At 40.4% G+C, this 57671-nt stretch carries 57 protein-coding genes and 4 tRNA genes (1 of these 61 running past the window's edge); 40 read left to right on the top strand and 21 right to left on the bottom strand.

The window, feature by feature from the left end:
* The 9 genes from hemW to rsmE all read right to left on the bottom strand — a co-directional run.
* Positions 1–534, bottom strand: partial view of a radical SAM family heme chaperone HemW gene (hemW, locus tag PSF09_RS13905; RefSeq protein ID WP_210836980.1) — the 5' end (the start) only. 606 nt of this gene lie to the left of the window's left edge; 534 of the gene's 1140 nt are visible here — the first part of the coding sequence; the start codon lies at positions 532–534; its stop codon lies off the left edge, out of view.
* A complete protein-coding gene (gene rdgB / locus PSF09_RS13900) occupies positions 527–1120 on the bottom strand; it encodes an RdgB/HAM1 family non-canonical purine NTP pyrophosphatase (RefSeq protein WP_109911961.1) in 594 nt (197 codons plus the stop codon). Before rdgB ends, hemW begins: the two co-directional genes overlap by 8 nt.
* 16 nt (positions 1121–1136) lie before the next feature.
* On the bottom strand, positions 1137–1721 hold the full coding sequence (locus PSF09_RS13895; protein WP_210836982.1) for a YggT family protein: 585 nt from the start codon (positions 1719–1721) through the stop codon (positions 1137–1139).
* 19 nt (positions 1722–1740) lie between these two features.
* Positions 1741–2562 carry a pyrroline-5-carboxylate reductase gene (proC, locus tag PSF09_RS13890; RefSeq protein WP_272684028.1) on the bottom strand — a complete coding sequence of 274 codons (822 nt, stop codon included), beginning with the start codon at positions 2560–2562 and terminating at the stop codon, positions 1741–1743.
* 14 nt (positions 2563–2576) lie between these two features.
* A complete protein-coding gene (locus PSF09_RS13885) occupies positions 2577–3269 on the bottom strand; it encodes a YggS family pyridoxal phosphate-dependent enzyme (protein ID WP_272684027.1) in 693 nt (230 codons plus the stop codon).
* 146 nt (positions 3270–3415) lie between these two features.
* The gene (gene ruvX / locus PSF09_RS13880) at positions 3416–3835 is read right to left on the bottom strand and encodes a Holliday junction resolvase RuvX (RefSeq protein ID WP_004914142.1); all 420 of its coding nucleotides are present in this window, start codon (positions 3833–3835) and stop codon (positions 3416–3418) included.
* Positions 3835–4398, bottom strand: coding sequence for a YqgE/AlgH family protein (locus tag PSF09_RS13875; protein WP_272684026.1), 564 nt, complete (start codon positions 4396–4398; stop codon positions 3835–3837). The genes ruvX and PSF09_RS13875 overlap by 1 nt, the downstream gene beginning before the upstream one ends.
* 132 nt (positions 4399–4530) lie before the next feature.
* A complete protein-coding gene (gene gshB / locus PSF09_RS13870; RefSeq protein ID WP_272665463.1) occupies positions 4531–5478 on the bottom strand; it encodes a glutathione synthase in 948 nt (315 codons plus the stop codon).
* 9 nt (positions 5479–5487) lie between these two features.
* Positions 5488–6219, bottom strand: a complete 732-nt coding sequence (gene rsmE / locus PSF09_RS13865; protein WP_272684025.1) for a 16S rRNA (uracil(1498)-N(3))-methyltransferase — start codon at positions 6217–6219, stop codon at positions 5488–5490.
* A gap of 279 nt (positions 6220–6498) precedes the next feature.
* Between rsmE and PSF09_RS13860 the strand changes: the two genes are divergently transcribed.
* On the top strand, positions 6499–7308 hold the full coding sequence (locus PSF09_RS13860; protein ID WP_272684024.1) for a prepilin peptidase: 810 nt from the start codon (positions 6499–6501) through the stop codon (positions 7306–7308).
* Positions 7309–7365: 57 nt separating this feature from the next.
* Here the strand turns inward: PSF09_RS13860 and PSF09_RS13855 are convergent, their stop codons facing one another.
* Entirely contained in the window at positions 7366–8010 is a 645-nt protein-coding gene (locus tag PSF09_RS13855) for a DsbA family protein (protein WP_272684023.1), read from the bottom strand.
* 172 nt (positions 8011–8182) lie between these two features.
* Complete coding sequence (locus PSF09_RS13850) at positions 8183–9055, bottom strand: MBL fold metallo-hydrolase (protein WP_272665459.1); 873 nt, start codon at positions 9053–9055, stop codon at positions 8183–8185.
* A gap of 132 nt (positions 9056–9187) precedes the next feature.
* Here PSF09_RS13850 and PSF09_RS13845 point away from each other — a divergent pair, with 132 nt between their 5' ends.
* On the top strand, positions 9188–10108 hold the full coding sequence (locus tag PSF09_RS13845) for a LysR family transcriptional regulator (RefSeq protein WP_272665458.1): 921 nt from the start codon (positions 9188–9190) through the stop codon (positions 10106–10108).
* On the opposite strand, the gene PSF09_RS13840 is transcribed toward PSF09_RS13845, so the two are convergent.
* Positions 10082–11017, bottom strand: coding sequence for a LysR family transcriptional regulator (locus tag PSF09_RS13840; protein ID WP_272665456.1), 936 nt, complete (start codon positions 11015–11017; stop codon positions 10082–10084). The genes PSF09_RS13845 and PSF09_RS13840 overlap by 27 nt on opposite strands.
* A 126-nt stretch (positions 11018–11143) precedes the next feature.
* Between PSF09_RS13840 and lysA the strand changes: the two genes are divergently transcribed.
* The 4 genes from lysA to PSF09_RS13820 all read left to right on the top strand — a co-directional run bounded on the left by lysA (position 11144) and on the right by PSF09_RS13820 (position 15130).
* Complete coding sequence (gene lysA, locus PSF09_RS13835; protein ID WP_272684022.1) at positions 11144–12403, top strand: diaminopimelate decarboxylase; 1260 nt, start codon at positions 11144–11146, stop codon at positions 12401–12403.
* Positions 12404–12567: 164 nt separating this feature from the next.
* Positions 12568–13206 carry a sel1 repeat family protein gene (locus tag PSF09_RS13830; RefSeq protein WP_272665453.1) on the top strand — a complete coding sequence of 213 codons (639 nt, stop codon included), beginning with the start codon at positions 12568–12570 and terminating at the stop codon, positions 13204–13206.
* Positions 13207–13216: 10 nt separating this feature from the next.
* Positions 13217–14449, top strand: coding sequence for a hypothetical protein (locus PSF09_RS13825; RefSeq protein WP_272684021.1), 1233 nt, complete (start codon positions 13217–13219; stop codon positions 14447–14449).
* A 6-nt stretch (positions 14450–14455) separates the two neighbouring features.
* Positions 14456–15130, top strand: coding sequence for an SEL1-like repeat protein (locus PSF09_RS13820; protein ID WP_272684020.1), 675 nt, complete (start codon positions 14456–14458; stop codon positions 15128–15130).
* A 101-nt stretch (positions 15131–15231) separates the two neighbouring features.
* Here the strand turns inward: PSF09_RS13820 and fadE are convergent, their stop codons facing one another.
* Positions 15232–17697, bottom strand: coding sequence for an acyl-CoA dehydrogenase FadE (gene fadE, locus PSF09_RS13815; protein WP_272684019.1), 2466 nt, complete (start codon positions 17695–17697; stop codon positions 15232–15234).
* Positions 17698–18087: 390 nt separating this feature from the next.
* Here fadE and lpcA point away from each other — a divergent pair, with 390 nt between their 5' ends.
* Both lpcA and PSF09_RS13805 read left to right on the top strand, forming a co-directional pair.
* A complete protein-coding gene (gene lpcA, locus PSF09_RS13810; RefSeq protein WP_004914109.1) occupies positions 18088–18666 on the top strand; it encodes a D-sedoheptulose 7-phosphate isomerase in 579 nt (192 codons plus the stop codon).
* A 28-nt stretch (positions 18667–18694) separates the two neighbouring features.
* Positions 18695–19462 (top strand): class II glutamine amidotransferase, encoded by a 768-nt coding sequence (locus PSF09_RS13805; protein ID WP_004914108.1) that lies wholly within the window; start codon positions 18695–18697, stop codon positions 19460–19462.
* Here PSF09_RS13805 and PSF09_RS13800 read toward each other — a convergent pair.
* On the bottom strand, positions 19433–20170 hold the full coding sequence (locus PSF09_RS13800; RefSeq protein WP_272684018.1) for a L,D-transpeptidase family protein: 738 nt from the start codon (positions 20168–20170) through the stop codon (positions 19433–19435). The genes PSF09_RS13805 and PSF09_RS13800 overlap by 30 nt on opposite strands.
* Positions 20171–20586: 416 nt before the next feature.
* Between PSF09_RS13800 and PSF09_RS13795 the strand changes: the two genes are divergently transcribed.
* From PSF09_RS13795 to nqrM, 8 genes are all read left to right on the top strand, one after another.
* On the top strand, positions 20587–21930 hold the full coding sequence (locus tag PSF09_RS13795) for a Na(+)-translocating NADH-quinone reductase subunit A (RefSeq protein WP_272665446.1): 1344 nt from the start codon (positions 20587–20589) through the stop codon (positions 21928–21930).
* A gap of 4 nt (positions 21931–21934) precedes the next feature.
* Positions 21935–23173: an NADH:ubiquinone reductase (Na(+)-transporting) subunit B gene (locus tag PSF09_RS13790; RefSeq protein WP_004914105.1), complete on the top strand. Its 1239-nt coding sequence runs from the start codon at positions 21935–21937 to the stop codon at positions 23171–23173.
* Positions 23166–23960 (top strand): Na(+)-translocating NADH-quinone reductase subunit C, encoded by a 795-nt coding sequence (locus tag PSF09_RS13785; RefSeq protein WP_004914104.1) that lies wholly within the window; start codon positions 23166–23168, stop codon positions 23958–23960. The genes PSF09_RS13790 and PSF09_RS13785 overlap by 8 nt, the downstream gene beginning before the upstream one ends.
* Entirely contained in the window at positions 23953–24582 is a 630-nt protein-coding gene (locus PSF09_RS13780; protein WP_004914102.1) for an NADH:ubiquinone reductase (Na(+)-transporting) subunit D, read from the top strand. Before PSF09_RS13785 ends, PSF09_RS13780 begins: the two co-directional genes overlap by 8 nt.
* A gap of 4 nt (positions 24583–24586) precedes the next feature.
* Complete coding sequence (gene nqrE, locus PSF09_RS13775) at positions 24587–25183, top strand: NADH:ubiquinone reductase (Na(+)-transporting) subunit E (protein WP_004914100.1); 597 nt, start codon at positions 24587–24589, stop codon at positions 25181–25183.
* Positions 25184–25198: 15 nt separating this feature from the next.
* Positions 25199–26425, top strand: a complete 1227-nt coding sequence (gene nqrF, locus PSF09_RS13770; RefSeq protein WP_004914098.1) for an NADH:ubiquinone reductase (Na(+)-transporting) subunit F — start codon at positions 25199–25201, stop codon at positions 26423–26425.
* Positions 26426–26665: 240 nt separating this feature from the next.
* Positions 26666–27697 carry an FAD:protein FMN transferase gene (locus PSF09_RS13765; protein WP_042851653.1) on the top strand — a complete coding sequence of 344 codons (1032 nt, stop codon included), beginning with the start codon at positions 26666–26668 and terminating at the stop codon, positions 27695–27697.
* 17 nt (positions 27698–27714) lie between these two features.
* Positions 27715–27942, top strand: a complete 228-nt coding sequence (gene nqrM / locus PSF09_RS13760) for a (Na+)-NQR maturation NqrM (protein ID WP_198641892.1) — start codon at positions 27715–27717, stop codon at positions 27940–27942.
* A gap of 139 nt (positions 27943–28081) precedes the next feature.
* On the opposite strand, the gene PSF09_RS13755 is transcribed toward nqrM, so the two are convergent.
* The 4 genes from PSF09_RS13755 to PSF09_RS13740 all read right to left on the bottom strand — a co-directional run bounded on the left by PSF09_RS13755 (position 28082) and on the right by PSF09_RS13740 (position 30602).
* A complete protein-coding gene (locus PSF09_RS13755; protein WP_272665445.1) occupies positions 28082–28447 on the bottom strand; it encodes a hypothetical protein in 366 nt (121 codons plus the stop codon).
* 47 nt (positions 28448–28494) lie between these two features.
* Complete coding sequence (locus PSF09_RS13750) at positions 28495–28857, bottom strand: hypothetical protein (protein ID WP_272665444.1); 363 nt, start codon at positions 28855–28857, stop codon at positions 28495–28497.
* Between the two features lie 267 nt (positions 28858–29124).
* Positions 29125–29502: a hypothetical protein gene (locus PSF09_RS13745; protein WP_272665443.1), complete on the bottom strand. Its 378-nt coding sequence runs from the start codon at positions 29500–29502 to the stop codon at positions 29125–29127.
* A 185-nt stretch (positions 29503–29687) separates the two neighbouring features.
* Positions 29688–30602: a glycerophosphodiester phosphodiesterase family protein gene (locus PSF09_RS13740; RefSeq protein WP_272665442.1), complete on the bottom strand. Its 915-nt coding sequence runs from the start codon at positions 30600–30602 to the stop codon at positions 29688–29690.
* Between the two features lie 284 nt (positions 30603–30886).
* On the opposite strand from PSF09_RS13740, the gene dinB reads away from it, so the two are divergent.
* On the top strand, positions 30887–31942 hold the full coding sequence (gene dinB / locus PSF09_RS13735) for a DNA polymerase IV (RefSeq protein WP_272684017.1): 1056 nt from the start codon (positions 30887–30889) through the stop codon (positions 31940–31942).
* A 208-nt stretch (positions 31943–32150) separates the two neighbouring features.
* On the opposite strand, the gene pepD is transcribed toward dinB, so the two are convergent.
* Positions 32151–33611: a beta-Ala-His dipeptidase gene (gene pepD, locus PSF09_RS13730; protein ID WP_272684016.1), complete on the bottom strand. Its 1461-nt coding sequence runs from the start codon at positions 33609–33611 to the stop codon at positions 32151–32153.
* A 435-nt stretch (positions 33612–34046) separates the two neighbouring features.
* Between pepD and gpt the strand changes: the two genes are divergently transcribed.
* The 18 genes from gpt (at position 34047) to luxS (ending at position 51498) form a co-directional block, all read left to right on the top strand.
* On the top strand, positions 34047–34511 hold the full coding sequence (gene gpt / locus PSF09_RS13725; RefSeq protein ID WP_036958965.1) for a xanthine phosphoribosyltransferase: 465 nt from the start codon (positions 34047–34049) through the stop codon (positions 34509–34511).
* Between the two features lie 184 nt (positions 34512–34695).
* Positions 34696–35946: an esterase FrsA gene (gene frsA, locus PSF09_RS13720; protein ID WP_210837498.1), complete on the top strand. Its 1251-nt coding sequence runs from the start codon at positions 34696–34698 to the stop codon at positions 35944–35946.
* Positions 35947–36017: 71 nt separating this feature from the next.
* Positions 36018–36419, top strand: a complete 402-nt coding sequence (gene crl, locus PSF09_RS13715; RefSeq protein WP_272665439.1) for a sigma factor-binding protein Crl — start codon at positions 36018–36020, stop codon at positions 36417–36419.
* 116 nt (positions 36420–36535) lie between these two features.
* A complete protein-coding gene (gene proB, locus PSF09_RS13710; RefSeq protein WP_272665590.1) occupies positions 36536–37639 on the top strand; it encodes a glutamate 5-kinase in 1104 nt (367 codons plus the stop codon).
* Between the two features lie 2 nt (positions 37640–37641).
* Positions 37642–38895 (top strand): glutamate-5-semialdehyde dehydrogenase, encoded by a 1254-nt coding sequence (gene proA, locus PSF09_RS13705; RefSeq protein WP_272684015.1) that lies wholly within the window; start codon positions 37642–37644, stop codon positions 38893–38895.
* Between the two features lie 127 nt (positions 38896–39022).
* On the top strand, positions 39023–39520 hold the full coding sequence (gene aroL / locus PSF09_RS13700; RefSeq protein WP_196719821.1) for a shikimate kinase AroL: 498 nt from the start codon (positions 39023–39025) through the stop codon (positions 39518–39520).
* A 140-nt stretch (positions 39521–39660) separates the two neighbouring features.
* The gene (gene aas, locus PSF09_RS13695) at positions 39661–41808 is read left to right on the top strand and encodes a bifunctional acyl-ACP--phospholipid O-acyltransferase/long-chain-fatty-acid--ACP ligase (protein WP_272684014.1); all 2148 of its coding nucleotides are present in this window, start codon (positions 39661–39663) and stop codon (positions 41806–41808) included.
* A gap of 1 nt (position 41809) precedes the next feature.
* Positions 41810–43012 (top strand): lysophospholipid transporter LplT, encoded by a 1203-nt coding sequence (gene lplT / locus PSF09_RS13690; RefSeq protein ID WP_272665436.1) that lies wholly within the window; start codon positions 41810–41812, stop codon positions 43010–43012.
* 14 nt (positions 43013–43026) lie between these two features.
* Positions 43027–43530, top strand: a complete 504-nt coding sequence (pncC, locus tag PSF09_RS13685) for a nicotinamide-nucleotide amidase (RefSeq protein ID WP_272684013.1) — start codon at positions 43027–43029, stop codon at positions 43528–43530.
* Between the two features lie 104 nt (positions 43531–43634).
* A complete protein-coding gene (gene recA / locus PSF09_RS13680; protein ID WP_004914068.1) occupies positions 43635–44702 on the top strand; it encodes a recombinase RecA in 1068 nt (355 codons plus the stop codon).
* A 326-nt stretch (positions 44703–45028) separates the two neighbouring features.
* Positions 45029–47656, top strand: a complete 2628-nt coding sequence (alaS, locus tag PSF09_RS13675) for an alanine--tRNA ligase (protein ID WP_272684012.1) — start codon at positions 45029–45031, stop codon at positions 47654–47656.
* Positions 47657–47884: 228 nt separating this feature from the next.
* Complete coding sequence (gene csrA / locus PSF09_RS13670) at positions 47885–48070, top strand: carbon storage regulator CsrA (protein ID WP_004264815.1); 186 nt, start codon at positions 47885–47887, stop codon at positions 48068–48070.
* Between the two features lie 436 nt (positions 48071–48506).
* Positions 48507–48599, top strand: a tRNA-Ser gene (locus PSF09_RS13665).
* Positions 48600–48610: 11 nt separating this feature from the next.
* A tRNA-Arg gene (locus tag PSF09_RS13660) sits at positions 48611–48687 on the top strand.
* Positions 48688–48825: 138 nt separating this feature from the next.
* Positions 48826–48902: transfer RNA gene (locus PSF09_RS13655), tRNA-Arg, on the top strand.
* 94 nt (positions 48903–48996) lie between these two features.
* Positions 48997–49073, top strand: a tRNA-Arg gene (locus PSF09_RS13650).
* A 196-nt stretch (positions 49074–49269) separates the two neighbouring features.
* Positions 49270–50829, top strand: coding sequence for a glutamate--cysteine ligase (gshA, locus tag PSF09_RS13645; RefSeq protein WP_210837514.1), 1560 nt, complete (start codon positions 49270–49272; stop codon positions 50827–50829).
* 153 nt (positions 50830–50982) lie between these two features.
* Entirely contained in the window at positions 50983–51498 is a 516-nt protein-coding gene (luxS, locus tag PSF09_RS13640; RefSeq protein ID WP_004914042.1) for an S-ribosylhomocysteine lyase, read from the top strand.
* A gap of 86 nt (positions 51499–51584) precedes the next feature.
* Here the strand turns inward: luxS and PSF09_RS13635 are convergent, their stop codons facing one another.
* Positions 51585–52871: a CNNM domain-containing protein gene (locus PSF09_RS13635; RefSeq protein ID WP_272684011.1), complete on the bottom strand. Its 1287-nt coding sequence runs from the start codon at positions 52869–52871 to the stop codon at positions 51585–51587.
* 42 nt (positions 52872–52913) lie between these two features.
* Positions 52914–53705 (bottom strand): cytochrome C assembly family protein, encoded by a 792-nt coding sequence (locus tag PSF09_RS13630; RefSeq protein ID WP_004264820.1) that lies wholly within the window; start codon positions 53703–53705, stop codon positions 52914–52916.
* A gap of 386 nt (positions 53706–54091) precedes the next feature.
* Here PSF09_RS13630 and ffh point away from each other — a divergent pair, with 386 nt between their 5' ends.
* The 5 genes from ffh (at position 54092) to rplS (ending at position 57600) form a co-directional block, all read left to right on the top strand.
* Entirely contained in the window at positions 54092–55453 is a 1362-nt protein-coding gene (gene ffh, locus PSF09_RS13625) for a signal recognition particle protein (RefSeq protein WP_210837520.1), read from the top strand.
* A gap of 136 nt (positions 55454–55589) precedes the next feature.
* The gene (gene rpsP / locus PSF09_RS13620) at positions 55590–55838 is read left to right on the top strand and encodes a 30S ribosomal protein S16 (protein WP_004914031.1); all 249 of its coding nucleotides are present in this window, start codon (positions 55590–55592) and stop codon (positions 55836–55838) included.
* An 18-nt stretch (positions 55839–55856) separates the two neighbouring features.
* Complete coding sequence (gene rimM, locus PSF09_RS13615; protein ID WP_047757188.1) at positions 55857–56402, top strand: ribosome maturation factor RimM; 546 nt, start codon at positions 55857–55859, stop codon at positions 56400–56402.
* A 38-nt stretch (positions 56403–56440) separates the two neighbouring features.
* Positions 56441–57205 (top strand): tRNA (guanosine(37)-N1)-methyltransferase TrmD, encoded by a 765-nt coding sequence (trmD, locus tag PSF09_RS13610; RefSeq protein ID WP_198641904.1) that lies wholly within the window; start codon positions 56441–56443, stop codon positions 57203–57205.
* 41 nt (positions 57206–57246) lie between these two features.
* Positions 57247–57600, top strand: a complete 354-nt coding sequence (gene rplS, locus PSF09_RS13605; protein WP_004914006.1) for a 50S ribosomal protein L19 — start codon at positions 57247–57249, stop codon at positions 57598–57600.
* The last annotated feature ends 71 nt before the right edge of the window (positions 57601–57671 follow it).

Genomic DNA, 57671 nt, shown 5'->3' with positions numbered 1-57671 from the left:
AGATAAACCTTCAACTTGAGTTTGCGCGGGTAACCCATGCATTAAATCGAGGTTAAAGCTTCTTAAATTAAGATTACTAGCCAACTGAGCAGCGCGCTTCGCTTCATCAGCACCATGAATACGCCCTAAAGTGATTAATTTATCGTTACCGAAGCTTTGTACGCCAATAGAAATACGATTAATTCCTGCGGCTTGGTAACCTGCAAAACGGCCAGCTTCAACAGTACCAGGGTTTGCTTCCATGGTAACTTCTGCATGTGGGTCTAAATCAATTCGCTGACGTACGCCATCCATTAAAGCTTGCATTGACTCAGCACTTAATAAACTGGGGGTTCCGCCCCCAATAAAAATAGTTTTCACCGAACGTCCTGCAACTAATTTTGCATCGGTGTCTAAATCGGCTAATAAGTGCGCCACATATTCTTGCTGAGGGATCTCACCTTTAAGCGTATGTGAATTGAAGTCACAATAAGGGCACTTTTGTACACACCAAGGGATATGGATATACAGGCTCAGCGGGGGTAATTTAAGCATTCTTTAGCGCATCCAACATCATTGTGAGTGCTTTTCCACGATGTGAAACGGCTTGCTTTTCCGCTTTAGTTAACTCTGCTGAGGTACAACCTAATTCAGGAACATAGAATATGGGGTCATAACCAAAGCCGCCTTGGCCTTTGCGTTCACGGGTGATGATACCGTGCCAACGGCCATGGAATACTAATGGCGTAGGGTCTTCGGCATGTCGCAAATAAACTAACACACAGTTAAACTGAGCCTGACGTTGGTCGTCAGGCACATTTTTCATTGCTTCTAATAGCTTAACTAGGTTTTGCTCGTCTGTTGCTTCTTCACCTGCGTAGCGGGCAGAGTAAATCCCCGGTGCGCCACCAAGGGCATCAACGGAAATTCCTGAATCATCAGCAATTGCGGGTAACCCGGTTTGTGCCGCTGCATGACGCGCTTTTAGGATCGCATTTTCAATAAAAGTTAAGCCCGTTTCTTCTGCGGACTCAACACCTAATGAGGTTTGTGCGACGATATCCATCCCAAAATCACGTAGTAGGCCAGCTAACTCATTCACTTTTCCGGGGTTACCGGTGGCTAAAACAACTTTTTGCATTATTTAAAACTCGTTTTTACATAATACCAATGGAATACATCATTGCAGTCAATGATGGGTCAATCATCAGTGAGATATCTACACGCAGGTAATTCAATGCGATTAAAATAAACATCACAATCATTGCAGAGAAATCTAACCCGCCCATAGCAGGAATGATACGACGGATTGGCGCCATTAAAGGTTCGGTTAATTGGTATAATAAATAATCGACAGGGTTACGGCCTTGGCTAACCCAACTTAGAATTGCACGGATTAAAATCATCCAAAAAATTAATTTACCGGTATAGGTTAATAATAAAATCAGTCCCATAGGTAAAATGCTTATCCCTAAAATAGGGAGTAAGTTAGTTGCCCACATACCAAAGATAATGGCTGCAATGGCTAAAACAAACGCAACAACCACTGAAGCGGTATCTATCGCGCCAAAAGAAGGAATGACTCGGCGCAATGGTGCAACGATAGGTTGTGTTGCTTTAACAACAAATTTTGAAAAGGGATTATAAAAATCTGCACGCACCCACTGCATCCATACGCGCAGCAGTAATACAAAAATATACAGTTGGATCAGGGTAGTAACGACGAATACTAAGGTCTGCATGGCGAATTCCGCGATTAATTTAAAAAAGTTTTTCCATTTCTTCTGCTCTGTTTATTGCGCTTTGCATTGCATCGGCAACAATTTGCGGAAGATTTCCATTATAAAATTGCTCTAAAGCCATCGCGGTGGTACCGCCTTTAGAGGTGACTTGTTCACGTAAAGCTGAAAAGTCCGTGTCACTTTGTGACTTAGCCAGTTCTACAGCCCCTTCAATTGCATTAAGAACGAGCTCTCGAGCTTGTTGCTTATCATAACCGAGTTGTTCTGCCTTTTGCTGCATTGATTCCATAAATAGAAAGAAATAGGCAGGGGAGCTACCGGTAATGGCAATAATCTTATTGATGTCTTGCTCTTGCTGGCACCAAATAGTGGAGCCAACACTTTGCATCAGTTCTTGAGCAAACTGTTTGTCTGGTTCAGAAACCTTCCCTTGAGCGAATAACCCGCTAACGCCTTTACCCACCAACGATGGTGTATTTGGCATGATGCGTACTAAATTCAGTTGGTGTGCAAAGTAATCATTATACCGCTCAGCGGGGATCCCCGCGGCGATAGTCAGTACTAATTTTTGGTCAAAGTTTGTGGCTTTTTGCAGCGGCTCACACACTTCTTTCATCATTTGAGGTTTAACCGCTAGGATAATGACCTCAGCGGCTTTGACGGCAGCTAAGTTATCATTGCTGCTGATAATGCCATATTGTTCGGCCAGTTTGTCTCGACGTACAGGTGTAGGAGAGCACACCGTGATCATCGATGCAGGGTAACCATGGTTAACCAGCCCAGCAATGATGGCGTGAGCCATATTTCCGGCGCCGATGAAGGCAATTTTACGATGTTGCATTCTGTTCTCCTATCTTATTGGTGATATTGGCGAGCGCCAAAAATAGCGGTTCCTATGCGAACAAGTGTTGAACCGCAATGGATTGCTGCACGCATATCGTCAGTCATCCCCATTGAAAGCGTGTCAACAGTGGGATAAGTGGTTTTTAATTGCTTAAACGTCTCATTCATTTGATGAAATACAGCACATTGGCGTTCATAATCTGTTTCAGGTGCAGGGATCGTCATCAGGCCGCGTAACACAAGGTTTGGCATCGTAGCGACTTGCGCCGCAAGGTCCGCAACTTCTGCTAGCGTTATACCTGATTTACTGTTTTCATCGCTGATATTGATTTGAATTAGCACATTGAGGGGGGCTTTTCCATTTGGACGTTGGTCATTTAAGCGCTGAGCGATTTTTGCTCTATCTAAGGTATGGAACCAGTCAAAGTGCTCAGCGACAAGGCGACTTTTATTTGATTGTAATGGGCCGATGAAATGCCAAACTAAGTCATTTCTATCAGAGAAATATTGAATTTTCTCAACGCCCTCTTGCACATAGTTCTCACCAAACTGGCGTTGACCTGCCTCTATAGCTTCTAAAATAGCCTCACAAGGTTTGGTTTTACTGACAGCCAACAGGGTAATGTCTTGTGGTGAGCGCTGACATTCTACTGCGGCATGATGAATACGCGCTGTAACATCAGAGATATTATTTTGAATGGTCATTATTTTATTCAATATGGTTTATTCAATACTATTTTATTCATGTCATACATGAATAGCGACTGTAGACCATAGTGTAAAGCAAATTACGTTAGAACGGCACCTTTGCATGAGGTTAAGACGAAAAATAACCTCAAATTTGTGCAAATTTAAATATGTTGCTCAAACCAGCTTTCAAGGATCACAACAGCAGATGCAGAATCTACTTTTCCTTTACTTAAAGCTCGATAACCACCTTGTTCAAAAAGGCCTGCTTTTGCTTCAACAGTGGAAAGACGTTCATCATGTAATTCGACTTTAACACCAAAACGGCCATGAATTCGATTTGCAAAATTACGGGCTTGGCTTGTGACCAGTTGCTCCGTACCATCCATATTAAGGGGAAGGCCAACAATAACCAACTGAGGTTGCCATTCTTTAAGTAACTTTTCGATTTGTTGCCAATCAGGGCGGCCATCACTGGCTTTTAGTGAGGTTAATGGTCGCGCGGTACCTGTAATTTCTTGTCCAACGGCCACACCGATACTTTTGGTTCCAAAATCAAAGGCTAACAAAGTTCTTCCAGACATTAAGCATGCCCCGCTTGCATTGAAATAGTATGAATATCAATACCAATTAATTTAGCCGCAGCAGTCCAGCGCTCATGAATTGGTGTGTCAAAAATAAGCTCAGGAGACGCTTCAACGGTTAACCAGCTATTTTCCATGATTTCACGTTCAAGTTGACCAGGTTCCCAGCTTGCATAACCTAGCGCAACTAAGGAGTTTGCGGGGGATAGCTCACCTCCTAAAGTATCTAAGATATCTTTTGACGTCGTTACCATCACTTCATCATTTAAGTGCAGACTCGATAAAAAGCCTTTTATCGGTGTATGTAAGATAAACCCATGCTCTTCAGCCACGGGACCACCCGCAATGACAGGTTTCTTTAAATTACGATTATCAATTTTATCTGAAATCGTAATTTCGAGTTTTTTAAGCATCGTATCGACAGAAAAATCATCAATAGGCTTGTTAATCACAATCCCCATCGCCCCTTTTTCATTGTGCTCACACACATAAACGACCGACTGCTCAAAATAAGGGTCTGTTAAGGATGGCATGGCGATAAGAAAATGGTTTTGCAGATTCAAACTTAGACTCCAGCAAATTTAAAACAATTGAGAGAACACAATAAAAGGCAAACTTATAGGTGGTAAATAAAACGGATGGCTTTTATTGTGTGAAAATAATAAAAGCCATCAGTGAAGATAAACCACTATAAATTATTTATTGAGACGGCGTTCAATGGCATCCATTAACATACCTGTAATGGAGATATCAAATGCGGCTTCAATTTCCCGCGCACATGTTGGGCTGGTCACGTTAATTTCGGTTAAACGGTCACCAATGATATCAAGGCCAACAAAAATTAAGCCTTTTTCTTTTAATGTTGGCGCTACGGCACGTGCAATGGCCCAGTCACTTTCACTTAATGGACGAGCTTCCCCACGGCCACCCGCTGCAAGGTTACCTCGGGTTTCACCTTGAGCTGGAATTCGTGCTAAGCAATAAGGAACAGGTTCACCATCCACTACCAAGACACGTTTATCACCATCTTTAATTGCGGGTAGGAAGTTTTGTGCCATGCAGTAACGGGAACTATGCTCCGTTAACGTTTCGATGATTACGCCCACATTTGGGTCATCTTGTTTAAGACGGAAAATCGAAGCACCACCCATACCATCTAGTGGTTTGAATATAACATCCCCATGTTTTTGGTGAAATTCTCTCAACTTTTGTGGGCTGCGTGTGACCAATGTGTCCGGTGTTAACTCAGCAAACCAAGCTGTAAAGAGTTTTTCATTGCAGTCACGTAGGCTTTGCGGTTTATTCACAACTAAGGTGCCAGCTTGTTCTGCTCTTTCTAGAATATAAGTCGCATAGATAAATTCAGTATCAAATGGGGGGTCTTTCCGCATTAAAATGGCATCAAGTGAACTTAGGGGGATGTCTTGTTCCCCATGAAATTCATACCATTTTTCTGGGTTTTCTTCGACTGTCACGATTTTTGTTTGTGCGCGAGCTTCACCTTGGTGTAAATACAGGTCATTCATTTCCATATAATGGATTTCATAACCTCGACGCTGAGCTTCCAGCATCATTGCAAAACTGGTGTCTTTCTTGATTTTGATGGATGAAATAGGATCCATCACTATACCGAGCTTGATCATTTTTTCTCCTTACCCCAGATCACCTAAGCGCACTTGTAGTGCTGTGATAGCGGTTAGCGCAGTCGTTTCTGTTCGTAATACTCGAGGCCCTAACAGTATATCGGTAAATTGATAATTTGCTGTCATGGCAATTTCGTCTGCTGACAAGCCACCTTCAGGGCCAATCAACAATCGTACTTTCTTCAGTTCAGTGGGTAACGTATTAATACTTTCTGTTGCCCTTGGGTGCAAATTGACTTTAAAAGCACCATCATTTTCCGCACACCATGCTTCAAGGGTTTGTACAGGGCGAATTTCTGGAATTCGGTTGCGACCACATTGTTCACAGGCTGCAATCGCAATTTTTTGCCATTGCAGTAATTTTTTATCGAGCCGTTCGCCATCTAGGCGAACACCACAACGTTCTGATAATAAAGGTGTAATTGTATTAACCCCAAGCTCGACAGATTTTTGGATGGTAAATTCCATTTTTTCCCCACGAGACATGACCTGCCCGAGGTGTAAATCGAGAGGGGATTCTCTATCGTCAATCTGGCTATTTTCAATGTGTACGAATACATTTTTTTTAGTAGCTTCAGTAATTTCAGCACTAAAGGTTTGATTGCTGCCATCAAAAAGTTCGAGTTTTTGGCCCGCAGTCATGCGTAGTACCCGACCTACATGGTTTGCAGCATCATCACCAAGAGAAATTGTTGTGTTTATTTGAAGAGGCTCTGGGTGATAAATGCGTGGAACGCGCATAGCTTTTCCTTAGTACCGACTGGGTTAATAAATAATATAACTTTGATGAATATGGGGGTTGAATTGTTAAACTCAAGCGCTGCTACCTAGTTTATAACGAAATAGTGACCTTTTATAGTATGTCTGTGCCATAAGTGACATCTTAAACAGTGATGAAAGTAAACGAGAAGATTATGATATTCGAATAAACCGACTCTACTCAACGGAATTAAAGTGTTGGGGATAGCAGAAATTCACAGTATATTTATTTTTATCTCCATAAAGGAATAAGGAGTTAATATGAGGGAGTTACTCTGTACTTTAATATCAACGGTCATACCTATTATTTCGCCGTCTGAGCAATTTACATTATCATGTCAAAATGAAAACCCTATCAATCTAATTGATTTTATTTGTATTTTATCTTTTTTCTTCATACTGGTAATGTCCTTTTTTACAACTAAAAAACTACTTATTTATTTACCGGTTGTTCATTTTAATAAATCAAAAATTATTATTAAAAATACTGTTTTACTTCTAATATATAGCGCGATAATTTTTATAATCTATTATTCATCTAATAATTTACTTATTATTTTATTTTTAACATTATATATTAATCTAATAATACCATTATTTGTCATTGATAATAAAATAGGTTATCTCCCCGATATTCTTACGTACCCATTATTATGGGTAGGGTTGCTATATCAAATTCACTTACCAAGTGGGAATGTAGTCTCAGCTATTTATGCAGTACTGATCAGTTACTTAGTGATGTTAATGGTGGTTACATTGGTTGAGAAACAAACTTATCAACCACAAATGGGGAGAGGGGATTTTAAACTCGTTGCCGCTTGTTCGGCCTGGCTTGGAGTTTGGGAGTTACCTTACTTTTTGGGCACTGCCGCAGGGCTGGGGCTATTACAATATTGGGTAACGTATGGGCTATTGCCTAAAATATCCCCAAAGAAGCAACTGGCAAATCTAGCCCACACAGAGGCATTATCTGGGGTGCAAATAGCTAAAACAGCGAAGACGATTCCATTTGGCCCCGCATTAATTATTAGTGCTAGCACATGGTTGTATTTATCAATAATTGAATATTAAATTAAATGACAACCTTATGCGTATATTTGAAAAGCGGCTTATTAAAAAGGGTGATTATTAAGACGCTGCGGTTACCAAAGAATCTAAAAACTGCTGCCATTTACTTGGCTCACCGAGGTAATTCTGTAATGGAACACGTAACCATTTACCCTGTTGTTGTATTAACAGAGTTGGAAAACCAGATGCCCCTGACTGGGCTAACAAGGTCTTACTACTTGTGATGTGAGTGGCGGTTTCATGTTGTTCGCACTCGCTGTAGTCAGACACATACTGTGTTACATCAAGGCCAATATCTTTAGCGAGGTCAAGAAGCACTGCAGTATCTTTAATGTGGCGTCCTGAAATATAGTGCGCTTTTTGGATGGCTTTAAGCATCTCAAAGCCTTTGCTTTGCTTGGTTGCAGCCAATATAGCGGTTTGTGGTGGTGTTGAGTCCATAACCAAATTAGGTTCGTGTAGCATCTTTATATAGTCATCACCAAATACTTGCCCTGTCATGGATGCAATACGCTTATCAGATTGCAGAATATATTGGCGAAAATTATCATCTAAATGTAGGCGAGCATTGCCAGCTAACATACCACCACCATGCATTTCAATGTTGATACTTGGGTGTTGGTTGGCAATTTCGATTAAAGGCGCAGCGGCGTAGCACCAGCCGCAATAAGGGTCATAAATATAGTGTAGGGTGATGTTGCTCATAATCGTTCTCTCTATTTGATCTTTTTAAGTAATTTGAGTTAAGTTGTATCATTATCATCAAAAAATTAATACCACTATCATTAGGTTAAATCAGCCAAATTGCTTTTAGTCATTCAGTGAGTTGCTACGGAACATACCGCGCAAAATGGCTGTAATAGTGAGTATTACTTGGTTATTGAGGCCACTGCATTTCGCCTTTAACAACTTTTGCACTAAGCTCTAAACTTGATTTGTCATCTAATTGTGGATATTTTACCGCAACTTTTTGGATGAGTTCATCTGAGTTTTTACTTGTTTTTGCTGCATTTTCAAAATCTTGTAAGTATTTTTGAGTAAAAGAAACCGTACTTTTATCTAATTTAGATGCTCCCGTAAAGTGACCGGGAACAACCATTGTTGGGTTCAGTGCTTTGATGTCTTTTAATGTTTGCTGCCAATTTTTACGTGACTCTTCTGTTTGTGTATCTGCTACCCAAACATGAATATTGTCAGAAACAATAACGCCCCCCACAACGGCTTTTAATGATGGAACCCAGACATAAGTTCTATCTGGCGAAGCGCCATCAAGGCCTTTAATTTCAAGCCGTTCACCATCAACTGTGAAGCTATTTCCTTTAATAACCTCAGGGACAATAATATGGGTAGGCGCTTCATCTTTTAATACACCGCCCCAGTAAGCCAGTTTGCCATCTTTAGTTGCTTTAATGGCTTCAACTGTGTTTGCTGTCGCGACCACTTTAGCTTCAGGGAAGGCGTTTGTTAGGGTATCGAGCCCAAAATAGTAATCAGGATCTGAGTGGCTAATATAAATCGTGGTTAATTTCTTGTTGAGCTTTTTAATTTTATCAACCAATTGTTGTGCATCATTTTTTTGAAATTGTGCGTCAATTAACACCACTTCACTTGAGCCGCTAATAATTTCAGAGGAAACCGGAAATACACTGTTATTTCCAGGATTATAAACATCTAATGTTAGTGTTTCAGCTTGAGCCAAATTCATCGTTGTAGCGAATAACACGGTTGCAGCTAATAAGGTAAATTTCATTTTGTATCCTAAAATAAAGTTATACAGGAAAGCTTGTTTTTTGCATGTCGTGTATATTAAATTGCAATGATGAGATGAAAAACCCCATAATTAGGTGTTGTTTGTTGCATAATTCAGTCAAATGAGAGTGGTATGGATAGATTAAAGGCAGCAGAAGTATTTATTACTATCGTTGGACAAGGCAGTCTGAGTGGGGCAGCAGAAAAATTAGAGATGTCGAGAGCGATGGTGACTCGCTATTTGTCGGAAATGGAACAATGGGCGGGAGTGCGTTTATTAAATCGTACCACGCGGAAATTAAGTTTAACTTCAGCGGGGGAAGGGGTATATCAACAATCTTTGCAACTTAATGCTATTTCCCAAATGGTCCCTGTGCAGCAAGAGCTTGATGCAAAAGCATTATCTGGTTTAGTGCGCATTAGTTGCTCACAATCTATTGCCCAAAGTGCGCTTTCTGTGGCTATTGCTGAGTTTATGAAACTCTATCCGAATATGGCTATAGATATGCAAATATCGAATAAATCAGTTAATTTAATAGAGGAACGAATTGACTTGGCTATCCGTATTACTAATCAACTGGAGCCGAGTTTAATCGCAAAACCATTATCAACTTGCCATTCTGTCATTTGTGCTTCACCTGATTTTTTAAAAGGGAAAAAACATCCCGAAAAACCAGAAGATTTAGTTTTACTCGATTGCTTAACCTACAATTTTTTTGGTCGTAGCTTATGGGTATTTGAAAAAGCAGGTATGCAGCATAGTGTATTGGTTGATGGGCGATTAAGTGCGAATGAATCTGTATTTCTCGCTGAGGCAACATTGCAGGGTGCAGGTATCTCTATGCAACCATATTATTCTGTTGCTGATCATTTGGCCTCTGGGGCGTTAGTTCAACTATTACCTGAATATACGCCAATGCCTTTAGGCATTTACGCTGTGTATACGAGTCGGCAAAAAATGCCAACTGCATTGAGGGTGGTGATTGATTATCTCGCTAATTGGTTTGCAACTTCACCTCACTGGCAGTTATTGATGCAACAGCGCGGAAATTAGCTGGGTTTTTATTTGATTAAAGTTATCCTTTAAATGTTGAGTAAAAATATTGGTCAATTGTGATGAAGGGCGGTGAATAGGTTTTATCAAGCTAACGGTAAAAGGAATGGAAAAGCTGAGTGGGCGCAGAGCTAACTTCCCAGCAGATTGTTGATGAAAATCTAATGCAGTTAAAGGGTTAACAATAGAAATACCAATCCCTTTTAGTGCCATAGCGCAAATAGATGATGCTGAATGCGTTTCCATTACCATTTTGCGCTCGACATGGTGCTCCGCAAAAGTTGAGTCAATCAACTGACGATAGCTGTCAGTTAATGATAGGCTAATAAAACGTTGGCCTTGAAAATCGTTGGGGGTTAGGACTTTTTTTTGAGCTAAAGGGTGACTTGCGGGTAAGACACACACTTCATTTAAACTTCCCAGTGTTTGTTGTTCAGTTCCAGGTGGCATTTGCAAATGTTCTGTTAAACCGAAATCGTAACGCTGAGCGGACAACCATTCTTCTAAAACAGGAGACTCTTGCGGGATCACTGTGATGCTGACATCAGGGTAATTTTCCATAAACGATTGGCAAACATGGGGCAATAAAGATTGCGCGAAAGCAGGTAAACAGGTTATCGAGATTTGGGCATGTTCGAAGCGTCGAATAGTTTCCGCTGAGTTTTTAATGCGCTCCAAACCATAATAAGAGCGTTCGACTTCTTCAAGAAACCGTAACCCTTGTACTGTTGGCTGTAGACGTCCTTTGACCCTATCGAATAATTTAAACTGTAAAAGGTATTCTAAGCGAGCAAGTTCACGGCTGATAGTTGGTTGTGAGGTGTTTAGCAGCGCAGCGGCTTCCGTCAGGTTGGGGGCAGTCATTACAGCACGGAATATTTCAATGTGCCGCCATGAAATAGCTTGCATAGGAAGTCCTTAAATAAAGTCTATATCAAATATGAATAGACTTTAGCAAAATAGATATTTTTTTTCCCGTATTATTCTTTGAATAATAGCTTTTAATATAATAAAAACTTGCAAACGAGAAAGACAATGACTTCATTCGCAACGACAACAAGCCAATATTTAACACCTGAATATCTACGTGTATTACCTGAGCAGTACGGTAGCCCTGTTTGGGTTTATGATAGCGCGGTGATTATTGAACGTATCAAGCAATTACAAGTTTTTGATACCGTCCGCTTTGCACAAAAAGCATGTTCGAATATTCATATCCTGCACTTAATGAAACAACAGGGCGTTAAAGTCGATTCAGTTTCCTTAGGGGAGATTGAACGTGCGCTGGTGGCAGGGTTCCAGCCTGGGCGTGAGAACTCAGAAATCGTCTTTACAGCGGATGTGCTCGATAGAGCCACATTAGCGAAAGTGACTGAGCTAGATATCCCTGTGAATGCAGGCTCGGTTGACATGCTTGAGCAAATTGGCGAGCAAAAAGCTGGCCATCCTGTTTGGTTACGCATCAACCCTGGTTTTGGTCACGGCCATAGCCAAAAAACCAATACTGGTGGTGAAAATAGTAAGCACGGTATTTGGCATGAAGATTTACCTGCAGCGTTAGAGAAAATTCACCATTACAATTTATCGCTAGTTGGTATTCATATGCATATTGGCTCAGGGGTTGATTATCAACATCTTGCAGATGTGTGTGATTCTATGGTGGCGTTAGTCACAACTGCAGGGGTTGACCTTCATGCCATTTCAGCAGGTGGTGGGTTATCAACCCCTTATCGTGAAGGTGATGAATTAATCGATGTGCAGCATTATTACAGCTTATGGGATAACGCTCGCCAACGTATCGAGCAACACTTAGGGCACAAAATTGAACTTGAAATAGAACCCGGCCGCTATTTAGTTGCTGAGTCTGGGGTACTATTAGCAGAAGTGCGAGCCGTTAAAGACATGGGTAGTCGCCACTATGTGCTTGTAGACAGTGGTTTTAATGACCTAATGCGTCCAGCGATGTATGGCAGTTATCACCATATTTCGGTATTACCGATGGATGGACGTAACGTTGATGGGGCCCAACTAAAAGACACAATTGTTGCTGGCCCACTGTGTGAATCAGGAGATGTATTTACCCAGTTAGAGGGTGGTTTAGTGGTAACCCGTGCTTTACCCGAGGTGAAAGTTGGCGATTTTCTGGTTTTTCATGACACTGGCGCTTACGGTGCATCCATGTCATCAAACTACAATAGCCGTCCATTATTACCCGAAGTGATGTTTGTAAATGGTAAGCCGCAATTGATTCGCCGCCGCCAAACGATTGAAGAGCTATTGGCTCTGGAATTGTAATGTTTTAAATATTATTAAAATAACGGTAAAAAGCCAGCTGTGATTTAGCTGGCTTTTTTGGTTTATTTTAGGAGTAAGTTTGCTGTTTAGATTATTTACAATTTCTGTTTTTGTGTGAGAATGAAATTATAATTTAATTTTATAAATTCTATTCATTTGAATATATGCAAAAAAAACTATTTCTACTAGCTGTTTTATTATCAGGGTGTCATTCTGATGAGAATCAAAAATATAGCTTGATGCCATCATATAGAATGTTGAACTTTAACTATAGCTCTGAATTTATAAACTATGATCCACTTATTAATAAGAAAACACCTACGCCAAGAAATCAATTTTATTTTAATCAACTAATGAATAGTGCTAGCAGTGGGGACTCGAACAGTAATTTGTTATTATTTAAATTATTCTATAAGGATTCTAATTGTAATGGTGTTTATTTAAATAATTTGAAACCTGACTTAACGTGTTTAAAAGCCTTGGAATACTTAATTGAATCAATAAAACAAAATAAAAATAACAGTTTGGCTTTGTATGAATTAAGTCAACTTTATTATCAAGGGGTTGTATTTGAACGAAATAAGGAGAAGGCTGTTTCTATATTGGATACAGTCATTCATAAAGGAGGGAAGGATGCGTTATTGGTTTGTGATTATTTAGTTCACATTACGTTGTTTGATGAAAACAGAAAAATTAAAGATATTAATAAAGCTCGTTATTATGCTGACCTTGGTGCAAGGCATGGTAGTGAAAAATGTAAAAAATATCGTAATGATATTGATGAGTATATTAATAAAAATTAAAGGGAAATAGATGAATATATCTAATGAAAATTATGTTCCGCAACATTACTTACAAGTAATAAATGAAGGGGATACAAAATATTTTGACTTAAATAGTAGTGGTTTTACTGATTATGGAGGGCCTAGCTTTACGATATTTGTTGCCCCACCAAACAGTCAGTTTATTGATGTCGTTGGTGATAATACCAATATTAATGAGTCCACATTTGGACATGTATTTATTGGGATTAAAGGTATAAATCCACAAAGTAATCAATATGAAAGTGTCACAGTAGGCTATAGTGCGGGTAATAGTTATCTTACAAATTCAGATAATATTTCATTCGATGACCATAATCGCTATCCAGAAGCATCATCTTTGACAATTGCAGGGCAAGGTCATTTTTTTCATAATGACCTAAATAATTTATTTAATAAATATAATTCCATGAAGAGTAATTCATCAGATAATAAAGACTATAATCTTCTATCAAATAATTGTATTGACTTTATAAATGACTTTCTCCAAGAATCAGGTATTGAAAGTATAAAGCTACCAAATAGTCCAAAGGAAATTTTAAAGAAAATAAAGTTGGTAGCATCAGATTATGAGACTCCATTGATTATTGACTTGAACCATGATGGAGTAAAAACACTTTCTGACAGTGTTGGGGTTGTTTTTAAATTTAAGGGCAATGAAAAAGTAACAGGTTGGGTTGATCCTAATGATGCTTTATTAGTTATGGATAAAAATAATGATGGAGTTATTAATGACTCTAGCGAATTGTTTGGGGATGATTATTGCAAAGATGACGGGTCACTTTCATTAAATGGGTTTGATGGGTTATTAGATATTGACAGTAATAACGATAGTGTTGTTAATCATGATGACCTTAAATGGCATGCTCTTAAATTATGGCAAGATAAAAATAGTGATGGTAAAACACAGGTTGGTGAATTATTAACTTTAGATGAGGTTGGGATTTTATCAATAAAGTTAAATTATTCTAAATCTGCATATGTTGATAAAAATGCGAATCAACATAAATTAATATCTGAAGTGATATGGTCTGATGGTCGTAAGTCAGATGTCGTTGATGTATGGTTCAAACAAAAAAATAAAAGTTCAACAAATAACCGACTGGCAGAAATAATATCATCATTTAATGATGATACACCTATTGAGTTAATTAATAGATCAGATTGCTCAATAGTAGGTATTAATTTCCTTATAGCAGCTAGAGGTATCGATATTTTATTATAGGTTAATATGAATAAAATATTAGTTGTTTTAATTATTATTCTAACTGGTTGTGGAAAACAGTTAGGTAATCACGCTAGTGTAAATGGAAATATTGTTAAAATTCCTTCTTACAGAATGTTAAATTTTTCAATGTATAACATTCGAGATACAGGTGATGAAAAGCTCTTTCGTTCAATGAAGCCAATTCGAACGCCCCAAGATTTTATTGAATTACAAAAAAAAGCGAGTAAAGGTGATGTTAAAAGCCATTATTTTTTATTTTTGCTCTACTTCGATGATTCTGCTTGTTCAGTAAGGTCGTCAAAGAGTAGCAAGCGAGTTGCTGATGAAAATTGCACAATAGCATTAATGCATTTGAAGAAAACAGTGGAAATTGAGCCTGGTTTTCAGTTTGGTTTATATAAACTAGCCTATTTTAATCAATATGGTATTGGCATGCCGGTTAATTTAGATGAATCAATAAATTATTGGGAAAAATTAATAAAAATAGAAGGGTGTTATCGGCAGTTAGCGTTAGAGACTGCCTCTGAAATCTATTTTTACGAATTTGGAAAAATAGACAAAGCAAAAGAGTATCTAACAATTTGCGCAAATGGAGGAGGGGAGATTTGCCAATTTAAGCTAGGTGACTGGGATAATAAAATTAAATTACGACCTTATATATTAGAGGCCAAACAATGAGCAAACTCCTCGGGTATGTAGAAAATTGATGTGTAATTTGCACTAATAAAAAACTCAAGGGGCGAATAACTCCTTGAGTTTTTTTATTACTTAATAATTAGTCAAGCCGCTTTCTTTTTCTTACTGGTTTCTTCATCTGACTGTTCATTTGGTGACTTTTTTGTCGGAAGTACACCCAAATCATCAAACTCAAACTCATCGACGTTAATCGTCCGTAACCGACTTGCTTCTGCTTTGCGCAAGATATCAGCTTCTTCTTGTGTAATTACATTTTCAGGAAGTAGTTGGTCTGCAAGTTTATCTAAGCGAGTAAAGCTGAGTTTACGCTCTTTCAGGCGGCAGATGCGCTCAAAGATTGGTTCAGCAGCAATGATATCGAGCAGAGCTTGGTTTACAAGGCCATGAGGGTTGTTTTCCGTAGGTGTTAAATACTGCCCACGGCCCAGTCTGTCACGTGTTTCTGATGGTTCCATCAGAATTTGAGCCAGTTTATGGTCTAGTCGGTCTGATGGTGTTGACATCGCACGGCCAGTAGGGAACAGCGTGATGCGCATTACCCCTGCAACCAACTTGTTAGGGAAGTTTTTCAGGAGATCATCCATCGCTTTTTCTGATTGATATAAACAATCTTGAACAGCCCATTTCACTAATGGTAAGTCTGCTTTTTGACGACCTTCATCTTCATAACGTTTTAAGGTTGCAGATGCGAGATACAAGTTGCTTAAAATATCTCCTAAGCGAGCAGAGATACGTTCACGACGTTTCAAGCTACCCCCTAACACACCCATGGCAACATCGGATAGTAATGCTAAGTTGGCACTTTGGCGGTTTAGCATTTGATAGTAACGGCGCGTTTCATCTTTGGTTGGCGCATGACTTCCGCGACCATTGGTTAAACCAAGCCAGAAGCTACGGAATTGGTTACTAACCACATGACCAATATGCCCAAATACGGCTTTATCGAATTTATGTAAGTTATTATCCTGTGCTGCGGCCATTTCTTCTAATACGAATGGATGGCAACGGATAGCCCCTTGACCGAATATGATCATACTGCGGGTTAGGATATTTGCCCCTTCAACCGTAATGGCGATAGGTGCGCCTTGGTAGGCTCTGGCAACAAAGTTTGAATCCCCAAGACAGATTCCTTTACCACCTGTAATATCCATGGCATCAATAATGGCGCGCTGGCCACGGTGTGTACAGTGGTATTTAACAATAGCGGATAGAACGGCAGGTTTCTCACCTAACATAATTCCAGAGGTGATGAGAGTTGCTGCTGCATCCATCAGATAGGTATTACCTGCGATGCGAGCTAGTGGTTCTTCAATACCTTCCATTTTACCAATCGGTAATTTGAATTGACGACGAATATAAGAGTAAGCTCCTGTCGCGATAGCGATACTCTTCAAACTACCTGTTGAGTTCGATGGTAATGTAATACCACGACCGACAGAAAGACACTCAACTAACATTCTCCAGCCTTGGCCTGCCATTTTTGGCCCACCGATAATGTAATCGATTGGAACAAAAATATTTTTTCCGCGTGTAGGGCCATTCATAAATGGAATATTGAGTGGGAAGTGGCGATGACCAATTTCAACGCCAGGGGTATTAGTTGGAATGAGTGCACAGGTGATACCAAGGTTTTTCTCGCCACCTAATAGTTTATCAGGGTCTGAAAGTTTGAATGCGAGGCCTAATACCGTGGCAATTGGTGCTAAGGTAATATAGCGTTTGTTCCATGTTAAGCGCATTCCTAATACTTGCTCGCCTTGCCATTCACCCATACAAACGACACCTGAGTCTGGGATAGCGCCGGCATCGGAACCTGCCTCTGGGCTGGTTAATGCAAAGCACGGAATTTCCTCACCTGTAGCTAAGCCTGGTAAATAGCGTTGTTTTTGTTCATCAGTACCGTAATGTTGCAGTAATTCACCCGGACCTAATGAATTTGGTACCCCTACGGTGATAGCTAGAATACCGGAGACACCAGCGAGTTTTTGTAGAACCTGAGACTGTGCATATGCAGAGAACTCTAGACCACCGTATTCTTTTTTGATGATCATCGCGAAGAAGCGGTGATCACGCAGGTATTGCCACACTTCAGGCGTTAGGTCTGCCAGTTCATGGCTCACTTCGAAGTCGTTGACCATGCCACAAACGGTTTCAACAGGCCCATCAATAAAAGCTTGTTCTTCTGCGGTTAGCTGTGGTTTTGGGTAATTATGCAGTTTATTCCAATCTGGCGCTCCGCGGAAAAGGTCACCTTCCCACCACGTTGTTCCTGCGTCAATGGCTTCCTTTTCTGTGCTTGACATAGGAGGCATGACTTTTTGGAACATTTTCATCGCGCGGATAGAGAAAAGCGATTGGCGTACGGGAGTGAAGACAAAAGGAAATAATACCAAGGCAACTGGCAGTAACATCCAGTAGCTCCAAATATTGATGACTCCCATAACCGCGGTATAAGCCAATAATAATACTGAGCTAAAAACTAAAGATGTTTTGTGATAACAAAGTACGCCGATTAAAGCGAGAAATAACACGATGCTGAGAAGGATCATAGCGAAGCTCCTGTCTACTTGTAAGAGGTCTGACCTGTTTATTGCTTTAATCTATACCCATTAATAAAGAATTAGCAATATATTTACATCCTAATTACAACTTAGCTCACAAAAACGTCATATAAAGGAAAGTATCGTAGTAATTTATATTATCGGCTCTATGAAAAGTCAGGTTATTGGCTATGAGTCACGATGAATTTTGTCGATAGGGTCAAGACAGCACAATCAAAAGTAGAAACAAAATTATCCCTGTGCAACAATCTGACTATTAAAGATTAATTACTGATATCTATCTGAGTTTTGCCATGGAGCGACATTTTTCTTTTAGGATGATCTGGATATGAATTAATCATGCTTTCTATAACGTATTCTTAATTAAGAGGAAATCTCATGTATCAAGACCTAATCCGCGGTGAGCTGACAGAAGCGGCCGAGACGTTATCGAATTTCCTTAGCGATGATGCCAATATTGCTGCTATCCAACAGGCTGCCGTTTTACTGGCTGACTCTTTTAAAGCGGGTGGCAAAGTATTATCTTGTGGTAATGGGGGCTCTCACTGTGATGCAATGCATTTCGCTGAAGAATTAACAGGGCGTTATCGCGAAAACCGTCCGGGCTATCCTGCGATTGCAATTTCAGATGTGAGCCATTTATCTTGCGTGAGTAATGACTTCGGTTATGAGTATGTTTTTTCACGTTTTATTGAAGCCGTTGGCATGAAAGGTGATGTTTTACTTGGAATTTCTACCTCTGGAAATTCTGGGAACATTATTAAAGCGATTGCAGCTGCACGTGAAAAAGGCATGAAAGTCATCACATTAACAGGTAAAGATGGCGGGAAAATGGCGGGAACTGCGGATATTGAAATTCGTGTCCCACACTTTGGTTATGCCGACCGTATCCAAGAAATTCATATTAAAGTTATTCATATCTTAATTCAGTTAATCGAAAAAGAGATGGTGAAATAACGTTATTACTGTTTCAGGAGTTTTTTAAATGTGCGAGTTACTTGGCATGAGTGCCAATGTTCCAACTGATATTTCGTTTAGCCTCAGTGGGTTGATTTCCCGAGGAGGTCAAACGGGCCCACATAAAGATGGCTGGGGAATTACCTTTTATGAGGGGCTCGGGTGTCGCACATTTAAAGATCCTCAACCTAGTTTTTTATCACCTGTCGCTCGCTTTGTGCAGGAATACCCGATTAAATCAGAAAGTATTGTTGCTCATATTCGCCAAGCAAACCGAGGGGATGTGTCGTTAGTGAACACTCACCCCTTTACACGCGAGCTATGGGGGCGTAATTGGACTTATGCGCACAATGGGCAGTTAAAAGGATATCGTACACTGAAAACTGGGCGCTATTGCCCGATAGGCGAAACCGATAGCGAATGGGCATTTTGCTGGATACTTCATCAACTCAGTGAAAAGTATCCACGTAGGCCATCAAATTGGAAAAGTGTGTTCCGTTTTATTGCGACACTAGCTGACCAATTGCGTCATAAAGGTGTATTTAATATGTTGCTGTCCGATGGGCAATATATGATGGCCTTTAGCTCGACGAATTTACATTGGCTAACGCGTAAGGCACCGTTTGGTAAAGCAAAATTACTTGACCAAGATATTGAAATCGATTTCGAGCAGTGCACGACACCTACTGATGTGGTCTCTGTGATTGCAACGCAACCACTCACGGGTAACGAAAACTGGCAGCGAATTGACCCAGGCAATTTTGTCTTATTCTATCTTGGTGAGCGCATATTGTGATTTAGACCCTAACAATTTTGTTGGAGTCTCAGCTTGGTCAATAACCGCATATTTACCTAAAGAGACTGACACCTCAGCAGGCCTTCCTGTGCGGTTGAAATACTCGTAAGCCGGTTGTAATTGTTTCCAGAAAGTATAGTGGCTGGAATTGCGATAGCGCAGCATATTTTCATTTGTCATTTTAAATGGATAAATGCTGACATTAATGACGGACTGTCCACCGAGTAAGGCCGTTTCTACTGTTTGGTAAATCTCGCCCATATATTTGTCTGTCATGGCATAACATCCCACAGAAACGCAACTGCCATGGATCATAAGATAGCTGCCACTATAACCTTGTGCTTTATCAAACTCATTAGGAAAACCAATATTGATAGATCGGTAATACTGACTATTAGGATTGAGCTGTTCGGCAGTAATTTGATAAAATCCTTCTGGACTTTTTAGGTCACCTTCGATTTTTTTGGGGCCTAGCCCGCCAGAAAACTTACAAATTGGGTAAGTTTTCGACAGTTTATATTTTCCTGATGGCGTTTTTTGGTAGAGTTCTAATAAACCTTCTTGCTTAAATATTTGAATAAAAATAGATGAGTTTGAGCTATCCGATACGTTATTATTAAGTAGAAATGAATAGTTACTCGCCTGAATAACAGGAGAATATATGAGTACAAATAAGAAAATTGCACTAAAAAATTTACTTAATTTCATATCTAAGCCATATCAAGAGAATATTATTGAATAAAAAGAGTACATATTTTATGCATTCTAGACGAGTAAATCGAAAATTAATATAGTTTGTTAATAGTTTTTAAATGAACCTTTGTTGTTTAAATAATGAACAAGGATCGATAAATATGAGCTTAAGTATCGATAATACCGAGTTGTTAACAAAAAAATTTAAATATTAATGCAATTTGCTTGAACTATGTCACTTCTATAGCCGGACATAGAGAGTGGGAACTGATAAAATTATGGTTGGCAGAAGATAAAATTTAGTAACAATTATGTGAGAATACCTGCTTAAGTGATGCCTATTGCTTGAGCTATTTTTTATTTAATGAGTCGCTATCATTCATTGCTGAATCGTTAGCTTAGGGTTTAACTGATAAACTTGTGCAGATCTTATGATTAAAATTAAAAAAGGCCTCAACCTTCCTATTGCAGGTGAGCCAGCCCAAGTGATAGAAGACGGCCCGAAAATTCAACACGTAGCTGTGCTAGGTGAGGAATATGTCGGAATGCGTCCTTCGATGCTGGTTAAAGAAGGTGAGCGTGTAGTTAAAGGACAGGTTCTTTTTGAAGATAAAAAGAACCCAGGGGTTTTATTTACAAGCCCAGCCTGCGGTAAAATTGTTGCTATTCATCGTGGTGAGCGTCGTGTGCTTCAATCTGTTGTCATCGAAATTGATGGCGATGAACAAGAAACTTTTGCAGCTTATACTCGTGATGAGCTATCTACATTAACGCAACAACAAGTCGAAGAAAACTTGATAAAATCGGGTTTGTGGACTTCTTTAAGAACGCGTCCATTTAGCCGTTCTCCACAACCGGGTTCTTCACCTATCGCTATTTTTGTCACTGCAATGGACACCAATCCACTTGCAGCGGATCCTGTTTTAGTTATTCAAGAGCAAGAACAAGCATTTAACGATGGGCTTTTGGTTCTAAGCCGCTTAACAGAAGGTAAAATCCATGTTTGTCATGGAGAGGGAGACTTACCGAAGAATACGGCTCATAACCAAATTTCTTATACCCAATTTACAGGGCCGCATCCTGCAGGTTTAGTGGGAACTCATATTCATTTCTTAGAACCTGTTAGTATCAAGAAAAAAGTTTGGAGCCTTAATTACCAAGACGTTATCGCTATTGGTAAGCTATTTGTTACGGGTCACCTATATACAGACCGCGTGATTTCATTAGCAGGGCCACAAGTTGAAAAGCCTCGTCTTCTGCGTACTCGCCTAGGTGCTGATTTATATGAATTAACACAAGGTCAGCTTAAAGCGGGTGAAAACCGTATTATTTCAGGTTCAGTCCTTTGGGGCGTGACATGTGATGATACTCATCACTATCTTGGTCGTTTTCACAATCAAGTCTCAGTGTTAGCCGAAGGTCGCAATAAAGAATTATTTGGCTGGATTATGCCTGGTGTTAATAAGTTTACGATTACGCGTACCACAATCGGGCACTTCTTGAAAAATAAACGCTTTAATTTCACAACGACAATGAATGGTGGCGAGCGTTCGATGGTACCAATTGGTAATTACGAGCGAGTCATGCCCCTCGATATCATGGTCACTCATTTGTTGCGCGATCTCCTCGCTGGAGACACTGATACATCACAAGAATTGGGCTGTTTAGAGTTGGACGAAGAAGATTTAGGTTTATGTACCTATGTTTGCCCAGCGAAATATGAATATGGTCCAGTGCTACGTGATGTTCTGACCAAGATTGAGCTAGAAGGGTGATTCCATGGGTCTGAAAAATTTATTTGAAAAGTATGAGCACCATTTTGAGCCCGGTGGAAAGCTAGAAAAATACTATGCGTTATTTGAAGCAGTTTCGACTGTTTTTTATACGCCGGGTACGGTAACAAAAGGGCGTTCTCATGTCAGGGATACCATCGACCTGAAACGTATGATGATATTGGTGTGGCTAGCGGTTTTCCCAGCGATGTTCTGGGGAATGTATAACGTTGGTAACCAAGCCATCCCAGCTTTGCACCAATTATATAGCGGGGCTGAGTTACAGCAAGTTCTCGCGAGTGATTGGCATTATAGCTTAGCGCAGTTTTTAGGTGCATCACTTTCGATGGATGCAGGGTGGGGAAGTAAAATGCTGCTAGGAGCAGTATATTTCCTTCCTATTTATGCTGTCGTTTTCTTAGTCGGTGGTTTCTGGGAAGTCTTATTCGCCATGATCCGCGGCCATGAAATTAACGAAGGCTTCTTTATTACCTCGATTCTATTTGCCTTGATTGTGCCACCAACCATTCCTTTATGGCAGGCTGCATTAGGTATCACTTTCGGGGTTGTTGTTGCGAAAGAAATTTTTGGCGGTACTGGGCGTAACTTCTTAAACCCAGCATTAGCTGGCCGTGCTTTCTTATTCTTTGCTTATCCTGCTCAAATATCAGGTGACTTAGTTTGGACTGCTGCTGATGGCTTCTCTGGTGCGACACCATTATCACAATGGGCAACAGGTGGTGAGCATGCCCTAATGAACACGGTGACTCATGAGCCTATTACTTGGATGCAAGCCTTTTTAGGTAATATGCCAGGTTCAATTGGTGAAGTGTCAACACTGATGTTGTTTATTGGTGGTGCTCTTATCATGTTCTTCCGTATCGCATCATGGCGTATTGTTGCTGGCGTGATGGTTGGCATGATTGCAATGTCCTACCTATTCAATGCTATTGGCTCTGATACGAACCCGTTATTTGCCATGCCATGGTGGTGGCACATGGTACTTGGTGGCTTCGCATTCGGTATGATTTTTATGGCGACAGACCCGGTATCAGCGTCTTTCACAGACAAAGGTAAATGGGCGTACGGCATTCTGATCGGTGTAATGTGTGTTCTTATCAGGGTTGTTAACCCAGCTTATCCAGAAGGGATGATGCTGGCGATCCTATTCGCCAACCTGTTTGCTCCTCTGTTTGACTATCTGGTCGTTCAAGCAAATATTAAGCGGAGAAAAGCTCGTGGCTAATGAAAAACCAATGAATAACGATAGCGTCGGCAGAACATTTCTAGTTGTTTTTATTCTTTGTCTAGTTTGCTCTATTGTCGTCGCAGGGGCTGCAGTTGGTCTAAAACCACAGCAGCAAGAACAGATTCAGTTAGATACTCAACGTAATATTTTAAGTGTTGCTGGCTTGCTGCAACCTAAAATGACCGCTGAGGAAGTTCAAGATGTATATAAGGATCGTATCGAACCTAAACTTTTGAATTTTAAAACTAATGAATTATCTGATAGCACTAGCCGTTATGACTTAAATAGCGAGCTACGTAGCGAAGAAACGAGTATTGCACTCTCTCCTGCGGAAGATATTGCAAAAATTCGCCGTCGTGCCAATAGCGCTGAAATCTATTTGGTTAAAGATGAAGCAGGAAAAGTATCACAAATTATTTTACCTGTTTACGGCTCTGGTTTGTGGTCTGTCATGTATGCCTTTATTGCGGTAGATGTAGATGGTGTCACCTCTCGTGGTATCACTTATTATGCACATGGTGAAACACCAGGGCTGGGCGGTGAGGTTGATAACCCTCAGTGGAAAGCCCAATGGCCAGGTAAAAAACTGTTCAATGAGCAGGGGGTTCCGGCAATTAAAATCGTGCGCGGTGGTGCGACAGATAACCCATTCGGTATCGACGGCCTTTCAGGTGCGACTCTAACATCAAACGGAATCCAACATATGTTTGATTTCTGGTTAGGGGATAACGGTTTTGGTCCGTTCCTGAAAAAAGTACGTGAAGGAGCGCTGAATAATGGCTGATTCAAAAGAAGTAAAACGCGTCCTACTTGGGCCGTTATTGGATAACAACCCAATTGCTTTACAGGTATTAGGGGTTTGTTCTGCACTGGCAGTGACAACGAAGTTAGAAACAGCACTCGTTATGACGATTGCTGTAACCTTAGTGACGGCATTTTCTAACTTCTTTATTTCACTCATCAGGAATTATATTCCGAGCAGCGTACGTATTATCGTTCAAATGGCAATCATTGCTTCCTTAGTTATTGTGGTTGACCAAATTTTACGTGCATATGCTTATGAAATATCAAAACAACTTTCTGTATTTGTTGGCTTGATTATTACTAACTGTATCGTAATGGGGCGTGCTGAAGCTTATGCAATGAAAGCACCTCCAATTGAAAGCTTCATGGACGGTATTGGTAATGGTCTAGGTTATGGTGTGATCCTTGTTTTAGTCGGCTTTTTACGTGAGTTATTTGGTTCCGGCAAATTGTTTGGTATCACAGTTTTTGAATCACTACAAACCGGTGGTTGGTACATGCCAAATGGCCTGTTCCTCCTCGCGCCAAGTGCATTCTTTATCATCGGTATGCTGATTTGGGGGTTACGTACCCTGAAACCAGCTCAGGTAGAGAAGGACTAATCACATGGAACACTATATTAGCCTGTTTGTTAAAGCCATTTTTATTGAAAATATGGCATTAGCATTTTTCTTGGGAATGTGTACTTTCCTTGCGGTATCGAAGAATGTAAAAACTGCTTTTGGACTGGGTATCGCTGTAACGGTAGTTCTTGGGATTTCTGTCCCAGCCAATAACTTGGTATACAACTTGGTATTACGTGATGGCGCGATTGCTGAAGGTATCGACTTATCCTTCTTGAACTTTATCACGTTTATCGGTGTTATTGCCGCGTTAGTTCAGATCCTTGAAATGATTTTAGATCGCTACTTCCCATCACTGTATAACGCGTTAGGTATCTTTTTGCCATTGATTACCGTTAACTGTGCCATTTTTGGTGGTGTTTCTTTCATGGCGCAACGTGACTATAACTTTAGCGAATCGGTCGTATATGGGTTCGGTTCGGGGATCGGTTGGATGCTCGCAATCGTATTGATGGCAGCTATTCGAGAGAAGATGAAGTACTCAGATATTCCATCGGGTCTAAAAGGGTTAGGTATCACCTTTGTGACAACCGGTTTAATGGCATTGGGCTTTATGTCCTTCTCCGGTGTGCAGCTATAAAGGCGAGAAGAATTCATGGAAATTATTATTTTAGGTGTCGTGATGTTTACCCTGATTGTCTTGGTGCTGACAGGCTTAATCCTGTTTGCAAAATCCAAGCTAGTCAACACAGGGAACATCAAAGTTGAAGTTAATGGCGATCCAGACAAAAGTTTTGAAGCTCCTGCGGGTGACAAGCTATTAGGCATGTTATCAAACCAAGGTATTTTTGTTTCATCAGCGTGTGGTGGTGGTGGCTCTTGTGGTCAGTGCCGTGTAAAAATCAAAGAAGGCGGTGGTGATATTCTGCCTACTGAGCTTTCTCACATTAACAAGCGTGAAGCAAAAGAAGGCTGCCGATTAGCGTGTCAGGTCAACGTTAAGCAAGATTTAAAAATTGAGCTTCCAGAAGAAATATTTGGCGTGAAAAAATGGGAGTGTGAAGTTATTTCTAATGATAACAAAGCCACTTTCATTAAAGAGCTGAAATTGAAAATTCCTGAAGGAGAAGTCGTTCCTTTCCGTGCGGGTGGCTTTATTCAGATTGAATGCCCGGCACATGTTGTCAAATATGAAGATTTTGATGTACCAGAAGAGTACCGTGAAGATTGGGATAAATTTAACCTATTCCGTTATGTGTCTGAGGTTAAAGAGCCAACTGTTCGCGCCTATTCCATGGCAAACTACCCGGAAGAGCATGGTATTATCATGCTAAACGTGCGTATTGCTACACCACCACCTCGTAATCCGGATGTTCCACCAGGAATTATGTCCTCTTATATTTGGTCATTAAAGCCAGGGGATAAAGTGACTATTTCTGGGCCGTTTGGTGAGTTTTTCGCTAAAGAAACGGAAGCTGAAATGGTGTTTATCGGTGGTGGTGCGGGTATGGCACCAATGCGTTCTCATATATTCGACCAACTGCGCCGCTTAGATTCTAAACGTAAGATTAGTTTCTGGTATGGTGCACGTTCTGTCCGTGAGATGTTCTACACCGAAGATTTTGACCAACTCGCTGCAGAACATGAAAACTTTACATGGAATGTAGCACTTTCTGACCCTATGCCTGAAGATAATTGGAATGGTTATACTGGCTTCATCCATAATGTCTTATATGAAAACTACTTGAAAGACCATCCAGCACCGGAAGATTGTGAGTTCTACATGTGTGGTCCTCCAATGATGAATGCTGCCGTGATCAAAATGTTGAAAGACCTCGGTGTTGAAGATGAAAATATCTTATTGGATGACTTCGGTGGTTAAGCAACTTAGCTGATTTTATTAGACTAATCAAAGTCAGTAGACAGTAACACTTTAAAGAGGGAAAATATTTTCCCTCTTTGTGATTTTAGTAAATCTATTAAGCGCTAATTAGTTAACGGTTAATAGGTAGGTTTATGATTATTTTGACTGGAACATTCTCTGCATGGGTGACGATGTAAAGTGTGTTAATAGTCTGGGCGGCCTTAACAAAATGCGCTCATGATTGACGCGGAGAAAATTATGCTAAGTAAAAGAATTTATACCTCGGTACTGCTATTTGTTGCAGCACTGTTTCTTACTGCCTGTGGTGGACCTGAACAACAGAATCTTCAGGGGCAAACAATGGGTACGTATTATTCGGTTAAATATGTCACAGATTCTTCGGAGCCAAAGCCTGAAGCAATTCAAGCCGAAATAGATAAACGTTTGGAAGAAGTTAACGACCAAATGTCAACATATCGCCCAGATTCAGAATTAAGCCGTTTTAATCAGTTTAAAGAAGTCAATACACCGTTCCCTGTTTCTGCTGCAACGGCAACTGTGGTTAAAAAAGCCATTGAAATTAATAAGCTGACTGATGGTTCATTAGATGTAACGGTTGGGCCTTTAGTTAATTTATGGGGGTTTGGTCCTGAAGGAAGAGTCACTAAAGCACCTTCGGATGAAGAATTGGCTAAGCGCAGAGCATGGGTTGGCATCGAAAAACTTGCTGTTCAAGATAATAACTTAATTAAAACGATCCCTGAGCTGTACGTCGATCTTTCTTCAATTGCGAAAGGCTATGGTGTTGACGTTGTTGCAGAATATTTAGAATCATTAGGCATCAATAATTATATGGTTGATATTGGTGGCGAAGTGCGTACGAAAGGAACAAATGGTAAAGAAGTGCCATGGCGTATCGCAATAGAAAAACCCGCATCGGATGGTGTCAGCCAAACAGCACAAGAGATTATTGAACCAGGTGACCGTTCTATCGCTACATCAGGGGACTACCGTAATTACTTCGAGCAAGATGGCGTTCGTTTTTCTCATACGATAGACCCAAAAACAGGAAAACCAATCACACATAATTTAGTCTCTATTACAGTAATTGCAGAAAATTGCATGAGTGCTGATGGCTTATCTACAGGACTAAATGTTTTAGGGCCTGAAGTTGGCTTTGCTTTAGCTGAAAAAATGAATATTCCTGTTTTTATGATTGTTAAGACAGATAAAGGTTTTGAAGAGCGCTATACTAAGGCATTCGAACCATTTTTAACCAAAAAACAGTAGTTGTAGGAGGATAAAAAATGCTGAATATTTTTATTGCAGCCTTTGCACTGTTTTTGCTGGCCTTTTTAGGTATGTCACTTGGATATATTATTAAGCGTAAGAGTATTCAAGGTAGCTGCGGCGGGTTAAGCAGTATTGGTGTTGAAAAGGTGTGTGATTGCCCTGAGCCTTGTGATGCACGTAAAAAACGCATGGCGCGTGAAGAAGCCCGCCAAAAAATACTGGATAAAAACCGTATTATTTGAATAGTAATATTTAATGGTTATATAACTAGTAATGAGCTGGAGATGTCTAAATATAACTATTAGACATCTCCAAATATTATTTTATCTTGTATGAGCAAGAATATAATAAATCTTTACTAAGAATATGTTATAAACAACTTTATGACATCTGTGTTAAAGCCATTGAACAAGAACTCGATGAAGGAAAGGCAACATATAGGCGTTTGGAGTCGCCATTAACACCTATGATTGCTTTCCCATTATCTGAGGTAGCGAAGTTATAAGGAAGAAATGAATCATTACCCCAAGTTTCACCACTTTCTGTTATAAAAGTGACTTGCCAAGATATTTGTTTTTCATAGAAAAAGACAAAACTATAGGCATCTTTTAAAACTTGTTTATCTTTTATATTATTAAAAACTTTATAGGTGTTCGTGAAATTAGATGTATTAATGACTAACTTAAATTCTTTGATATTTTCATTCCAATAATTTTCAACAGTTACTAAGCCTAATGGAGCTAGCATACTAATCTCTTAATATAAATTTACTCTGTTTTTATCTATTATATGGCCTAAATTAGCTGCATTCTCTTGGTGCATGAATCGGAGACTGGGTAATTAACATGCATGCTTTTTGTATTGCCATCAAATCTAATCGTAACCTTTCCATTATCACTGCTGTTAATTTGGCAAGGTAAAAAGTCACCACTACTCCACAGTTCATTATTTTTCGTTGTAACTTTAGCTTTCCAAGCACTTTTACCTGTTGTTGAGTAAGGGAATGAATTGGCAGTAGAGCTAGATGTGGAGTCTCCTAGATTATAAAATATAAACACACTATCATAGGGGGTATCACTATTATGATAATGTATTTCAATTTTTTTTAATGTTTCATTCCAATAATTTTCGACAATCATTGTTCCAAGGTTTGACATGTAACCTCCTTTAATATCAAATACGTGTAATGGTTTTAAATGTGTAATTGATGGTTGTTTTTAATAGCAAAATACAAAACCAAACTATAATTAAATTATTTTGTTCTTATGTTAAGGTGTTACTTTAATAATATTTTAGGTTAGTTAATTATTATGGGGTTTATACTAATCTCTTATCTGGAAATTAAGATGTGTTCCAATTTATTATCCAAAATTTAAAATATCATATGGTTGAATTCTGTTATTATAGCCTATGTTTTTTGTTGCTTAGTTTTTCTTACTTAATTCCATTTTTTTAGAGCACGAGCTAGAAGATGGATAATAAACTGTCATATTTTCAAAATTTCCATCAAAACTAATTGTAACAGTATTATTATCATCAGGATTAATTTGGCATAGTAAAAAATCACCGCTGCTCCAAACAGTACCTGATTCAGTGCTAATTCTAGCTTTCCATGAGCTTTCACCTCTGGTTGATAAAGGAAATACACCCGAATCTACGGTAGTAGACGACTGTCTACTTTCCAAATCAAAAAATACAAAGGCATTATTATTTGGAAGGTCACTATTATGGTAAAATATTTCAACTTTCTCTAATCTTTCATTCCAATAATTTTCTACAGTTATAGTTAAGTTGTTTGACATATAAAATCCTTTATTTTAGTTTATTTTTAAATGTTTTTTGTGGCGGATTAAATATATCAATTTTTCTATAGAGGTAAATTAAGAACAATTATTATTAATTGATGAAAAGGAATGAATGTTTTTAGGATGTGATTTAATTCCTAAGCTATTATTAAAGTAATAATAGCTTAGGTGATGTTATTTGATTATTTTTTAAATGCTTTTGGGGAATCAACCATTACAGCATCTACGCCAATTTCTTTTGCAAGTTGGTAGTCACTGTCAGTATTAACGCCAAAGACAATGATATAAGCATTGCCATTTTTTCTAAAACAGTCGATGGCTTCTTTATCCCATGAAAGGGTTGCAGGTGAACGTGCTTCTCCTAATGTATATTTTTCGACTACTTCAACTTTACGATGTAATTCAAAGCCATACCAACGAGTTGTTGTTTTGTCATTTGCTATTGAACATTGATGGTTCATCACAACATTTGCCAACAGGGTGCGAGTCTCATCACGACTTTCAAATAGTGGGATCTTTGGAGAAAGGGATTTGAGTGCTTTTAAAAATTCATCATTAGTGGAATAAAAACGTACTTGATTAAATGCATTGGTTTTATCTAAGAGGGCTAAAATCGCCTTTGCTTGAATATCAGGGCTGGCGTCAGGGGATTTTAAATCTATGTAGAAAGTTGTGTCTGGGTATTTTTGTAGAATACTTTCTAGTGTAGCGATAGTTGTTTTTTGTAATGGGAATTGCTGATTATGTTTTTGACTAAACTTATAAGCAGCATTGACATGATTGAGTTGTTCTACAGTATAAGCAGATACGTTACCTTTTTTGTCCGTCAATGAATCTAGATCACTCGGACGATATAGGACTAATTGATTATCTTTACTAAGTTGAACAGTAAGCCAAATAGCATCAGCATTATTTTGCTTGGCTAAATCAATGGCATAAATTGTGTTTTCTGGTGCATCCGCTGTTCCTGCACGGTGAGCTACAATTTTAGGTGATAGTGCTAAATTAGGTGATAGTGCGAAAACTGTTTGGCTAGCAAGCAGCATTATGAGAGGAGCCATAAATTTAACATATTTTGATGTTGATATAATTGCCATAGAGATGATCCATAAATAGTTTTTCAAGGTATTGTTGTTGGTAAAACAACTCTTTTTATTACTTTTTTGTTTAAAAGTAAGTATTAACGCTTATTTTTAAGACAAACTTTAAATCGAATCTTGAGTTGGATAGCTTGGCAGATGATTATTGCAATAATATGAATTGCCTAATTATCATGAGGTTAGATTTTCTATTCATCAATTTTATGGAGATGTGACAATAATTGCATGGCTAATAAAAATACTGTATATTTAATCAGGTGTTTGATTGGCAGAGCTAACCTGTGCGTAAAATTATTCATATTGATATGGACTGCTTTTATGCAGCGATCGAAATGCGTGACGACCCAAGCCTTCGTAATGTCCCCATTGCGGTGGGGGGAAGCGCAGATCGCCGAGGAGTTATTAGTACTGCAAATTATGAAGCCCGTCGCTACGGTGTTCACAGTGCGATGTCTACTGCGATTGCACTTAGGCTTTGCCCTCACTTGAAAGTGGTTCCTGGGCATATGGCACTTTACAAAGAAACCTCCCTGTATATTCGAAAAATATTTGCACGCTATACTGACCTCATAGAACCACTTTCTCTTGATGAAGCTTATTTGGATGTCACTGATTGTACGCAATTACATGGCTCTGCAACGCTAATTGCTGAGGCCATTCGCCAGCAAATCTTTGATGAACTGCAATTAACCGCTTCAGCGGGGATAGCGCCAATAAAATTTTTGGCGAAAATAGCTTCAGACATGAATAAACCTAATGGCCAATTCGTGATCACGCCGCAAAATATTGATCAATTTATTCTTAGCTTGCCTCTTAAAAAAATTCCTGGCGTGGGTAAGGTTACCGCTCAGAAATTAGCGGATATGGGGTTACTCACTTGTGCTGATGTCCAAAAATATGATGTTGTTACATTGGTTAAAAGCATGGGTAAATTTGGGCAGGTACTTTGGGATCGATGCCATGGTATCGATGAGCGTGCTATTAACCCTGATAGGCTCAGAAAGTCGGTAGGGGTTGAACGTACCCTTGCAGAAGATATATATCAATGGAACGATTGTCTGTTACTGCTTGATAGGCTCTATGACGAGCTACAATTGCGTTTAGCGAAGGTAAAACCCGATCTGCGTATTGCTCGTCAAGGTGTAAAATTTAAATTTGCAGACTTTCAGCAAACAACACAAGAACACGTATACCCAATTCTTAATAAACAAGATTTAGTTCAGATAGCGAAACAAGTTTGGGATCATCGCCGCTTAGGGCGTAGTGTTCGGTTAGTTGGTTTGCATGTGATGCTGCAAAGCCCGCAGCTTGAAAGGCAATTATTGCTTGAATTATAAAAAACACTCATCGCATGATGGGTGTTTGAGGTTGTTAACAAAGCGGGATAAAAGCGTGGTTTTTCCCGCTTTGTGTTATCAGACGAAAATCAATAATTTGATTTTCCTCATTTATTTTCAAAACCTATTAGACTTGCCGCCAAACATAATATGTTTGTCAGCAGTGTGACCCCCCATCGTATGATGGGGGGTCACAACAATGAATTGTTTATTCTTTGACTGGAATTACTTTTAAAACCGCAGTTAGTAATTTCCAATACTCTCCAACGCTTGCAATGTGTACACGTTCATCAGGGGAGTGTGCACCGCGAATAGTTGGCCCAATTGAAACCATATCCATGTCTGGGTAAGGTTTTTTGAATAGACCACACTCAAGGCCTGCGTGGATCACCATGACATTCGGGATTTTACCGAACAGCTTGTTGTAGGTATCGCTGACTAAATGCATCACAGGTGAGTCTGCATCTGGTTGCCAACCTGGGTAGCTACCTTCTGCACGGTATTGGGCGTGTGCTAATTTACTGATAGATGTCAGCATGTTAACAACGTAGTTTTTACCGCTATCGATAAGTGAACGAACAAGGAAGATAATTTCTGCTTTATCTTCTGTCAGGCGAACAACACCTTCGTTAAGTGACGTTTCAACCACACCAATGGCAACATCACTCATGCGGATCACACCGTTTGGTGCTGCATTTAAGAAGAAAACAAAACGTTTTTGGCAATCGTCAGAAAGAGCTTTCAGCTCACTCTGGGTTTCGTCTAGTAGCAGAACAAGGTTGGGTTCGACGACAGTTAATTCATTTTTCAGAATATCTTCATAACGTGCTCTTAGCGCAGTTAACTCAGCAACTTTGTCTGCTGGAACAGCAATAATGGCATAGGCTTCACGTGGAATCGCATTACGAACAGTACCGCCTCTGAAATCTAATAGTTTTAGGTTTAAATCTTCTGCGTGCCCAGCTAGAAAACGTGCTAACAGTTTATTGGCATTACCTAAGCCTAAATGTACATCACCACCTGAGTGCCCACCTTTTAGGCCTTTTAAGGTCATTGTGAAGGTTTTATAGCCTTGTGGTAATACTTCACGCGTCAGGTCAAACGTAGTGGTAAAGTCAACTCCACCAGCACAGCCCATGTAAATTTCACCTTCTTCTTCTGAGTCGGTGTTAATCAGAATATCGGCTTGTAACCAGCCTGCTTTCAAGCCAAACGCACCTTCCATGCCGGCTTCTTCGGTCATGGTCAGAAGAACTTCCATTGGCCCATGCTCAACACTATCATCAGCAAGAACAGCCAACGCAGAAGCTAAACCAATGCCGTTATCAGCACCTAAAGTGGTTCCTTCAGCGGTGACCCATTCACCATTAACATATGGACGAATTGGATCTGTTTTAAAGTCATGTACCGTGTCGTTATTTTTCTGTGGCACCATGTCTAAGTGAGCTTGTAAAACAACGCCTTTGCGGTTTTCATAACCAGGCGTTGCAGGTTTACGGATCAGAATATTGCCCACTTCATCGCGCTCAACGTGAAAGCCTTTTTGTTTTGACCAATCAACAATATGTGCGGCTAAGGCTTCTTCGTGGTATGAAGGGTGCGGGATAGAACAGATTTTCGCGAAGATGTCCCATAGTGGTTGGGGGGATAATATAGCAAGTTCAGACACGTTTTTCTCCTTTTCCCGTCATATTTTGAGTTGTAGCGTTGTTGGCTTCACTCGTAAACCCTAGTCACATACTTATGTATGCTCCTCGGGATTTTCTCATTTGCCGTCTAGCCACAACCCAAATTATTTAGGGAAAATATTTAATTTCCTTGGGGTATGGCATCACTAGTTTTATTGACCGAGCAACTCAAATTACCTCAGAGATTTTTAGTTGAGTTATGTTAGTTACTAGCTTGATATGCAAAATTAAATGATGCATTGCTGATAAACTCAGGATAACACTTTCTTTTGAGCAATGGACAGTGTAAATGATAATAATTAATGTCGAATGGTGCTTTTTACTGGTTTTTAACCGGCCAAATCACTATAATCTCGCGCAACCTTTTTTCCGCAAGACACATTTCAGATTTACTCAGCAGTCGGGACCCGAATTTTATGAGCGAAAAATATGTCGTAACGTGGGATATGTTGCAAATACATGCCCGTAAACTCGCACAACGTTTATTACCAGTAGAGCAATGGACCGGTATTATCGCGGTTAGCCGTGGTGGCCTTGTTCCTGGTGCACTTCTAGCACGCGAACTTGGTATTCGTAACGTTGACACTGTTTGTATTTCTAGCTATGACCATAACAACCAGCGCGAATTAACCGTGATTAAACGTGCTGAAGGTGATGGTGAAGGCTATATTGTCATTGATGATTTGGTGGATACAGGCGGCACAGCTCAAGCTATCCGTAACATGTACCCTAAAGCCCACTTTGTTACTATTTTTGCAAAACCTGCAGGGCGTCCATTAGTGGATGACTACGTAGTTGATATCCCACAAGACACATGGATCGAACAGCCATGGGATATGGGTGTCGTTTTTGTTAAACCATTGTGTGAACAAGATAAATAAATCTGTGTTTTACGCGAGTTTTAGGTAAAAACATTGTAATTATAAAGTGTTATAGAATTTATTGATTGCAAAAACACATTAATACCTAAAATTTTTAAACTAAACACGATATAATTTGGGGAGTGCATTTTTGCATTCCCTTTATTTTTGGCCAAATTCAACTCTGATAGACAAGGAAATAGGGATGACTCAGCAAAACCTTTCAGAAAAACTTTTCAAACCTAAAGTCAGACAAGTTGAAACGTCAACATTAGTCTCTTATTCATCTCAAACAATTTCTCAAATTAAAGAACATAGCGTGTTAAGTGGATCTCACCATGCGGGGTGGTACCGTATGATTAACCGCTTAATGTGGATTTGGCGAGGAATAGACGCCTTAGAAATTGAAGAGGTGCTAAGTCGTATTGCTATCTCAGATGCTGAGCGTAGTAATGATAATTTATTGGATACGGTCATTGGCAATCGTCGTGGAAATTGGTGTTTTGAATGGTCTCAGCAAGCCATGCATTGGCAGCAAAAAGCATTAGAACTTGAAAAAGGTACAGACGCAGGGGACGCTTGGTTGCGTTCAGCTAACTTATACAGTATTGCTGCTTATCCTTTTATTAAAGGTGACGAGTTGGCTGATCAAGCTATTTTGCTGGCTTGTAAAGCGTATGATAGCGCAGCAAAGTTTTCTCAATATCGTTTAAAGAAAATTCCATTTAAAGTTGATGGTGGAAAAGAAGTCTGTGGCTTTTTGCATATTCCTTCACACGGTCAAGGGCCTTACCCGACAGTGATGATTTGCGGTATGTTAGATAGCTTACAAATTGATTTTTGCCGCTATTTCCGTGACTACCTCGAACCTCTCGGCATTGCGATGCTAACACTGGATATGCCGTCTATTGGTTATTCGGTAAAACAAAAGCTTACACAGGAAACAAGCACCCTACATGAGCAAATTGTTCGCCAGCTTGGGGATATCGCTTGGATTGACCACACACGTTTTGGCATCGTGGGTATGCGTTTTGGCGCAAATATAGCGTTAAGATTAGCTTATATGTGTCCAGACAAGATTAAAGCAGTCGCTGTCATAGGGCCAATTGTGCACAGTTTATTGCATGAAGAGAAATATCAGCAGGATATTCCTCGGATGGTTTTGGATGTGTTCGCCAGTCGTTTGGGTATTTATCAAGTTGATGGTTCTGCTTTACGCCATGAATTAAGTTGTTATTCACTTAAAAATCAAGGGCTTTTAGGGCGACGCAGTAAAGTCCCAATGTTATCGGTTAGCCTTAAAGATGATATTTATAGCCCTAAAGCCGAATCTGATTTAATTCGACGCTCTTCGATGGATGCCGATACGATAATGCTACCAAGCCAGCCTGTTTTTGCTAATTTTGAAAAGGCGTTAAGTGAAACCACTAATTGGTTAAAAGCAAAAATACTTTAATTTTATTTAATAACTTGCTTATTTTTACCCATTTGTTAAAAAGGGATCTTCCCAAGAAGGAGATCCTTAACATGGCTTTACCGACTGATTACTCAAATGGAAAGTATTTAAAGAAGTTTGCTTCGATAGGACCTTATTTACGTGAAAAACAATGTTTAAATGGCTGTTATATATTTGATAGCCTCGTTGTTTGCGTGAATGCAAATATTGCCCCAGAAAAACGTGAATTTTGGGGATGGTGGCTAAAATTGGTAGCAACTGATAAGGGCTTTGAATTTACTTATCATTTTGGCCTATACAACAGCCATGGTAGTTGGCAAGTCAAAACACTAAAAGACGCGGCAACCATTGAAGCGACCGAGCAAAATTTAGTGTCATTTCACCAAGCCCTTGCAAAACAATTATCTGAACTTGAGTTAAGCCTCTTTCCCTCCCCGCTAATGGCAGAATTAAAACTGGAATTAAGCGCATAAATTTGTTTTAAACCAACTTTTGTTGAATTTTGCGTTATGCTTGTTGGCATAACGCGCTTCTCCTGATAAAAATAATACCTACTTTTTGGTTTATTAATCCTAATGGCAGAAAAATGATGAAAAATAGCCAGACGCTGGTAGTTAAATTAGGGACCAGTGTATTAACAGGGGGCTCGCGCCGTTTAAATCAAGCTCATATTGTTGAGCTGGTTAGGCAATGCGCGCAGCAATATGAAAAAGGGCATCGCATTATTATTGTGACTTCTGGGGCAATTGCCGCGGGTCGCGAACATTTAAATTACCCCGAACTGCCGGCTACCATAGCATCTAAACAGTTGCTTGCGGCGGTCGGTCAAAGTCGTTTAATTCAGTTATGGGAACGGTTATTCTCCATTTATGGCATTCATATTGGGCAAATGTTACTGACACGAGCCGATTTAGAAGACAGAGAACGCTTCTTAAATGCACGAGATACCTTACAAGCTCTGTTAGATAACGGAATCATTCCAGTTATTAATGAAAATGATGCCGTTGCTACCGCGGAAATAAAAGTCGGTGATAATGATAATTTATCTGCTTTGGCTGCGATTCTTGGCGATGCCGACAAACTGCTATTACTCACGGATATCGAAGGCTTATATGATGCCGACCCACGCAGTAATCCAAATGCAAAATTGATCCCCGAAGTGTATGGTATCAATGATGAACTTCGTGAAATGGCGGGGGGAAGCGTCAGTGGGTTAGGAACTGGCGGAATGGCAACTAAACTACAAGCAGCAGATGTCGCGGGCCGCGCAGGGATTGATGTTATCATTGCTGCAGGCAATAAACCGGATGTTATTAATGCGGTTATAGAAGATCTCCCTGTTGGTACCCGTTTTTATGGGCAAGAAAATCCAATGGAAAATCGTAAACGTTGGATTTTCGGTGCTCCAGCCGCTGGGGATGTTTACATTGATGATGGTGCACAACTGGCGATTATGGAAAAAGGCAGTTCATTGTTACCAAAAGGAATTAAAAAGATTGAAGGCGACTTCTCTCGAGGTGCAGTGATCCGTATTCGTAATATGGCAGGAAAAGACCTAGCTCATGGGGTCAGCCATTATAACAGTGATGCACTTCGAATGATTGCTGGGCACCATTCACAAGAAATCAGCAAAATACTTGGCTATGAACACGGTTCTGTGGCTGTTCATCGTGATGATATGATAGTGAGTTAATTATGTTAGAGACAATGGGTAAGGCAGCAAGAGTTGCTTCATGGCAATTAGCTCAGTTAAATACCAAACAAAAAAATGCCGCACTATTACAAATTGCAGATCTACTAGAACAAGATAATGCAGTTATACTTGCAGCGAATCAAAAAGACATGGCGCAGGCAAAAGCAAGCGGTATGAGTGAGGCGTTACAAGACCGCTTATTATTGACGCCAGAGCGTTTAAAAAGTATTGCTGATGATGTCAGAAAAGTATGTCAATTAGCTGATCCTGTTGGGCAAATCATTGATGGAAGCCAATTGGATAGCGGTTTAAATTTACAACGTCGCCGTGTTCCATTAGGGGTTGTTGGCGTTATCTATGAAGCACGCCCTAATGTCACCGTTGATGTGGCTTCGCTATGTTTAAAAACAGGTAATGCGGTCATTTTACGTGGTGGGAAAGAGACGCATCATACTAACCTTGCGGTGGTGGAAGTTATTCAAAAAGCATTGGAAATTAGTGGCTTGCCAGCAGATTCAGTACAAGCTATTAATAATCCGGACCGTGAATTAGTTGCGCAATTACTCAAATTAGATCGTTACGTCGATATGCTAATCCCTCGCGGCGGTGCGGGGTTACATAAATTATGTCGTGAGCAATCCACGATCCCGGTAATTACTGGGGGAATTGGCGTTTGCCATACGTTTGTTGATAAATCGGTGGATTTTAATAAAGCCATTAACGTAATTATTAATGCGAAAGTTCAGCGCCCAAGTGCCTGTAATTCACTTGAAACATTATTAGTTCATAAAGAAATTGCGAGTGAATTCCTACCGTTTTTAAGTGAAAAAATGGCGCAGCAACAAGTCACACTGCATGCGAGTGAAAAAGCACTTCCATTACTAAAACAAGGCCCAGCGAAAGTTGTTGATGTTAAACCTGAAAACCTTGTCGATGAGTGGCTATCACTGGATCTTAACGTAGAAATTGTTGATGACATTGACGCAGCTATTGACCATATTCGCCAGTATGGTACTGCGCATTCTGATGCTATCTTGACAGAATCTATTCATCAAGCTGACTATTTTGTTCAATGTGTAGATTCAGCAGCGGTATATGTTAATGCAAGCACTCGCTTTACTGATGGTGGGCAGTTTGGTTTAGGTGCAGAGGTCGCAGTGAGTACGCAGAAATTACATTCACGTGGCCCTATGGGGTTAGATGCACTAACAACGTATAAATGGATCGGATATGGCGACTTTTTGAGTCGTCCGTAATGAGTAAAAATGATGAGATAGCCACACTTGTGTGGCTTTCTTTTTTTATTTGTCAAATTAGGCAATTTATCATAAGCAAATTTGTAATCAGTATTGCTTAGTATTCATGATGATGGGATGAAATTTAATGTTTTACATTATCGGTCCAAGAGGTTCGGGTAAAACCACAATTGGTAAAAAATTTGCAGAATCTAAAGGCTATCAATTTGTTGATACAGATAAATTGGTTTTAGAAAAAGCGGGAAAAAGCATCGCTGAAATTGTTGAACAGCACGGTTGGGATTACTTTCGTCAGCTAGAAACTGACGTCCTTAAGTCGATTAAGCAAAATAATATAATTGTTTCTACTGGCGGAGGCTTGGTTCTCGCAGAAGAAAATCAGCAAATTATGCGTAATAACGGCACTGTTATTTATTTAAATACCCATCCTGAAGTTTTAGCAAAACGCCTTGCAGCAGAGCCACAAGCGGATCAACGACCAAGTTTGACCGGGAAATCTTTAATTGAAGAAATTGAAGAAGTGATGCAACAAAGGGAACCTATCTACCGTGCGACAGCTCACCATATTATTGATGCTGCACAGCCTGTCGACGATATCATCGCACAACTTAATGATTTAACTTAAACCCATGAGTGATAAGCCAGCGGTGTTTTCGGAATATACTAATTAGAGTAAAGGGAGTAGCTCAGTAAGATAGAAGTTACTAAAGGTATAGTCATATCACACTAATATATAAAAATATAATCATAGTATAGGGACTCATTATGTTGGCAAAGATAGTCAAAACAGTACTTAAATTTTTGTTTCGCGTGCAAGTTATCGGCGATGCGAAAGAGTTTAATCAAGATAAATGCTTGATTACACCTAATCATGTTTCTTTCCTTGATGGTGTATTAATCGCGCTTTTCTTACCTGTTAAACCTGTATTTGCTGTTTATTCAACATTTGCCACACCGAAAATGGTGAAGCGCCTTAAGCCCTATGCGGATATTGTCCCTCTTGATCCTGCCAACCCTCTAGGTATTCGTCATCTAGTTAAAGAGGTAGAAAAAGGGCGCCCGATAGTTATTTTTCCAGAAGGCCGAATTTCGGTTCATGGCTCTTTAATGAAAATATACGAAGGAGCGGCTTTTGTGGCCGCAAAGTCCGGAGCAAAAGTTGTTCCTATTCGTATAGAAGGGGCTCAATATAGCCATTTTGGGCGTTTGAAAGGCATTTTTCCATTAAAATGGTTTCCGAAGATCACATTGCATATCTTGCCAGCACAAGCTATACCAATGCCAGAAGCACCTAAGGCTGTAGAGCGTCGAGCTCTGGCTGGTGAACACCTGTACCAAATCATGAAATCTGCTCGAATGTCTTGTTTACCACAAGTCACATTAGTTGAAGAATTTATTCAAAGTGTTCAGTTTTTTGGCCGTCGTACGCCTTGTATTGAGGACATCGCATTTAAAGAAGACTCGTATCAATCCCTATTGAAAAAAACTTTAGGGGTTGGTCGTATTATTGAACGCTATACACATGAAAATGAAAGAGTTGGCCTATTATTGCCAAATGCGACAGTCACCGCAGCTGCAATTTTTGGCGCTTTAATGAGAGGCCGAGTGCCTGCTATGCTCAATTACACCGCAGGCAGTCACGGTATTAGCAACGCGTTAAAAGCCTCTGCGGCGAAAGTCGTCTTTACTTCGCGCCAATTTTTGGAAAAAGGCAACTTAACTCATATTCCAGAACAAGTACCAGAAGCAAGCTGGATTTACCTTGAAGATTTAAAAGATACGGTAACATGGCAAGATAAATTATGGATTATTAAACACTTATTCAACCCTAAAAAAGCCATTCTTCCTCGTAAACCGTCTGATGAAGCCGTTGTTTTATTCACATCTGGTTCTGAAGGTACACCAAAAGGTGTTGTTCACAGCCATGCTAGCTTGATGGCAAACGTAGAACAAATAAAAACGATCGCTGATTTCACCCCACGTGACCGTTTTATGTCGTCACTGCCGTTATTTCACGCATTTGGTTTGACGGTTGGTTTATTTATCCCTCTATTTTCAGGAAGCCGAGTTTTCCTTTATCCAAGCCCATTGCATTACCGAGTCATTCCTGAATTAGTCTATGACAAAAACTGCACCGTATTATTCGGAACATCAACCTTTTTAGGCAACTACGCACGGTTTGCTCATCAGTATGATTTCGCACGTTTACGTTATGTGGTTGCCGGTGCAGAAAAATTATCGGATAAAACGAAAAAAATCTGGTTTGATAAATTTGGCATCCGAATTCTTGAAGGTTATGGGGTCACTGAATGTGCGCCAATTGTATCAATCAATGTCCCTATGGCCGCGAAAGAAGGCTCTGTTGGGCAAATTTTACCTGAAATGGAAGCGCGAATTATTCCAATTTCTGGAATTGAACAGGGTGGTAAATTACAGCTTAAAGGCCCAAATATTATGAAAGGGTATTTGCGCGTTGAAGCCCCAGGCGTCCTTGAAACACCACAAGCTGAAAATGCACAAGGTGAAATAGAGGAAGGTTGGTACGACACTGGTGATATCGTTGAATTAGACTATAAAAATTTCTGTACAATAAAAGGCCGTGTTAAACGTTTTGCTAAACTTGCAGGCGAAATGGTTTCCCTCGAAAGTATCGAGCAAATGGTGGCATCTCTTTCTCCCAATGCAAATCATGGTGTGGTTACAAAGCCAGATAGCAGTAAAGGTGAAGCGCTTGTCTTGTTCACAACAGATAAAGAATTAGACCGTAGCGCATTATCCCGTGCAGCCAAAAGCAAAGGGTTAACCGAGTTAGCGGCTCCACGCGATATTCGTTTTGTTAAAGAGTTGCCAGTGCTAGGTAGTGGTAAAACGGATTTTGTCACATTAAAGCAAATGGCATTAAAGGATGAATAATATGCAAGAAAGCACTTCCAATTCACCGCTAATGAGCCGAGGTATGAAAGCAGTACTGGCTTCACAGTTCCTCTCTGCATTTGCGGATAATGCATTATTATTTGCCATATTAGCCCAGCTCAAAGCCGAATTTTACCCCGAGTGGAGTCACCCTATCTTGCAAATGGTGTTTGTTTTCACTTATATCATTTTAGCGCCATTTGTTGGGCAAATCGCCGATAGGTTTTCAAAGGGCCGAGTGATGTTGTTTTCTAACATCTTTAAGTTTATTGGAGCATTAGGGATTTGTTTTGGCCTAAACCCATTCCTTTGCTATGGGTTAGTAGGTATCGGTGCCGCATCCTATTCACCGGCTAAATACGGTATTCTCGGTGAACTCACTGGTGGCGATAACCTTGTTAAGGCCAATGGTGTGATGGAGGCTTCAACAATTGCAGCCATTTTAGTGGGGTCAGTTGTCGGAGGAATGCTTTCCGATATTAACTTAATCTTAGCGTTAGGTACATGTGCTGTACTGTATGCGTTAGCCGTTATCGCGAATTTTTTCATCCCACACTTAGCTGCGGCGAGGCCAGGAAAAGGTTGGGATCTTAAGCTGTTGATGACGTCTTTTTTCAGTGCTTGCCGTGTGCTATGGGCGAATCAAGAAAGTCGTTTTTCACTCGTCGGAACTAGCTTGTTCTGGGGAGCCGGGGTAACGTTGCGTTTTCTGCTCGTTGCGTGGGTGCCTGTGGCGTTGGGGTTACAAGACAACACCACACCAACCATTCTAAATGCAATGGTTGCGGTGGGGATAGTCGCAGGTGCGGGGCTTGCTGCCAAATTTATTACCTTAAAAACGGTTTATCGATGCATCCCTGCGGGAGTTATTATAGGTGTGATGGTAGTGTTACTTTCTTTGCAAACTAACATTATTCCATCCTATTTTATTTTAATCATTCTTGGGGTTTTTGGCGGTTTATTTGTCGTTCCATTGAATGCATTATTGCAAGAAAAAGGGAAGGAAACCGTTGGAGCTGGGAATGCGATCGCCGTACAAAATTTAGGTGAAAATAGTGCAATGCTGATTATGTTAGGCTTGTACTCACTCGCTATTAAAGCAGGTTTGTCAGTTGTGAATGCGGGTATTGGTTTTGGTGCTGTATTTGCAATTGCGATTGCAGGTTTATGGGTTTGGGATCGTGCTCGTAAAAAAATGGCATAAAGGTAGATAACATCATGATAGATGAGAAGCGGCTTGAAACACTGAGTATTCAGGTTGGACTGAAACTGAAAGAACAGGGTAAAACAGTCACAACCGCAGAGTCTTGTACTGGGGGCTGGGTTGCGAAGGTTTTAACCGATATCTCGGGTAGCTCAGATTACTTCCAGCGCGGTTTTGTGACATACAGTAATGAAGCAAAGCATCAAATGATCGGTGTTAAGAGTGAGTCTTTACAACGGTATGGCGCTGTAAGCCAACAAGTTGTTACTGAAATGGCGGAAGGCGCTTTGCAAGAAGCCTGTGCAGATTTCGCTGTTTCAGTTAGTGGAATTGCAGGCCCTGGGGGCGGTAGTATAGAAAAACCTGTTGGTACGGTATGGTTTGGTTTTGCGCAAAAACAGGCAGACCAAACGGTATTTGTTACAACACAACATAGAGTGTTTCAAGGAAATCGAAACGAAATTCGTTTTCAATCAACAGTTTATATACTTGAAACACTTTTAAAGCAGTTAAATTAAAAATTTCCTTGATACTGTATGATTATACAGTATAATTAATTTCAACAAACCGAATTCAATCGTTTTATTTGCAGTGGTCAAAGCATTGCACTTAGGGAGTAAACATGGCTATTGATGAAAACAAACAAAAAGCACTTGCAGCAGCATTAGGCCAAATTGAAAAGCAATTTGGTAAAGGTTCCATTATGCGTCTTGGTGAAGACCGCTCTATGGATGTTGAAACTATCTCAACAGGCTCCTTATCCCTTGATGTTGCATTGGGTGCTGGTGGCTTGCCACTAGGTCGTATTGTTGAAATCTACGGCCCTGAATCCTCAGGTAAAACAACACTAACCCTGCAAGTTATTGCAGCAGCACAACGTAGCGGTAAAACGTGTGCTTTTATCGATGCTGAACACGCTTTAGACCCTATCTATGCTAAAAAATTAGGCGTCGATATCGATAACTTACTGTGCTCTCAACCCGATACTGGTGAACAAGCGCTAGAAATTTGTGATGCATTAACTCGCTCAGGTGCAGTTGATGTGATCATCGTTGACTCCGTTGCTGCGTTAACACCAAAAGCGGAAATTGAAGGTGAAATCGGTGATTCACATATGGGCTTAGCTGCTCGTATGATGAGCCAAGCAATGCGTAAGTTAGCGGGTAACTTAAAAACATCTAATACCCTACTGATCTTTATCAACCAAATTCGTATGAAGATTGGTGTTATGTTTGGTAACCCAGAAACAACAACGGGTGGTAATGCATTAAAATTCTATGCATCTGTTCGTTTAGACATCCGTCGTATTGGTGCAGTGAAAAATGGCGAGGAAATCGTCGGTAGTGAAACTCGCGTTAAAGTGGTAAAAAACAAAGTTGCAGCGCCATTTAAACAAGCTGAATTCCAAATTTTGTATGGTGAAGGTATTAATACCTTCGGCGAGCTAATTGACTTGGGTGTAAAACACAAATTAATTGAAAAAGCAGGGGCTTGGTATAGCTATAACGGCGATAAAATTGGCCAAGGTAAAGCTAACTCAACAAATTATTTAAAAGAGCACCCTGAAGTCGCCCAAGAAATTGATACCAAACTGCGTGAAATGTTATTAAACCACACAGGTGAATTTAGCAGTGCGGCAACAGACTTTATCAATGATTCTGATGAAGAAGAAACACCAGAAGAATTTTAATATCAATCTAGTTAATTGATTGGTAAGTAAATTATAGGCGCTCCGCTAATGTGGTTGCGCCTGTTTTATTTTAAACCTATTACATTAATAGTTTATTGAACAGTTTTTCTGTGGAAAAATACACCAGTGCAAGGTATAAACATACTTTCAGAAAATATCTAGACGCTTTACAATGAAAGCTGCGAATGGATGTATCTATATTTTACTTCTGCACAAAGAGACTTTATCTTATCAGTCACTTTTTAATCGGAGAGTTGATTAGAGGTGATGTTACATTCCATCTCAACAATTCGTAATTCTGTTTCCAGCTTGATATCGGGATAAATATGAGTAAAAGCACCGCTGAGATCCGTCAAGCGTTTCTCGACTTTTTTCATACAAAAGGTCATCAAGTGGTCTCTAGTAGTTCACTAGTGCCAAATAATGACCCTACACTATTGTTCACAAACGCAGGGATGAACCAGTTCAAAGATGTATTTCTTGGTCTGGATAAAAGAGCATATTCCCGAGCGACAACCGCGCAGCGCTGTGTGCGCGCAGGTGGTAAACATAACGACTTAGAAAATGTGGGCTATACCGCTCGCCACCATACATTTTTTGAAATGTTAGGCAATTTTAGCTTTGGCGATTACTTTAAGCATGACGCTATCCGTTTTGCTTGGGAATTATTGACTAGTGAAGAATGGTTTAACTTACCAAAAGAAAGGCTGTGGGTGACCGTTTACGCAACTGACGATGAAGCCTATGACATTTGGAACAAAGAAATTGGTGTTCCAGTTGAGCGTATTATTCGTATCGGTGATAACAAGGGCGCGCCATATGCGTCAGATAACTTCTGGCAGATGGGTGATACCGGTCCTTGTGGTCCATGTACCGAGATTTTCTATGATCACGGTGACCACATATGGGGTGGACCTCCAGGAAGCCCAGAAGAAGACGGTGATCGCTATATTGAAATTTGGAACTTGGTCTTCATGCAATTTAACCGTCAGTCTGACGGGACAATGGAGCCTCTGCCAAAACCTTCAGTCGATACAGGAATGGGCTTAGAGCGTATTTCTGCAGTATTGCAGCACGTTAATTCAAACTATGAAATTGATATTTTTCGCGATCTCATCGCTGCAGCCGCTAAAGCAACAGGTGCGACGGATTTAGAAAATAAATCATTACGTGTTATTGCTGACCATATTCGTTCTTGTGCATTCCTTGTTAGTGATGGTGTTATTCCATCAAATGAAGGTCGTGGTTATGTTCTGCGCCGCATTATCCGTCGTGCTGTTCGTCATGGTTATATGCTTGGTGCCAAAGATACCTTCTTCTATAAATTAGTCGCGCCACTGATTAACGTCATGGGGTCTGCGGCTGATGAACTTGGACGCCAGCAAGCAATGGTCGAAAAAGTTCTCAAGACCGAAGAAGAGCAATTTGCTCGCACTTTAGAACGTGGTCTTCAGTTATTAGATGAAGAACTTGCCTCACTGAAAGGGGATACTCTGGACGGTGAAGCCGCATTCCGCTTATATGACACCTATGGCTTCCCAATCGATTTAACGGCAGATGTTTGCCGTGAACGCAATATTAAAGTCGACGAAGAAGGTTTTGAGCGAGCGATGGAGGACCAGCGTCGTCGTGCGCGCGAATCCAGTGGTTTTGGTGCAGATTATAACTCTTTAATTAAAGTTGATAAGCGCAGTGAATTCTCCGGTTATCAATATGATGAGCAACAAGCGACTATTACTGCATTATATAAAGATGGCCAGCCTGTAGACAGCTTGAATGCAGGTGAAGAAGGCTTAGTTATACTAGACAAAACAGCATTTTACGCAGAGTCTGGTGGGCAAGTCGGTGATACTGGTTATTTAAATAATGATAGTGTGAGCTTCAAAGTTACTGACACACAAAAATATGGTCAAGCGATTGGGCATATTGGTAAGGTTGAAGCGGGAACACTCGTTGTTAACCATAGAATTACCGCTTTTGTGGATAGTGCTAGACGTGATGCTATACGTTTGAATCACTCAGCAACGCACTTACTGCATGCGGCATTACGCCAAGTATTAGGTGACCATGTTTCTCAAAAGGGGTCATTGGTTAATGATAAATACTTGCGTTTTGACTTCTCCCATTTTGAGGCGATGACACAAGACCAACTACGCCAAGTAGAAGATATTGTGAATGCGCAAATCCGTAAAAATTCAGAAATTGAAACTGAACTGATGGATTTAGAAGGTGCAAAAGCAAAAGGCGCTATGGCATTATTTGGTGAAAAATATGAAGAGCGTGTACGTGTTCTGAGTATGGGTGATTTTTCTATCGAATTATGTGGTGGTACTCATGCGCGTCGTACCGGAGATATTGGTTTGTTCCGTATTCTTAGCGAATCGGGTACCGCTGCAGGTGTTCGTCGTATTGAAGCGACGACGGGTACTACAGCAATTGAAAGTATTCACAATCAATCAGAGCAACTTTCGGCAATTGCACACTTGGTTAAAGGTGATATGAATAGCCTTGTCGAGAAAGTGAAAGCGGCATTAGATAAATCTCGCCAGCTCGAAAAAGAAATTGTGCAACTAAAAGATCAACAAGCATCTCAAGAAAGTGCTTCACTAAGTAGCAAAGCGAAAGACGTGAAAGGCATCAAATTATTAGTGACTCAATTAGGAGATACTGATCCTAAGTTGTTGAGAACTATGGTTGATGACCTTAAAAATCAGTTGAAATCAGCGATTATCGTGCTTTCAACAACAAGTGGTGATAAAGTCAGTATGATTGTTGGGGTGACTAATGATTTAACTGCTAAAGTTAAAGCAGGTGACTTGATTTCCCATATTGCAAGTCAGGTTGGTGGTAAAGGTGGTGGCCGCCCAGACATGGCTCAAGCAGGAGGTACTGACGTTAACTCATTGCCTGCTGCGATGGCGAGTGTCGAAGAATGGGTTGAAGCACGCCTGTAAGCACTTACAAAGTTGCCTCATTAAAAGATGAGGCAACTTTAATCTGTTGCGGCATTGTTAATGTATCGTTTGTAGTGCTATATTTTGCTTGTAAATAATTAGAATGCTTGTATTGATGGCATCAATGCTTTAGGTGAATGTCATTGCTTTACGTTTTCACGGTGTGTGATGGACAATAGCGGGGGATACCTAGAGACCCGACTCTTTTAATATTTCAAGGAGCAAAGAATGCTTATTCTGACTCGTCGAGTTGGTGAAACACTCATGATAGGCGATGAGGTAACAGTTACTGTATTGGGTGTCAAAGGCAACCAAGTTCGTATTGGTGTTAATGCCCCAAAAGAAGTTTCTGTTCACCGTGAAGAAATTTATCAACGGATCCAGGCTGAAAAGACTCAACCAGATAATCAATAATAATGAATAAGCGTCCAATGATTGACCACACAGCAAGAATGGGCGCTTGTCTTACTCGCATTATTTCTAAAAATATCCTTTCGTTTTTATACTTTTCTAGCATCAAACTCACTTTATTACTTAGTCTTCGGTTCTCTTGTACTGAAATTTAGTTTCCTTTTGTTCGAAATATAGGCTAATCAATCCTGTGAGCTCATTTTCATTCATTTGTAGAATAATTTTTTTCCAGTATTTTTGTTTATAAAGTTAGTGTCATAAGGGCTGAAATATATCTTTTTCGGTGTTAAACTAATCATCTTGCTTGTGAAATGTGCAAACAGACACCGGAATGCAAAAAGTTTGGAAAAATTGTTTGACTTCTAAGTCTAGGAAAGTAATATGTGCGCCACACAGCAACGAGATGTTTGAAAAAACAAATCGTGTGTAACTAAAATATGGTGAGGTGGCCGAGAGGCTGAAGGCGCTCCCCTGCTAAGGGAGTATGCGGTCAAAAGCTGCATCGAGGGTTCGAATCCCTCCCTCACCGCCATTTTAGATTATGCATCCGTAGCTCAGCTGGATAGAGTACTCGGCTACGAACCGAGCGGTCGGAGGTTCGAATCCTCCCGGATGCACCATTTTTAACCCTATGAGAACATCTGATGGGGTTTTGTTTTGGTTTTAGCAGCCAAACAAAGCAGTAACTAAGAAGTTGATTTACAGAAGTAGAAGTTGATAAAGAAGTTTGAGAGAGCAGCACATCTTGCATTAAGTATGCATCCGTAGCTCAGCTGGATAGAGTACTCGGCTACGAACCGAGCGGTCGGAGGTTCGAATCCTCCCGGATGCACCATCTCTTAGCTAATAACTTAGCATATCAATAATACCTTTTAATTTAACTCAGAAAAGTTATTGAGAATACATCGATTCAAAATCGAATGAATTTTGCATCCGTAGCTCAGCTGGATAGAGTACTCGGCTACGAACCGAGCGGTCGGAGGTTCGAATCCTCCCGGATGCACCATCATTAAGAAACTCCTCATTTGAGGAGTTTTTTTTTGCCTAAAATTACCATTCATAAAATTAACTAAATCGCATTTTCCATGCATCTTTGATTTATTCCCTCATAAACCACACATCTAGACAGCGACAATTTATGTGATTTAAGCTAAAGTAATTGCCTTAATAAAATAAATTAACATCACAGGCGGGAGGTCGACTTGATCCCGGACGTATCGAAAGCGCTCTCATGGTTAGAGGCGCACCCAGAAACACTAAATGGTATTCAACGTGGTATAGAGCGTGAAACATTGCGTGTAACCCCTACAGGCGCAATTGCAGAGACCTTGCATCCAGAAGGGCTGGGAAAAGCTTTAACACATAAATGGATCACGACAGATTTTGCGGAGTCCCTACTCGAATTTATTACTCCTGTAGATAAAAGCATTAGCCATAATTTGGCTTTTTTGCGGGATTTACACCGCTATACAGCTCGACACCTTCAAGATGAAAGAATGTGGCCGTTGAGTATGCCGTGCTTTATTGAAAGTGAAGATAAAATCACTCTTGCGCAATATGGCTCTTCTAATGTAGGGCAGTTTAAAACGCTGTACCGTGAAGGCCTTAAAAATCGTTATGGCGCTTTGATGCAAACGATAGCAGGGGTGCATTATAACTTCTCTTTGCCGATTGAATTTTGGCAAGCATGGGCAGGCATTGAAGATGAAGAAAGCGGTAAAGAAAAAATTTCTGAAGGCTATTTACGTCTGATTAGAAATTACTACCGCTTTGGTTGGGTTATTCCTTATCTATTCGGTGCATCTCCGGCTATTTGCGGCTCTTTTTTGAAAGATAGGGATACAACGCTATCATTTGATAAAACGGACTGTGGTACGTATTACTTGCCTTATGCGACATCTCTACGCATGAGTGACTTAGGTTATACAAATAAATCACAAAGTGATTTAAATATCACGTTCAATAAACTGGATGAATATGTAGAAAACCTGAAAAAAGCTATCCATAAGCCTTCAGCTGAATTTGAAAAACTGGGTGTCAAAAAAGATGGCAAATATATTCAGCTAAATACGAATGTGCTACAAATTGAAAATGAGCTCTACGCCCCAATACGGCCGAAACGCGTTCCTAAAGGCAATGAATCACCTTCCGATGCATTATTGCGCGGTGGTATTGAGTACATTGAAGTCCGTTCACTTGATATCAATCCATTTAGTGCAATAGGCGTTAATGAAACACAAGCTCGTTTTGTTGATCTATTCTTAATATGGTGCGTACTCGCTGATGCACCTGAAATGAACGCACAAGAATTAGACTGTTGTCGTCAAAACTGGAATCGTGTCATCCTTGAAGGCCGTAAACCCGGTCAAGTTATTGGTTTCGGCTGTGGTAGTGAAGTTAAGCCATTAGTTGAAGTTGGGCAGCAATTATTTAATGACTTGATCCGCGTGGCTGAAGTGTTAGACACTTGTTGTGATGCTAAATATCAAGAAGTTTGTCACCAATTTGTCGCTATGTTTAAAGATCCAACTCTCACATATTCAGCGCTTGTTATGGATGAAATGTTAGAAAAAGGCATTGGTGGCTACGGGTTAGAATTAGCTGAAAAATATTTTGAACAGTTAGTGAATGAACCGTATGAAGTGATAACTGAAGAGCAATTTGAGCAAGCACGATTGGCTTCAATAGAGAAGCAAGCGAAGATGGAACAAAGTGAGAGCGAAAGCTTTGAGGACTATCTACGCATTCATGCAGGACGCTAAAAGAAATGGCCACTCTAGGTGGCCAAATAAAAAATCTCTTAGAGAATTAGGGATGATAACAAATTGCGCGTCTTTCAATAATTCAGACTCTGCATTTTCAAAATAGTTTCATTTATTTTAGAAAATATTTTTTATTTTTGAGGAGGTCACAAAATGCCATTATTAGATAGCTTTACTGTCGATCATACTCGCATGTCAGCGCCTGCTGTACGTGTGGCAAAGACCATGAAAACACCAAGTGGTGATACCATCACGGTTTTTGATTTGCGTTTTACTGTACCAAATGAAGAAGCCATGACAGAAAAAGGGACGCATACTTTAGAGCACCTCTTTGCAGGCTTTATGCGTGACCACCTCAACGGTAACGGTGTTGAAATTATTGATATTTCACCAATGGGGTGCCGCACTGGTTTTTATATGAGCCTTATTGGTCAGCCTGATGAACTGCGTGTTGCTAATGCATGGAAGGCAGCAATGGAAGATGTTTTGCAGGTGAAAGATCAAAACAAAATTCCTGAATTGAATGTCTATCAGTGCGGTACATATAAAATGCACTCACTGGAAGAAGCCCAGCAAATTGCACGTAATGTTCTTGCATCTGAAATTGGTATCAATAAGAACGATGAGTTAGCATTACCTGCAGAGAAACTTGAACAGCTACATGTTTAGTTTTTATCAAATATTCTCTATAAAAAGAGCCAATTAAGGCTCTTTTTATTTTTATAGAAGAATTTAATGGCAAGTTTATAAACAAATCAAAGATCGGGAACTTGAGAACTAAAAGTAAGAGGTGTGATCCTGACCTGCTTAACGATGTTTTCATTCATCGCTAATACTTCGATAAGGTAATGTCCTACCACGATTTGCTCTTCAAGTTGTGGAATATCACCGATGACTTCCAAAACCATGCCATTAACCGTCCTAGGACCATCTACAGGGAGATTCCAATCAAAAGCCTTATTCAGCTCACGAATATTAGCAGAACCATCTACAAGAACGCTCCCATCGCTCTGTGGTAAAACTTCTTCAGCTAAGGATGGCGACATAGAGGTGGTGAAATCACCAACTATCTCTTCTAAGATATCTTCTACAGTGATAAGGCCTTGAATCTCACCATATTCATCAACAATAATCCCGAGTTTTTCTTTATTGTGCTGGAAGTTAACTAACTGAACATTTAACGGTGTACTGTTAGGAATAAAATAAATGTTATCTGCAGCTTTAATGAGGTTTTGCTTATTAAATTCACGTTTTTCCATCATGAGACGGTACGCTTCGCGGACGCGTAGAATGCCAATAGAGTCATCAAGTGAATCGCGATAAAGCACAATACGGCCATGAGGGGAGTGCGTAAGCTGCCGAATAATTGATTTCCAGTCATTATTGACATCAATGCCAACAATCTCATTCCTTGGCAGCATAATATCGCCAACCGTGACTTTGTCTAAGTCTAAAATTGAAATCAGCATGTCTTGATTTCGGCGGCTAATTTTATGCTTTGATTCGTTAACAATGGTGCGTAGCTCTTCCTTATTAACCGCATCAGTCCGTGCGGTTAGTGACTTCACCCCAATGCAACGTAACAGTAGTGCTGAAATAGTATTAAATGCCCAAACAATAGGCATCATAACGACTTGCAATGGTTTTAAGAGATAGCTACTTGGAAATGCAATTTTTTCAGGGTACAGCGCTGCCAGTGTCTTTGGCATAACTTCGGCAAAAATGAGGATCACAAAAGTCAGGATCCCAGTTGCCATTGCTACACCCGCGTTACCGTATAGCCGCATACCGATAATAGTGGCTAATGCGGAAGCAACTATGTTGATTAAGTTGTTACCGATAAGGACTAGGCTTAACAGCTTATCAGGATGTTTAAGGAGTTTCTCAACACGTATCGCTGAGCGATTACCTTGTTTTGCTAAATGTTTTAACCGGTAACGGTTTAGCGTCATCATCCCAGTTTCTGATGCAGAGAAATAGGCTGACATAAAAATTAAAACAATCAATATGATGATTAGCGTACTCGTGGACACATCATCCAAAACAAGTTTCCTTATGTGGTGAAAGTAGTGACTTTATTTGCGTCAAAATACCATAAACTCCTGTATTAGACGGTTGCCAAAAAAAGCCATAGTTAAGATGATTGAGCCGCCAACATGGAAAAATAGGACGCGCTTACCTCGCCATCCTCCATGGAAATGCCCCCAAAGTAGAGTAATATAAACAAACCAAGCGATAACGGATAACACTGATTTATGGATATTTTCTTTATCAAAAATATTATCCATATAAATAAAGCCAGTGCATAAGGTTAGAGTTAGCAAAATGACACCAACTTGAGTGATATGGAACATTTTACGTTCAATCACCATCATCGGTGGCATATCGGGGCTAAATTTTAAGGTCTTATTTTTTAGCTGATGGTCAATTAAAGCCACTTGTAATGCATACAAAGCAGCAATAAGGAGTGTTGCATAGCTCAACAAAGCGAGGCCAATGTGAACAAACAGGGGGACGCGAGCTTCGAGGTGGGTAATAAACTCACCAGGCATTAGCGTTGACAGCATCAAGTTAATGATGGCAAAACTATAGACTATGGGTGTTAAGTACCAAGCCTTTCCCCAGTAAGCGACAACAGTCATAATCACACACATGAGTAAGCTCACTGTTGAGCCTAAATTCAACAGCGTGAGGTTTTGTCCTTCGGCTTCACTGAAAATCAAAAATTTCAATGTAATAGCGTGAGTTACTAACGCAACAACGGCAAGAAAAAGCGCGAGATGGCGGTAAAACGGCTGTTTACGCACTTGGCCGGGGACGATCAGTAACAGACTGACCATGTATGTACAAACTGCTATGACTGCAAATACGGGCATAGTATAGTGTCGTTAATCATTTTTAGTGGAAAGTTATTTCATAGTATAACTTGTACGAGTGCAGGCTCCAACTATTGGACGGGTCAATCGCAATATATTCATTGCTGATAGCACTTCACGCGCCTACGGGTTTGGTTCGTATTATTAAATTCAAGCCATAATAACCTGTATCATCCGTTTCAAACAGGGGGCAGCGAAAAAACTGCGGGTATGTTACAATGGGGCATTATTTTGCCGCGATTATTTTTAGTGTTGGTTTTCCTTCATCGTTGTGAAGGCATTGATGCTTATAATTCAAGTTGTTAGATAACACGCACTTGAAATTATCTGTATTAGCAACCAGATCAGGCTGACATCGGCCCATCAACAGAATTGAGCTAAGACATATGTTTGATAATTTAACTGACAGACTATCGCGCACGTTGCGCAATATCAGTGGGCGTGGGCGTCTAACTGATGAAAATATTAAAGAAACACTACGCGAAGTTCGTATGGCCTTGCTGGAAGCTGATGTTGCTTTACCAGTTGTCCGTGAATTCATTCAAAAAGTTAAAGAAAATGCAGTTGGGCAAGATGTCAATAAAAGTCTAACACCAGGCCAAGAGTTCATCAAAATAGTTCAAAATGAACTGACTCGGGCGATGGGGGACGAAAACCACCAACTTAATTTATCCGCACAACCTCCTGCGGTCGTTTTAATGGCGGGTTTGCAAGGTGCGGGTAAAACAACCAGCGTTGCAAAATTAGGTAAGCTTTTAAAAGAAAAACAAAAGAAAAAAGTATTAGTTGTCTCTGCTGACGTTTATCGCCCCGCAGCGATTAAACAATTAGAGACGTTAGCTGAAAGTGTTGGTATTGATTTTTTCCCTTCGGAAGTACAAGAAAAACCCGCTGCGATTGTTCAAAAAGCATTAAAACATGCACAATTGCAATTCTACGATGTGCTGTTAGTGGATACAGCGGGTCGCTTGCACGTCGATGAAGCGATGATGGAAGAAATCCAAGAAGTTCACCGCATTATTAAGCCAGTTGAAACCTTATTCGTCGTTGATGCGATGACAGGGCAAGATGCGGCAAACACAGCGAAAGCGTTTAATGAAGCCTTGCCACTGACCGGGATTGTGTTGACCAAGGTCGATGGTGATGCGCGAGGTGGTGCGGCACTTTCAATTCGTGCTATTACGGGGAAACCCATTAAGTTCTTAGGTGTTGGTGAAAAAACTGATGCCTTAGAACCATTCCATCCAGAGCGCGTTGCGTCGCGTATTCTTGGAATGGGTGATGTGATTTCTCTGATTGAAGAGATTGAGCATAAAGTTGACCGTGATGAAGCTGAAAAGCTTGCTAAAAAACTTAAAACAGGGGATGGCTTTGATTTAAATGACTTTTTAAGTCAATTAAAGCAAATGCGTAATATGGGCGGTATGGCGAGCATGATGAGTAAAATGCCCGGAATGTCTCAGTTACCAGATGCCGTTAAGTCCCAAATGGATGATAAAATCACCGTTCGTATGGAAGCGATGATTAATTCCATGACACGTAAAGAACGTGAAAAACCTGAAATTATTAAAGGTTCGCGAAAACGTCGTATTGCGGCAGGTTCGGGAACTACCGTGCAAGAAGTTAACCGCCTCTTAAAACAATTTGATGACATGCAACGCATGATGAAGAAAATGAAAAAAGGTGGTCTAGCCAAGATGATGCGCGGCATGAAGGGTATGATGCCTCCGGGTTTTCCGGGGCGTTAAGCAATAAAGCCTCAAAGAAAACGCACTTTTGATTGATTTTTGCGTCAAAGTGAGTAAACTTTTCGGGCTTTTTATATGACAGCCGGACTCTATCCCTCGATGGAGTCTGGTTGTTTTGTTAACTAATGAGGATGTTATGGTAACAATTCGTTTATCTCGTGGCGGCGCTAAAAAACGTCCGTTCTACCAAATCGTTGTAACCGATAGCCGCAATGCGCGTGACGGTCGTTTCATTGAGCGTATCGGTTTCTTCAACCCGATCGCTGCTGGTCAAGCAGAAGAACTGCGTTTAGACCTGGACCGTATTGAGCATTGGGTTGGCTTAGGCGCAACTATTTCTGACCGTGTTGCACAACTGGTCAAACAAGCTAAGAAAGCAGCTTAATCTGTCGCGGTGGTAACAATGAGCAAGCAAACTAAACTACAGCCACCTGAAAACCCAATCGTGTTGGGGAAATTAGGTGCAGCGTACGGTATTCGTGGTTGGCTCAAAGTTTTTTCGTCCACCGAACATGCTGAAAGTATTTTTGAGTATCAGCCTTGGTTTATCCAACGCTCAGGTCAATGGCAACACATTGAAATTGAAGATTGGAAACATCATAACAAGGATATCATCGTCAAGCTGAACGGGGTCGATGACCGCGATGCAGCTGCGCTTTTGACTAACTTTGAGATTGCGGTTGATTCAACCCAACTTCCTGAGTTAGAAAACGAATACTACTGGAAAGACCTGATGGGCTGCCATGTAGTGACGTTACAAGGCTATGACCTTGGTACCATCACTGACATGATGGAGACCGGTTCAAATGATGTACTGGTCATTAAGGCGAATTTAAAAGATGCATTTGGCATCAAGGAGCGGTTGGTTCCGTTTCTTGATGGGCAGGTTATCAAGAAAGTCGATCTCGATGCCAAACTTATTGAAGTGGATTGGGATCCTGGTTTTTAAATCTCCGGTTGAACGGTATTGATAAGTGGGACGAAATGATGTGGATTGGTGTAATTAGCCTGTTTCCCGAAATGTTCCGCGCAATAACCGAGTACGGGGTAACTGGTCGGGCAGTGAAAAATGGCCTGCTAACATTTGAGTGCTGGAATCCGCGGGATTTTACTCACGATAGGCACAAAACTGTTGATGATCGCCCCTATGGTGGTGGTCCAGGCATGCTGATGATGGTGCAACCGCTTAAGGATGCAATCAACGCAGCAAGAACTGAGGCAGGTGTTGGTGCAAAGGTTATTTATCTTTCACCGCAAGGGCGCAAACTCAGTCAAGACGGTGTTTGCGAGCTGGCAACCAATGAGAAATTGATTCTTGTTTGTGGCCGCTATGAAGGTATTGATGAGCGTATCATTCAAACCGAAGTTGACGAAGAATGGTCAATCGGTGATTACGTTCTCAGTGGTGGGGAACTCCCCGCGATGGTGTTGATTGACTCAGTTTCACGGTTTATTCCGGGGGTACTTGGTCATCAAGCCTCTGCTCAAGAAGACTCTTTTGCAGATGGTTTGTTAGATTGTCCACACTATACCCGCCCTGAAGTGTTAGACGGTATGCAGGTTCCGGAAGTTTTACTTTCAGGAAACCACGCTAAAATCGATAGCTGGCGCATGAAACAATCACTTGGCCGTACCTGGCTTAGAAGACCTGAGCTTCTGGAAAGCCTAGCTCTGACTGACGAGCAGAGGATGTTGTTGACTGAATTCCAAGTTGAATATCAGTCCAAGCAACAAATGAATCCAGACAATTAATTGTCTAAACATATCAGTTTACCTAGGGTAAGAGAGTTATTATGAGCAACATTATTAAACAACTTGAACAAGAGCAAATGAAGCAGGACGTACCTTCATTCCGTCAGGGTGACACCGTGGAAGTTAAGGTATGGGTCGTAGAAGGCTCTAAAAAACGTCTGCAGGCATTCGAGGGCGTGGTTATCGCTATTCGTAACCGCGGTCTGCACTCTGCATTCACTGTTCGTAAAATTTCTAACGGCGAAGGTGTTGAGCGTGTATTCCAAACTCACTCACCAGTCGTAGATAGCATTGCTGTTAAACGTCGTGGTGCTGTTCGCAGAGCTAAACTGTACTACCTGCGTGAGCGTTCTGGTAAGGCAGCTCGTATCAAAGAGCGTCTGAACGCCAAGTAATACGCTTTCGCTACATCCGAAAGTTATGTTATGAGAGAGGCCTGCATTTGCGGGCCTTTTTATATTCGTCA

The organism is Providencia sp. PROV141, from assembly GCF_028481645.1.
GTDB lineage: Bacteria > Pseudomonadota > Gammaproteobacteria > Enterobacterales > Enterobacteriaceae > Providencia > Providencia rettgeri.
Note: the sequence above shows the minus strand (reverse complement) of the source record. Positions and strands in the feature narration are given on the sequence as shown.

What these genes read in the sequence shown, in the direction of transcription:
- frsA (WP_210837498.1), top strand. Translation starts at nt 34,696, where the DNA reads ATGACTCAGCAAAACCTTTCAGAAAAACTTTTCAAACCTAAAGTCAGA.
- crl (WP_272665439.1), top strand. Translation starts at nt 36,018, where the DNA reads ATGGCTTTACCGACTGATTACTCAAATGGAAAGTATTTAAAGAAGTTT.
- PSF09_RS13855 (WP_272684023.1), bottom strand. Translation starts at nt 8,010, where the DNA reads ATGAGCAACATCACCCTACACTATATTTATGACCCTTATTGCGGCTGG.
- PSF09_RS13630 (WP_004264820.1), bottom strand. Translation starts at nt 53,705, where the DNA reads ATGCCCGTATTTGCAGTCATAGCAGTTTGTACATACATGGTCAGTCTG.
- PSF09_RS13750 (WP_272665444.1), bottom strand. Translation starts at nt 28,857, where the DNA reads ATGTCAAACCTTGGAACAATGATTGTCGAAAATTATTGGAATGAAACA.
- lplT (WP_272665436.1), top strand. Translation starts at nt 41,810, where the DNA reads ATGCAAGAAAGCACTTCCAATTCACCGCTAATGAGCCGAGGTATGAAA.
- csrA (WP_004264815.1), top strand. Translation starts at nt 47,885, where the DNA reads ATGCTTATTCTGACTCGTCGAGTTGGTGAAACACTCATGATAGGCGAT.
- proB (WP_272665590.1), top strand. Translation starts at nt 36,536, where the DNA reads ATGAAAAATAGCCAGACGCTGGTAGTTAAATTAGGGACCAGTGTATTA.
- rpsP (WP_004914031.1), top strand. Translation starts at nt 55,590, where the DNA reads ATGGTAACAATTCGTTTATCTCGTGGCGGCGCTAAAAAACGTCCGTTC.
- PSF09_RS13895 (WP_210836982.1), bottom strand. Translation starts at nt 1,721, where the DNA reads ATGCAGACCTTAGTATTCGTCGTTACTACCCTGATCCAACTGTATATT.
- nqrF (WP_004914098.1), top strand. Translation starts at nt 25,199, where the DNA reads ATGGAAATTATTATTTTAGGTGTCGTGATGTTTACCCTGATTGTCTTG.
- PSF09_RS13805 (WP_004914108.1), top strand. Translation starts at nt 18,695, where the DNA reads ATGTGCGAGTTACTTGGCATGAGTGCCAATGTTCCAACTGATATTTCG.
- PSF09_RS13790 (WP_004914105.1), top strand. Translation starts at nt 21,935, where the DNA reads ATGGGTCTGAAAAATTTATTTGAAAAGTATGAGCACCATTTTGAGCCC.
- rplS (WP_004914006.1), top strand. Translation starts at nt 57,247, where the DNA reads ATGAGCAACATTATTAAACAACTTGAACAAGAGCAAATGAAGCAGGAC.
- PSF09_RS13780 (WP_004914102.1), top strand. Translation starts at nt 23,953, where the DNA reads ATGGCTGATTCAAAAGAAGTAAAACGCGTCCTACTTGGGCCGTTATTG.
- rsmE (WP_272684025.1), bottom strand. Translation starts at nt 6,219, where the DNA reads ATGCGCGTTCCACGCATTTATCACCCAGAGCCTCTTCAAATAAACACA.
- recA (WP_004914068.1), top strand. Translation starts at nt 43,635, where the DNA reads ATGGCTATTGATGAAAACAAACAAAAAGCACTTGCAGCAGCATTAGGC.
- PSF09_RS13845 (WP_272665458.1), top strand. Translation starts at nt 9,188, where the DNA reads ATGGATAGATTAAAGGCAGCAGAAGTATTTATTACTATCGTTGGACAA.
- aroL (WP_196719821.1), top strand. Translation starts at nt 39,023, where the DNA reads ATGTTTTACATTATCGGTCCAAGAGGTTCGGGTAAAACCACAATTGGT.
- nqrM (WP_198641892.1), top strand. Translation starts at nt 27,715, where the DNA reads ATGCTGAATATTTTTATTGCAGCCTTTGCACTGTTTTTGCTGGCCTTT.
- PSF09_RS13840 (WP_272665456.1), bottom strand. Translation starts at nt 11,017, where the DNA reads ATGCAAGCTATTTCATGGCGGCACATTGAAATATTCCGTGCTGTAATG.
- gshB (WP_272665463.1), bottom strand. Translation starts at nt 5,478, where the DNA reads ATGATCAAGCTCGGTATAGTGATGGATCCTATTTCATCCATCAAAATC.
- PSF09_RS13765 (WP_042851653.1), top strand. Translation starts at nt 26,666, where the DNA reads ATGCTAAGTAAAAGAATTTATACCTCGGTACTGCTATTTGTTGCAGCA.
- luxS (WP_004914042.1), top strand. Translation starts at nt 50,983, where the DNA reads ATGCCATTATTAGATAGCTTTACTGTCGATCATACTCGCATGTCAGCG.
- PSF09_RS13850 (WP_272665459.1), bottom strand. Translation starts at nt 9,055, where the DNA reads ATGAAATTTACCTTATTAGCTGCAACCGTGTTATTCGCTACAACGATG.
- PSF09_RS13830 (WP_272665453.1), top strand. Translation starts at nt 12,568, where the DNA reads ATGCAAAAAAAACTATTTCTACTAGCTGTTTTATTATCAGGGTGTCAT.
- PSF09_RS13825 (WP_272684021.1), top strand. Translation starts at nt 13,217, where the DNA reads ATGAATATATCTAATGAAAATTATGTTCCGCAACATTACTTACAAGTA.
- lysA (WP_272684022.1), top strand. Translation starts at nt 11,144, where the DNA reads ATGACTTCATTCGCAACGACAACAAGCCAATATTTAACACCTGAATAT.
- ruvX (WP_004914142.1), bottom strand. Translation starts at nt 3,835, where the DNA reads ATGTCTGGAAGAACTTTGTTAGCCTTTGATTTTGGAACCAAAAGTATC.
- PSF09_RS13820 (WP_272684020.1), top strand. Translation starts at nt 14,456, where the DNA reads ATGAATAAAATATTAGTTGTTTTAATTATTATTCTAACTGGTTGTGGA.
- alaS (WP_272684012.1), top strand. Translation starts at nt 45,029, where the DNA reads ATGAGTAAAAGCACCGCTGAGATCCGTCAAGCGTTTCTCGACTTTTTT.
- PSF09_RS13795 (WP_272665446.1), top strand. Translation starts at nt 20,587, where the DNA reads ATGATTAAAATTAAAAAAGGCCTCAACCTTCCTATTGCAGGTGAGCCA.
- lpcA (WP_004914109.1), top strand. Translation starts at nt 18,088, where the DNA reads ATGTATCAAGACCTAATCCGCGGTGAGCTGACAGAAGCGGCCGAGACG.
- nqrE (WP_004914100.1), top strand. Translation starts at nt 24,587, where the DNA reads ATGGAACACTATATTAGCCTGTTTGTTAAAGCCATTTTTATTGAAAAT.
- PSF09_RS13860 (WP_272684024.1), top strand. Translation starts at nt 6,499, where the DNA reads ATGAGGGAGTTACTCTGTACTTTAATATCAACGGTCATACCTATTATT.
- pncC (WP_272684013.1), top strand. Translation starts at nt 43,027, where the DNA reads ATGATAGATGAGAAGCGGCTTGAAACACTGAGTATTCAGGTTGGACTG.
- trmD (WP_198641904.1), top strand. Translation starts at nt 56,441, where the DNA reads ATGTGGATTGGTGTAATTAGCCTGTTTCCCGAAATGTTCCGCGCAATA.
- PSF09_RS13885 (WP_272684027.1), bottom strand. Translation starts at nt 3,269, where the DNA reads ATGACCATTCAAAATAATATCTCTGATGTTACAGCGCGTATTCATCAT.
- gpt (WP_036958965.1), top strand. Translation starts at nt 34,047, where the DNA reads ATGAGCGAAAAATATGTCGTAACGTGGGATATGTTGCAAATACATGCC.
- PSF09_RS13740 (WP_272665442.1), bottom strand. Translation starts at nt 30,602, where the DNA reads ATGGCAATTATATCAACATCAAAATATGTTAAATTTATGGCTCCTCTC.
- rimM (WP_047757188.1), top strand. Translation starts at nt 55,857, where the DNA reads ATGAGCAAGCAAACTAAACTACAGCCACCTGAAAACCCAATCGTGTTG.
- PSF09_RS13755 (WP_272665445.1), bottom strand. Translation starts at nt 28,447, where the DNA reads ATGCTAGCTCCATTAGGCTTAGTAACTGTTGAAAATTATTGGAATGAA.
- proC (WP_272684028.1), bottom strand. Translation starts at nt 2,562, where the DNA reads ATGCAACATCGTAAAATTGCCTTCATCGGCGCCGGAAATATGGCTCAC.
- aas (WP_272684014.1), top strand. Translation starts at nt 39,661, where the DNA reads ATGTTGGCAAAGATAGTCAAAACAGTACTTAAATTTTTGTTTCGCGTG.
- proA (WP_272684015.1), top strand. Translation starts at nt 37,642, where the DNA reads ATGTTAGAGACAATGGGTAAGGCAGCAAGAGTTGCTTCATGGCAATTA.
- PSF09_RS13745 (WP_272665443.1), bottom strand. Translation starts at nt 29,502, where the DNA reads ATGTCAAACAACTTAACTATAACTGTAGAAAATTATTGGAATGAAAGA.
- ffh (WP_210837520.1), top strand. Translation starts at nt 54,092, where the DNA reads ATGTTTGATAATTTAACTGACAGACTATCGCGCACGTTGCGCAATATC.
- fadE (WP_272684019.1), bottom strand. Translation starts at nt 17,697, where the DNA reads ATGATCCTTCTCAGCATCGTGTTATTTCTCGCTTTAATCGGCGTACTT.
- rdgB (WP_109911961.1), bottom strand. Translation starts at nt 1,120, where the DNA reads ATGCAAAAAGTTGTTTTAGCCACCGGTAACCCCGGAAAAGTGAATGAG.
- PSF09_RS13800 (WP_272684018.1), bottom strand. Translation starts at nt 20,170, where the DNA reads ATGAAATTAAGTAAATTTTTTAGTGCAATTTTCTTATTTGTACTCATA.